The organism is Acidovorax sp. FG48, assembly GCF_057809085.1.
Window position 1 is genome coordinate 57672 of sequence record NZ_JBMDJH010000015.1, and the last position, 55572, is coordinate 113243.

The 55572-nt window shown below is 66.9% G+C and carries 50 protein-coding genes and 1 other RNA gene (2 of these 51 running past the window's edge); 20 read left to right on the forward strand and 31 right to left on the reverse strand.

All coding sequences use genetic code 11. From position 1 onward, the window contains the following. The 3 genes from ACODSU_RS18710 to trxA all read right to left on the reverse strand — a co-directional run. Positions 1–184, reverse strand: partial view of a type B 50S ribosomal protein L31 gene (locus ACODSU_RS18710; protein WP_015013594.1) — the 5' portion only. It extends 71 nt beyond the left edge of the window; only the first 184 of its 255 coding nucleotides appear in the window; it begins with the start codon at positions 182–184; its stop codon lies beyond the left edge, outside the window. Between the two features lie 92 nt (positions 185–276). Next, positions 277–1539, reverse strand: coding sequence for a transcription termination factor Rho (gene rho, locus ACODSU_RS18715; protein ID WP_060987513.1), 1263 nt, complete (start codon positions 1537–1539; stop codon positions 277–279). Positions 1540–1815: 276 nt separating this feature from the next. Continuing rightward, the gene (gene trxA, locus ACODSU_RS18720; protein ID WP_295941403.1) at positions 1816–2148 is read right to left on the reverse strand and encodes a thioredoxin TrxA; all 333 of its coding nucleotides are present in this window, start codon (positions 2146–2148) and stop codon (positions 1816–1818) included. A gap of 109 nt (positions 2149–2257) precedes the next feature. Here trxA and ACODSU_RS18725 point away from each other — a divergent pair, with 109 nt between their 5' ends. The 3 genes from ACODSU_RS18725 to ACODSU_RS18735 all read left to right on the forward strand — a co-directional run bounded on the left by ACODSU_RS18725 (position 2258) and on the right by ACODSU_RS18735 (position 9785). After that, entirely contained in the window at positions 2258–4855 is a 2598-nt protein-coding gene (locus tag ACODSU_RS18725; RefSeq protein ID WP_488843874.1) for a PD-(D/E)XK nuclease family protein, read from the forward strand. After that, positions 4852–8361 carry a UvrD-helicase domain-containing protein gene (locus ACODSU_RS18730; protein WP_488843876.1) on the forward strand — a complete coding sequence of 1170 codons (3510 nt, stop codon included), beginning with the start codon at positions 4852–4854 and terminating at the stop codon, positions 8359–8361. The genes ACODSU_RS18725 and ACODSU_RS18730 overlap by 4 nt, the downstream gene beginning before the upstream one ends. A 92-nt stretch (positions 8362–8453) precedes the next feature. After that, the gene (locus ACODSU_RS18735) at positions 8454–9785 is read left to right on the forward strand and encodes a TIGR03862 family flavoprotein (protein ID WP_488843944.1); all 1332 of its coding nucleotides are present in this window, start codon (positions 8454–8456) and stop codon (positions 9783–9785) included. Between the two features lie 114 nt (positions 9786–9899). Here ACODSU_RS18735 and ffs read toward each other — a convergent pair. Then, positions 9900–9996: signal recognition particle sRNA small type (ffs, locus tag ACODSU_RS18740), an RNA gene on the reverse strand. A gap of 102 nt (positions 9997–10098) precedes the next feature. Here ffs and dnaX point away from each other — a divergent pair. The 6 genes from dnaX to ACODSU_RS18770 all read left to right on the forward strand — a co-directional run bounded on the left by dnaX (position 10099) and on the right by ACODSU_RS18770 (position 15432). Then, the gene (gene dnaX, locus ACODSU_RS18745; RefSeq protein ID WP_488843878.1) at positions 10099–12108 is read left to right on the forward strand and encodes a DNA polymerase III subunit gamma/tau; all 2010 of its coding nucleotides are present in this window, start codon (positions 10099–10101) and stop codon (positions 12106–12108) included. A 69-nt stretch (positions 12109–12177) separates the two neighbouring features. Next, entirely contained in the window at positions 12178–12510 is a 333-nt protein-coding gene (locus ACODSU_RS18750; RefSeq protein ID WP_015013601.1) for a YbaB/EbfC family nucleoid-associated protein, read from the forward strand. Positions 12511–12757: 247 nt separating this feature from the next. After that, positions 12758–13348 (forward strand): recombination mediator RecR, encoded by a 591-nt coding sequence (gene recR / locus ACODSU_RS18755; protein ID WP_476017846.1) that lies wholly within the window; start codon positions 12758–12760, stop codon positions 13346–13348. Between the two features lie 126 nt (positions 13349–13474). Next, positions 13475–13900, forward strand: coding sequence for an MAPEG family protein (locus ACODSU_RS18760; RefSeq protein WP_015013603.1), 426 nt, complete (start codon positions 13475–13477; stop codon positions 13898–13900). A gap of 154 nt (positions 13901–14054) precedes the next feature. Beyond that, on the forward strand, positions 14055–15110 hold the full coding sequence (locus ACODSU_RS18765; RefSeq protein WP_422849275.1) for an ABC transporter substrate-binding protein: 1056 nt from the start codon (positions 14055–14057) through the stop codon (positions 15108–15110). 169 nt (positions 15111–15279) lie between these two features. Next, on the forward strand, positions 15280–15432 hold the full coding sequence (locus ACODSU_RS18770; RefSeq protein WP_015013605.1) for a DUF3096 domain-containing protein: 153 nt from the start codon (positions 15280–15282) through the stop codon (positions 15430–15432). Between the two features lie 66 nt (positions 15433–15498). On the opposite strand, the gene ACODSU_RS18775 is transcribed toward ACODSU_RS18770, so the two are convergent. Next, complete coding sequence (locus tag ACODSU_RS18775) at positions 15499–17025, reverse strand: transglycosylase SLT domain-containing protein (RefSeq protein ID WP_209820410.1); 1527 nt, start codon at positions 17023–17025, stop codon at positions 15499–15501. Further along, the gene (gene gloB, locus ACODSU_RS18780; protein WP_488843881.1) at positions 17022–17798 is read right to left on the reverse strand and encodes a hydroxyacylglutathione hydrolase; all 777 of its coding nucleotides are present in this window, start codon (positions 17796–17798) and stop codon (positions 17022–17024) included. The genes ACODSU_RS18775 and gloB overlap by 4 nt, the downstream gene beginning before the upstream one ends. Here gloB and ACODSU_RS18785 point away from each other — a divergent pair. From ACODSU_RS18785 to ACODSU_RS18800, 4 genes are all read left to right on the forward strand, one after another. Then, positions 17797–18651: a class I SAM-dependent methyltransferase gene (locus tag ACODSU_RS18785; RefSeq protein ID WP_488843883.1), complete on the forward strand. Its 855-nt coding sequence runs from the start codon at positions 17797–17799 to the stop codon at positions 18649–18651. The genes gloB and ACODSU_RS18785 overlap by 2 nt on opposite strands. Before the next feature lie 75 nt (positions 18652–18726). Next, entirely contained in the window at positions 18727–19176 is a 450-nt protein-coding gene (rnhA, locus tag ACODSU_RS18790) for a ribonuclease HI (protein ID WP_015013609.1), read from the forward strand. Between the two features lie 180 nt (positions 19177–19356). Then, a complete protein-coding gene (locus tag ACODSU_RS18795) occupies positions 19357–20763 on the forward strand; it encodes an efflux RND transporter periplasmic adaptor subunit (protein WP_488843886.1) in 1407 nt (468 codons plus the stop codon). A 40-nt stretch (positions 20764–20803) separates the two neighbouring features. Beyond that, complete coding sequence (locus tag ACODSU_RS18800; RefSeq protein ID WP_488843888.1) at positions 20804–23959, forward strand: efflux RND transporter permease subunit; 3156 nt, start codon at positions 20804–20806, stop codon at positions 23957–23959. Positions 23960–24100: 141 nt separating this feature from the next. On the opposite strand, the gene ACODSU_RS18805 is transcribed toward ACODSU_RS18800, so the two are convergent. The 6 genes from ACODSU_RS18805 to ACODSU_RS18830 form a co-directional block, all read right to left on the reverse strand. Continuing rightward, positions 24101–24427 carry a thioredoxin family protein gene (locus tag ACODSU_RS18805; RefSeq protein ID WP_488843890.1) on the reverse strand — a complete coding sequence of 109 codons (327 nt, stop codon included), beginning with the start codon at positions 24425–24427 and terminating at the stop codon, positions 24101–24103. A gap of 93 nt (positions 24428–24520) precedes the next feature. Then, positions 24521–25876, reverse strand: a complete 1356-nt coding sequence (moeA, locus tag ACODSU_RS18810) for a molybdopterin molybdotransferase MoeA (RefSeq protein WP_488843892.1) — start codon at positions 25874–25876, stop codon at positions 24521–24523. Positions 25877–25895: 19 nt separating this feature from the next. Next, positions 25896–26468, reverse strand: a complete 573-nt coding sequence (locus ACODSU_RS18815; RefSeq protein WP_488843894.1) for a GNAT family N-acetyltransferase — start codon at positions 26466–26468, stop codon at positions 25896–25898. Between the two features lie 16 nt (positions 26469–26484). Beyond that, on the reverse strand, positions 26485–27123 hold the full coding sequence (mobA, locus tag ACODSU_RS18820) for a molybdenum cofactor guanylyltransferase MobA (protein ID WP_488843896.1): 639 nt from the start codon (positions 27121–27123) through the stop codon (positions 26485–26487). A 77-nt stretch (positions 27124–27200) separates the two neighbouring features. Then, on the reverse strand, positions 27201–28337 hold the full coding sequence (moaA, locus tag ACODSU_RS18825) for a GTP 3',8-cyclase MoaA (RefSeq protein WP_488843898.1): 1137 nt from the start codon (positions 28335–28337) through the stop codon (positions 27201–27203). 47 nt (positions 28338–28384) lie between these two features. Then, positions 28385–28804 (reverse strand): BLUF domain-containing protein, encoded by a 420-nt coding sequence (locus ACODSU_RS18830; RefSeq protein WP_056067298.1) that lies wholly within the window; start codon positions 28802–28804, stop codon positions 28385–28387. A 190-nt stretch (positions 28805–28994) separates the two neighbouring features. Between ACODSU_RS18830 and ACODSU_RS18835 the strand changes: the two genes are divergently transcribed. After that, positions 28995–29858, forward strand: a complete 864-nt coding sequence (locus ACODSU_RS18835; protein ID WP_488843901.1) for a type IV pili methyl-accepting chemotaxis transducer N-terminal domain-containing protein — start codon at positions 28995–28997, stop codon at positions 29856–29858. A gap of 28 nt (positions 29859–29886) precedes the next feature. On the opposite strand, the gene ACODSU_RS18840 is transcribed toward ACODSU_RS18835, so the two are convergent. The 6 genes from ACODSU_RS18840 to ACODSU_RS18865 all read right to left on the reverse strand — a co-directional run bounded on the left by ACODSU_RS18840 (position 29887) and on the right by ACODSU_RS18865 (position 35712). After that, complete coding sequence (locus ACODSU_RS18840) at positions 29887–30567, reverse strand: hypothetical protein (RefSeq protein ID WP_488843903.1); 681 nt, start codon at positions 30565–30567, stop codon at positions 29887–29889. Further along, complete coding sequence (locus ACODSU_RS18845; RefSeq protein ID WP_488843905.1) at positions 30564–31562, reverse strand: bactofilin family protein; 999 nt, start codon at positions 31560–31562, stop codon at positions 30564–30566. Before ACODSU_RS18845 ends, ACODSU_RS18840 begins: the two co-directional genes overlap by 4 nt. 374 nt (positions 31563–31936) lie before the next feature. Continuing rightward, positions 31937–32698: an SDR family oxidoreductase gene (locus ACODSU_RS18850; protein WP_488843907.1), complete on the reverse strand. Its 762-nt coding sequence runs from the start codon at positions 32696–32698 to the stop codon at positions 31937–31939. Between the two features lie 56 nt (positions 32699–32754). Further along, entirely contained in the window at positions 32755–33381 is a 627-nt protein-coding gene (locus ACODSU_RS18855; RefSeq protein WP_488843909.1) for a DUF2889 domain-containing protein, read from the reverse strand. An 89-nt stretch (positions 33382–33470) separates the two neighbouring features. Beyond that, the gene (locus ACODSU_RS18860) at positions 33471–34904 is read right to left on the reverse strand and encodes an aldehyde dehydrogenase family protein (protein ID WP_056638094.1); all 1434 of its coding nucleotides are present in this window, start codon (positions 34902–34904) and stop codon (positions 33471–33473) included. 103 nt (positions 34905–35007) lie between these two features. Further along, a complete protein-coding gene (locus ACODSU_RS18865) occupies positions 35008–35712 on the reverse strand; it encodes a Crp/Fnr family transcriptional regulator (RefSeq protein ID WP_488843911.1) in 705 nt (234 codons plus the stop codon). Positions 35713–35828: 116 nt separating this feature from the next. Here ACODSU_RS18865 and ACODSU_RS18870 point away from each other — a divergent pair, with 116 nt between their 5' ends. Next, complete coding sequence (locus tag ACODSU_RS18870) at positions 35829–36365, forward strand: Mpo1 family 2-hydroxy fatty acid dioxygenase (protein ID WP_488843913.1); 537 nt, start codon at positions 35829–35831, stop codon at positions 36363–36365. A gap of 24 nt (positions 36366–36389) precedes the next feature. Here ACODSU_RS18870 and ACODSU_RS18875 read toward each other — a convergent pair whose 3' ends face one another. From ACODSU_RS18875 to ACODSU_RS18895, 5 genes are all read right to left on the reverse strand, one after another. After that, a complete protein-coding gene (locus ACODSU_RS18875; RefSeq protein ID WP_291445658.1) occupies positions 36390–37565 on the reverse strand; it encodes an ABC transporter permease in 1176 nt (391 codons plus the stop codon). Next, positions 37565–38737, reverse strand: a complete 1173-nt coding sequence (locus tag ACODSU_RS18880) for an ABC transporter permease (RefSeq protein WP_488843916.1) — start codon at positions 38735–38737, stop codon at positions 37565–37567. The genes ACODSU_RS18875 and ACODSU_RS18880 overlap by 1 nt, the downstream gene beginning before the upstream one ends. Positions 38738–38806: 69 nt before the next feature. Next, the gene (locus ACODSU_RS18885) at positions 38807–39781 is read right to left on the reverse strand and encodes an HlyD family secretion protein (protein ID WP_015013628.1); all 975 of its coding nucleotides are present in this window, start codon (positions 39779–39781) and stop codon (positions 38807–38809) included. Positions 39782–39786: 5 nt separating this feature from the next. Beyond that, complete coding sequence (locus ACODSU_RS18890; protein ID WP_488843918.1) at positions 39787–41229, reverse strand: TolC family protein; 1443 nt, start codon at positions 41227–41229, stop codon at positions 39787–39789. 18 nt (positions 41230–41247) lie between these two features. Further along, on the reverse strand, positions 41248–42069 hold the full coding sequence (locus ACODSU_RS18895; RefSeq protein WP_108498181.1) for a metal-dependent hydrolase: 822 nt from the start codon (positions 42067–42069) through the stop codon (positions 41248–41250). 142 nt (positions 42070–42211) lie between these two features. Between ACODSU_RS18895 and ACODSU_RS18900 the strand changes: the two genes are divergently transcribed. Then, positions 42212–42835, forward strand: coding sequence for a TetR/AcrR family transcriptional regulator (locus ACODSU_RS18900; RefSeq protein ID WP_488843920.1), 624 nt, complete (start codon positions 42212–42214; stop codon positions 42833–42835). 43 nt (positions 42836–42878) lie between these two features. On the opposite strand, the gene ACODSU_RS18905 is transcribed toward ACODSU_RS18900, so the two are convergent. From ACODSU_RS18905 to ACODSU_RS18930, 6 genes are all read right to left on the reverse strand, one after another. Continuing rightward, entirely contained in the window at positions 42879–43265 is a 387-nt protein-coding gene (locus ACODSU_RS18905; protein ID WP_488806435.1) for a VOC family protein, read from the reverse strand. Positions 43266–43279: 14 nt separating this feature from the next. Further along, positions 43280–45811, reverse strand: coding sequence for a cation-translocating P-type ATPase (locus ACODSU_RS18910; protein ID WP_488843922.1), 2532 nt, complete (start codon positions 45809–45811; stop codon positions 43280–43282). A 111-nt stretch (positions 45812–45922) separates the two neighbouring features. After that, positions 45923–46087 (reverse strand): rubredoxin, encoded by a 165-nt coding sequence (locus tag ACODSU_RS18915; RefSeq protein WP_488843924.1) that lies wholly within the window; start codon positions 46085–46087, stop codon positions 45923–45925. 30 nt (positions 46088–46117) lie between these two features. After that, the gene (locus ACODSU_RS18920) at positions 46118–46885 is read right to left on the reverse strand and encodes a cytochrome b/b6 domain-containing protein (protein ID WP_488843926.1); all 768 of its coding nucleotides are present in this window, start codon (positions 46883–46885) and stop codon (positions 46118–46120) included. A 40-nt stretch (positions 46886–46925) separates the two neighbouring features. After that, a complete protein-coding gene (locus tag ACODSU_RS18925) occupies positions 46926–47450 on the reverse strand; it encodes a diheme cytochrome c (RefSeq protein ID WP_488843928.1) in 525 nt (174 codons plus the stop codon). Positions 47451–47457: 7 nt separating this feature from the next. Then, the gene (locus tag ACODSU_RS18930) at positions 47458–47862 is read right to left on the reverse strand and encodes a DUF1924 domain-containing protein (RefSeq protein ID WP_488843930.1); all 405 of its coding nucleotides are present in this window, start codon (positions 47860–47862) and stop codon (positions 47458–47460) included. Positions 47863–47977: 115 nt separating this feature from the next. Between ACODSU_RS18930 and ACODSU_RS18935 the strand changes: the two genes are divergently transcribed. The 3 genes from ACODSU_RS18935 to ACODSU_RS18945 are packed head-to-tail and all read left to right on the forward strand — an operon-like array spanning position 47978 to position 50520. Beyond that, positions 47978–48364 carry a PepSY domain-containing protein gene (locus ACODSU_RS18935; RefSeq protein ID WP_488843932.1) on the forward strand — a complete coding sequence of 129 codons (387 nt, stop codon included), beginning with the start codon at positions 47978–47980 and terminating at the stop codon, positions 48362–48364. 24 nt (positions 48365–48388) lie between these two features. After that, a complete protein-coding gene (locus ACODSU_RS18940) occupies positions 48389–49081 on the forward strand; it encodes a response regulator (RefSeq protein WP_488843934.1) in 693 nt (230 codons plus the stop codon). Next, a complete protein-coding gene (locus ACODSU_RS18945) occupies positions 49078–50520 on the forward strand; it encodes a sensor histidine kinase (RefSeq protein WP_488843936.1) in 1443 nt (480 codons plus the stop codon). Before ACODSU_RS18940 ends, ACODSU_RS18945 begins: the two co-directional genes overlap by 4 nt. A gap of 210 nt (positions 50521–50730) precedes the next feature. On the opposite strand, the gene ACODSU_RS18950 is transcribed toward ACODSU_RS18945, so the two are convergent. Both ACODSU_RS18950 and ACODSU_RS18955 read right to left on the reverse strand, forming a co-directional pair. Then, entirely contained in the window at positions 50731–53109 is a 2379-nt protein-coding gene (locus ACODSU_RS18950; RefSeq protein WP_488843938.1) for a DUF1631 family protein, read from the reverse strand. 103 nt (positions 53110–53212) lie between these two features. Beyond that, the gene (locus ACODSU_RS18955; RefSeq protein WP_015013641.1) at positions 53213–55294 is read right to left on the reverse strand and encodes a sodium-translocating pyrophosphatase; all 2082 of its coding nucleotides are present in this window, start codon (positions 55292–55294) and stop codon (positions 53213–53215) included. Positions 55295–55550: 256 nt separating this feature from the next. Here ACODSU_RS18955 and ppa point away from each other — a divergent pair, with 256 nt between their 5' ends. Continuing rightward, positions 55551–55572: the 5' portion of an inorganic diphosphatase gene (gene ppa, locus ACODSU_RS18960; RefSeq protein ID WP_488843940.1), read on the forward strand. It continues 515 nt past the right edge of the window; only the first 22 of its 537 coding nucleotides appear in the window; its start codon is at positions 55551–55553; the stop codon falls past the right edge of the window.

Below are 55572 nucleotides of genomic sequence, written 5' to 3' on the forward strand. Positions count from 1 at the left end.
TTTGCGTGCCGGTGTAGAAGGGGTGCGATTCAGAAGAAGTATCCAGCTTGAACAGCGGGTATTCCTTGCCTTCGTGGGTTTCGGTTTCCTTGGTGTTCACGCACGAGCGGGTCACGAACTTGAAACCGTTGGACAGGTCCACGAACAGAACTTCGCGGTAGTTGGGGTGAATGCCTTCTTTCATGATCTTCCTTTGAGTCAACTGCGGGAGCCGCACCGGCCAGTCCGATGTACTTTCCGCAAGAAAAAGCCCTCTATTATTGCACAGGCCGGGAATCAGCCCCCGCGACGCATCATGTCGAAGAAGTCCACATTGGTCTTGGTGGCCTTCATGTTCTTGATCATGAGCTCCATCGACTCGATCTCGTCCATGTTGTACATGAACTGGCGCAGGATCCGGGTCTTCTGCAGGATCTCGGGCGCCAGCAGCAGCTCTTCGCGGCGCGTGCCGCTCTTGTTGAGTTCGATGGCGGGGAACACGCGCTTTTCGTACAGGCGGCGGTTCAGGTGAATTTCGCAATTGCCCGTGCCCTTGAATTCTTCAAAGATCACTTCGTCCATGCGGCTGCCGGTATCGACCAGCGCGGTGGCGATGATGGTGAGCGAGCCGCCTTCTTCGACCTTGCGGGCTGCGCCAAAGAAGCGCTTGGGGCGTTGCAGTGCAGCAGCGTCCACACCGCCCGACAGCACCTTGCCGCTGGAAGGAACGACGTTGTTGTAGGCGCGAGCCAGGCGGGTGATGGAGTCCAGCAGGATCACCACGTCTTTCTTCAGCTCGACCAGGCGCTTGGCACGCTCGATCACCATCTCGGCCACGTGCACGTGGCGGGCAGCGGGCTCATCGAAGGTGGAGGCAATGATGTCGCCCTTGACCGTGCGCTGCATTTCGGTCACTTCTTCAGGGCGCTCGTCCACCAGCAGCACCATCAGGTGCACGTCGGGGTTGTTGGCGGTGATGGCGTGGGCGATGTGCTGCATCATCACCGTCTTGCCGCTCTTGGGCGGCGCCACGATCAGCGCGCGCTGGCCGCGACCGATGGGGGCGATGATGTCGATGATGCGGCCGGTGATGTTCTCGTCGCCCTTGATGTCGCGTTCCAGGCGCATCTGCTCCTTGGGGAACAGCGGCGTCAGGTTCTCGAACATCACCTTGTGCTTGTTCTGCTCCGGCGGGCCGCCGTTGACCGAATCCAGCTTGGTCAGGGCAAAGTAGCGCTCGCCGTCCTTGGGCGTGCGCACTTCGCCTTCGATCATGTCGCCGGTGTGCAGATTGAAGCGGCGCACCTGGCTGGGCGAGATGTAGATGTCGTCTGTGCTGGCTGTGAAGCTGGTGTCGGGGCTGCGCAAGAACCCGAAACCGTCGGGCAGGATTTCCAGCACACCATCCGCAAACACCTGCTCACCCGCCTTGGCGCGCTTCTTGATGATGGCAAACATCAACTCCTGCTTGCGCATGCGGCCCGTGTTTTCGATTTCGAGTTCTTCGGCCTGCTTCAGGACTTCAGACACGTGCAGTGCCTTGAGTTCGTTTAAGTGCATGGATTGACTCCTTGGCGGAGCTGGTATGAATCTTGGGGGAGGTGGGCTGATGCCGAATGGGCTGCTGTTTGCAGGTCCGGCTCGCCAGGGATCTTGGTCCGGCTGCCAATGCATGCAGCCCGGTGATCTGTAGGAATTATGACAGGAAAAAATGCGGGGGCTTCAGAGGCGCAACGCCTTGCCTTGCACGGCTGTCCGCTGGTTATTCACCCGCAGGTCTATCGCTCAACGAAAAAAGCCCCAGCGGCGGCGTTGCCGAGGGGCTTTGAGGGGAGTTTAGGCCAGTTGCTGGTCAATGAAGGCGGTCAACTGGGCCTTGCTCATCGCGCCGACCTTGGTGGCGGCCAGTTGGCCGTCCTTGAACAGCATCAAGGTGGGAATGCCGCGAATGCCGAACTTGGCGGGGATCTCGCGGTTTTCGTCCACATTCATCTTCGCGATCTGCAGTTTGCCCTGGTAGGTGCCTGCGACTTCGTCGAGGATGGGGGCAATCATCTTGCAGGGGCCGCACCACTCGGCCCAGTAGTCCACCAGCACGGGGGTGCTTGTTTTCAGCACGTCGGCTTCGAAGCTGGCGTCAGAGACATGTTTGATGAGTTCGCTGGCCATGGCGGATTCCTTGTTTTTGATCAGGTTGGGACCGGTGTACGTATAAAGTCTGGGCATTGTGACAGAAACCAATCCCCCATTCACCGGTATGGCCGGGGCCTGCGACGCTATGACTGTCATAGCGAAAAGCGATGATGGCGCAGGCTGGAGCTTGCACCTGTGGCAACGCACTCTGGCCCAGGTGGCGGCCCATGCCAGTGCCCGGGGCGCTCATCTGGCCCGCACCGTGGTGCTGGTGCCCTATGCCCAGCTCATGCCCTGGGGGCAACGCCTGTGGGGGCAGCAATTCCCGCAGGGCTTTGCTCCGCGTTTCGAGACGACCCGCAACTGGGCGCGCCAGCTGCAGGGTTTTGAGCCGTCGGCCGATGATTTTGCGGGCGACGCTGCGCGCGACACCCTCACGGCCCGCGCCCTGCTGGACCGCGTGGGGCAGGGCGCCCTGCGTGAAATGCTGGCCACGCCACTGCAAGAAGCCGCCGCCCAGCTGGCACCCGCCGTAGCGGCCGTGCCCCCCGCGCAGCGGGCGGCCTGGGGCGATGAGGCCCGCAAACTCCTGACCACTGCGGATGAAGGCAGTAGCCTGCACTACGAAGCCCTGGTAGCGCGTCTGGCGCTGGAATGGGTGCTGGCCTCACGGCACGCCACCGATGTGTTGTTTGAGCCCGGTGTGCGTGAGGTCGTGGATGCGCTGGTGGTGCTGGAGGGCTTTCAGTCAGATGCTTTGCCCCAGGCCCTGTTGGCCCATTGGGGCGAACGGGGCGCTTGCATCAAGCTGCCATCGCTGCTGGAAGACGCTTTGGCGCCACCCCAGCGTGCCTTGCACGCTGCCACCGACGCCGAAGACGAAGCCCACCGCGCAGCCGCCTGTGTCCTCAGCCACATCCGCGATGGCCGGGTGCCTGTTGCGCTGGCGGCCACCGACCGCGCGCTCATTCGCCGTGTGCTGGCCCATCTGGACAGCAGCGGTGTGCTGGTGCGCGATGAAAGTGGATGGATTCTGTCCACCACCCGTGCGGCGTCTCGCGTCATGGCCGCGCTGCAGGCCGCCTCGTGGAATGCCTCGTCCAACGACGTGTTGGACTGGCTCAAGCACACCCCCGCGCTGACGCCGGGCGAGATCAACCAGCTGGAGCAGTGGCTGCGCAAAGGCGTGCTGCAGCACTGGAGCGCAGCCTCCGCTCAGGACCTGAGCACCCAGCCCCACCTGGCCCGCACCGTGGCCACGGTGGAGACCTGGCGCGACACCTTGCGTGCTGCGCTCCCCCTGGCGCAGTGGCTGCCCGCTCTGCGCGCCGTGCTGGAGCAAGCCGGGCAATGGCAGGGCCTGCAGGCCGACCCTGCAGGCATGCGCGTGCTGGCGGCGCTGCGCCTTCAAGACGGCCAGCAAGCGGAGCTGCAAGGCTGGGGCGACAGCGCGGGCCGCCGCATGACGCTGGCGGAGTTCACCCGGTGGGTGAAGGACGTGCTGGAAGCCGGGCGCTACGTGGCCTCGCAGGCCGCTGATGCGCCCGTGGTGGTGTTGCCGCTGCCCCAATTGCTGGGGCGTCCCTTCGCGGCCGCAGTGCTCCCCGGTTGCGATGAGAAACGCCTGCAGGCCGCTCCAGAGCCCACCGGAGACTGGTCCCAGGCCCAGCGCGAGGCCTGGGGTTTGCCCACACGCCAGTCGCTGGAGGCCGCGCAGCGGGCCGCCTGGGCCTATGCCCTGCGCGTGCCCGTGGTGGATGTGCTGTGGCGCACGGGCGACGAAGGAGGTGAGCCTCTGCTGGCCAGTGCCTTGGTGTTGGCACTGCAATTGGATGGCGTAGCCTCATCCGGCGCCGATCACCGCACTGCACGTGATGTGGTGGCAACGCCCACGCTGCGCCCCCTGCCGGTGGGTCAGGCCCTGCCCGTGCGGCAACTCTCGTCCACCGCCTATTCAGACCTGCGCCACTGCCCCTACCGCTTCTTCGCCCAGCGCCAGCTGGGACTGCGCGAGGCCGACGAGCTGGACGCCGAGGTGGACAAGCGCGACTTTGGCAACTGGCTGCATGCGGTGCTGCAGCGCTTTCACGAAGACCTGCGCGATCAGCCCACCGACGACGCGGACGAGCGCAGCGCCCGCATGGACGCCGCCGCTGAAGCCGTCACGCGCCAGCAGCGCCTGCAAGACGGCGACTTTCTGCCCTTTGCCGCAGGCTGGGCGCAGCTGCGCGATGGCTACCTGCACTGGCTGGCCGGGCACGAGGGGCAGGGCGCGATGTTCCGCCAGGCCGAGGTCAAGGCCCGCCAGCCGCTGGGCGACCTGGAGCTGATCGGCACCATCGACCGCATCGACGGCGTCTCCAGCACCGGCGAGCCCACGGTGCTGGTGATCGACTACAAGACCGAAAGCGACAGCGTCACCCGCCAGCGCATCAAGAGCGGGGCGGAAGACACGCAGTTGCCGTTCTACGCCGCTCTGCTGCACCACGACACGCTGCGCGCCGCCTACGTCAATGTGGGCGAACGCGGCGAGACGCAATTGCACGAGCAGGGCGAGGTGGTGCACCTGCGTGATGTGCTCATCGAAGGCATCCAGCACGACATGGCCCGCATTGCCGCGGGTGCGCCGCTGCCCGCGCTGGGCGAAGGCTCGGTGTGCGAGTTCTGCGCCGTGCGCGGCCTGTGCCGCAAAGACTACTGGGCAGATGCCGAACAGGCACCGCCCGCGCCTGAGACGCCATGACCGAGAGCACTCCATCGCCCACCCAGGCCGCTTACGAACACAACGGCCGCCCCGTCTCGCGCGAGGCGTTCTACGCCATCGCCTGCGACCCCGCCCGCAGCGTGGCGGTGGAGGCCTGCGCGGGCGCGGGCAAGACCTGGATGTTGGTGTCGCGCATGCTGCGCGCGCTGCTGGACGGCTGTGCGCCGCACGAAATCCTGGCCATTACCTTCACCAAAAAGGCTGCAGGCGAAATGCGCCAGCGCCTGCAGGAGTGGCTGGAGCAGTTCAGCCACAGGCCGCTCGAAGAACTCACCGCCGAGCTGATTGCTCGCGGAATCAGCCCCCAGTCCGCTCTGGAAAAGCGCGAGGCGCTACAAAATTTGTACCGCCAGCTGCTCGAAGCAGGGCGCCCCGTGCAGATACGCACCTTCCACAGCTGGTTTGCCGCGCTGCTGGGCACGGCCCCGCTGGCGCTGTTGCAGCAGCAAGGCCTGCCCGCGCACTTTGAGTTGCTGGAAGACGATGCCGAGGCCGTGCGCGAGGTCTGGCCGCCTTTCCTGCAGTCCGTGGCCGAGAGCGCCCACCTGCGCGCCGACTACGAAGCCGTGGTGGCCCGCCATGGCAGATCCCAAACGCACAAGGCGCTGGCAGCGGCGCTGGCCAAGCGGGTGGAGTTTGATTTGGCCGACGCGGCGGGCGTGGTGGATGCCTCGGTGCCGCCGTTCCAGCAGGCGTACCCCGACCTGGCCGCGTTGGCCGAGCCCGCCGAGGCCCTGCAGACCGAAGCCGCCCTGCAACGCTGGCGCAGCCGTGCCAGCGCCCTGGGCGCCGAGGCCAACAAGACCCCGCAAAAGGCGGCGGACGCCATCATCGACGCGCTGGCTTGCCCCGACCTGAACCAGCGCCTGGACATGCTGCGCAAAGCCATGTTCGTGGCCAAGGAAGACCGCCTGTCGAAGAACCTGGAGAAGTTCCCCGCCGCGCAAGAGGCCGAGCCCGAGTTGCAGCGCCTGCTGGTGGCCCGCCGCCAGCACGAGGCCTGGCAGCACCAGCAGCGCATGGCCCGGCTGGCGCGTTGCCTGATTGCTCAGTTTGCCGCCGTCAAGCAGCAGCACGGCTGGGTGGATATGAACGATGTGGAGCGCACGGCCCTGGTCATGCTGGCCGACCCCGTCCTTTCCGGCTGGGTGCAGGAGCGACTGGACGCCCGTATTCGCCACCTGCTGGTCGATGAGTTCCAGGACACGAACCCGCTGCAATGGCAGGCGCTGCATGCGTGGCTGGCGGGCTATGCGGGCTCGGGCGGCGGCTCGGCCGCGCCCAGCGTGTTCATCGTGGGTGACCCCAAGCAGAGCATCTACCGCTTTCGCCGCGCTGAGCCGCAGGTGTTCATTGCCGCGCAGGCCTTTGTGCGCGATGGGCTGGGCGGCGACCTTTTGAGCTGCGACCACACGCGCCGCAATGCGCAGGGCGTGATTGCCGCCGTCAACGCCGTCATGGGCCAGGCCCAGGCGCAGCACGAGACCAGCGGCTTTCGCGACCACACCACTGAATCGAAACACACGGGCCAACTGCTGCGCCTGCCCGCCATCACCGATGCGGATGACGACGGCCAAGGCGCAAGCCGCGACCCGCTGGCCTGGCGCGACAGCCTGACCGAACCCCGCCACGAAGCCGAGGAAACCCAGCGCATGCGCGAATGCACGCAGGCCGCCGCCTGGGTGGCCGCGCAGATCGCCAACGGCACGCCGCCCAAAGAGGTGCTGGTGATGGCCCGCAAGCGCGACCGCCTGGCCACCATGCAAGAGGCCCTGCGCGCCCTGCACCTGCCCTGCGTGCAGCCCGAAAAGTCGGACCTGTTCGACGCGCCCGAGGTGCAGGACATGGTGGCGCTGCTGGATGCGCTGGTCTCGCCCACGCACGACCTGTCGCTGGCCCGCGCGCTCAAGTCGCCGCTGTTTGGTTTGGGTGACGATTCCTTGGTGGCCCTGGCCGTGCTGCGCCGCCAGCCTGAGCATGCGGGCTGCAGTTGGTTTGATTTGCTATTGAAAAGTGAGCTGCTACCGCTTGATATGCAAGCGCTAGGGGCTGTTTTGATTCAATACCAGGGCTGGGTGCAGCGCCTGCCGCCGCATGATGCGCTGCACGCCATCTACGAGCACGCTGATGTACTGGCCCGCTTTGCCGCCGCCGCGCCCGCCACCCAGCGCCAGGCGGTGCAGGCCAATCTGCGCGCGCTGCTGGCCGCCGCGTTGCAGCACGACGGGGGCCGCTACCTCACGCCCTATGCGTTTGTGCGGGCCATGAAGAAGGGCGGCGTGCGCGCCCCCGGCCGGGCTGATGCGCAGGCCATCCGCCTGCTGACGGTGCACGGTGCCAAGGGGCTGGAGGCCGACTGCGTGCTGCTGCTGGACACCGACACCCGCCCGCAAAAGGCCGAAACCATGGGCGTGCTGGTGGACTGGCCCGGCGAGCAGCCCGCGCCCTCGGGCTTCATCTTTTTGGCCAGCGAATCCAACCCGCCCCCCAGTGCCGAGTCCACCCTGGCCGCCGAGCAGCAGGCCCGCAGCCGCGAGGAGCTGAACATGCTCTACGTGGCCATGACGCGCGCCAAGCACTGCCTGGCGCTGTCGTCGGTGCAGCCCGGCAACTCGGTCCCCGGCAGCTGGTGGAACCGGCTCGCTCCGCTGGTCACCGAGCTTGATCCGCAAGCCCAGGCCCCGGCGGCGCATGGCGCAGAAGTCTCTGCCCCTGCTGATGTACCGCAAACCTTCACCATCCCCAGCCTGCCCGCGCTGCCCGAGGCGCTGCAAACCGCCCGCGTGCATTCCGCCGCAGGGCTGGAGGGCGATGCACCCGTGGCCATGCCAGGCGATGCGGAATCGACACCGCTGTCGCGCCAAGGCGATGCCATGCACCAGCTGCTGGAGCAGGCCGGTGTGGCCGGTGCACCGCTGGCCGAATTGCGTGCCCACGGCTGGCCCGCCGCACGCCTGGCCCGCTTGGCGATTGACCACGACATCACCCCCGTCGCCGCCGAGCAGGCCGCCCGCATGGCGCAGGCCATTCTGGCGGGCGAGGGCGCCTGGGCGTGGGATGCGGCGCTGATCCAGACCGCCATCAACGAAGCCTCGCTGCACTACCAGGGCCAGAGCCTGCGCATCGACCGGCTGGTGCAGCGCCGCGCCGTGCAGGCTGGTGACCCCTTGGCGGGCTGGTGGGTGCTGGACTACAAAAGCGCCACGCAGCCCCAGCGCCAGCAGGCCTTGGTGGCGCAGTTGGAGCGCTACCGCGAAGCCGTTGGGGCTCTGATGCCGGGCGAGGCCGTGCACGCTGCCTTCCTGACCGGCGATGGGCGTTTGGTGATGGTGGGCGATACGCCGAATGTTGCAGGGGGATCGGTCGCCACGCCGTCTGCGGTGGGGCATACTTCGGCCCCCGCTGCGCCGGTCGCCCCGGTAAAACTCGCACGCGTCCGCACTGCGCCAGGGCCCGAGGATTCACCGCAAGGCTCCTTGTTCTGAGCCGTTTCTTCAACCCTCAGGCAGCGCAACGTTCCTCATTTCAGCAAGGCCCTTCCGTGTCCCACACCCTTTCTCCTTCCGATACACCCACCCTGTCTGCGGAGACCTTGCAGTGCGACGTGGTCGTCATCGGCGGCGGCCCGGCGGGCCTGATGGCTGCTGAGGTGCTGGCCAAGGCGGGTGTGGCCGTGCATGTGTTCGACGCCATGCCTTCGGTGGGCCGCAAGTTTCTGCTGGCGGGCAAGGGCGGGCTCAACCTCACGCACTCCGAACCGCACGAGCCCTTTGTGGGCCGCTATGCCGGGCGCGAGCAGCAGATCGAGCCGCTGGTCCGCGCCTTTGGCGGCCCCGAGCTGCGCGCTTGGGCTGAGGGGCTGGGGGTGGAGACCTTCGTGGGCACATCGGGCCGCGTGTTCCCCGCCGACATGAAGGCCGCGCCCCTGCTGCGCGCCTGGCTGCAGCGCCTGCGTGGGCAGGGGGTGTTGTTCCACATGCGCCACCGTTGGCTGGGCTGGACCGACGAGGGCGCGCTGCGTTTGGCCGCTCCGGCCGGCGAGGTGCGTGTAGCCACCAAGGCCGTGGTGCTCGCACTGGGCGGCGGCAGCTGGGCGCGCCTGGGGTCGGATGGTGCCTGGGTGACGCTGCTGGCCCAGCGCGGGGTGGCGGTGGCGCCGCTGCGCCCGTCCAACTGCGGTTTTGACGTGCTGCGCGTTGATGCCCCGTTGGGCGAAACGCGCCGCGCCTTTCTGCAAGAGCTGCTGGGCCGCACGCCCGCACCCACGGTGGGCTGGACGCCGCATTTTTCCGAGAAGTTTGTGGGCCAGCCTTTCAAGACCGTGGCGCTGAGCTTCACCGACAGCCAAGGCCGCAGCTTCAGCCGCCGGGGCGAGTTTGTGGTCACGGCCACGGGGGTGGAGGGCAGCTTGGTCTATGCCGCGTCGCACCTGCTGCGCGACGAGGTGCAAGCCCAAGGGCACGCAACGTTCCATCTGGACCTGTTGCCCGACCACAGCCCCGAGCGCGTGCTGGTGGAAGTGCGCCACCCGCGCGGATCGCGCTCGCTCTCCAGCCACCTCAAGAGCCGTTTGGGGCTGGATGGCATCAAGGCGGGCATCCTGTACGAGCACCTGGGCAAGGACGGCATGAACGACCCTGTGGCCCTGGCCCACGCGATCAAGGCCTTGCCCATCACCGTGGTGGCTGCGCGCCCGCTGGACGAGGCCATCAGCACGGCGGGTGGTGTGGCGTTTGAGGCGCTGGACGCGCACCTGATGACTACGGCGTTGCCGGGCGTGTTCTGCGCTGGCGAAATGCTGGACTGGGAGGCGCCTACCGGCGGCTATCTGCTCACCGCCAGCATGGCCAGTGGCCGCGTGGCGGGGGAGGGTGCGCTGCAGTGGCTGGGCCGCCCTGCAGGCAAGTGAAAAGAATCGAGGGGCTCTGCCTTTGTCGGCTTTTGGACAGACCAAGCTGACCTGCTGCGGAGCGGGAGCTTTGAAGGAGAGAGAGCTCTTGCGCGACCGCGCAAAAAAGAAGAAGTTGACGAGCCTTACCCCCGGCACTGACTCCACGGTTAGGGCTGCTTGGTTCCCCACCTGACCCGGTTGGCCGCTTCACCATGCGAGGAGGCCCGTCACCGCTGATTGTACGTCGGATGAAGGCCCTGATTTTTCAGTGGCTGTTTTGTTTGCCCTGGCGGTGCCAGGGGCGCCTGGCCCAACCCGTAGAATCGCCCGCATGTCCTACCTCGTGCTCGCCCGCAAGTACCGCCCTCGCAATTTCACCGAGATGGTGGGGCAGGAGCATGTGGTCCAGGCCCTGTCGAATGCGCTGACCCAGCAGCGCCTGCACCACGCCTACCTGTTCACTGGTACGCGCGGTGTGGGCAAGACCACGGTGTCCCGCATTTTGGCCAAGTCGCTCAACTGCCAGGGGCCGGATGGCAACGGTGGCATTACCGCCACGCCCTGCGGCGTATGCCAGGCTTGCACCGACATCGACAGCGGCCGCTTTGTGGACTACACCGAGCTGGACGCGGCCTCCAACCGGGGCGTGGACGAGGTGCAAAGCCTGCTGGAGCAGGCGGTTTACAAGCCGGTGCAGGGGCGCTTCAAGGTCTTCATGATCGACGAAGTGCACATGCTCACCAACACAGCGTTCAACGCCATGCTCAAGACGCTGGAAGAGCCGCCTGAATACCTCAAGTTCGTGCTCGCCACGACCGACCCGCAGAAGGTGCCGGTCACGGTGCTCAGTCGTTGTCTGCAATTCAACCTGCGCCCCATGGCGCCTGAAACCGTCCTCTCGCACCTCACGCAGGTGCTGGCGACCGAGAACGTGCCTGCCGAGCCCCAGGCGCTGCGCCTGCTCTCACGCGCTGCGCGGGGCTCCATGCGCGATGCACTGTCGCTGACCGACCAGGCCATCGCGTTTGGCAGCGGTCAGCTGCAAGAAGCCGGTGTGCGCCAGATGCTGGGCGCGGTGGACCGCTCCTACGTGTTCCGCTTGATTGATGCGCTGGCCCAGGGGGATGGCAAGACCGTGGTCGAAACCTCGGACGCGCTGCGCATGAACGGCCTGTCGGCCGCCTCCACGCTCGAAGAAATGAGTGCCGTGCTGCAGCGCATGGCTGTGTTCCAGGCCGTGCCGCAGATGGCCGGTGCGGTGGATGCCGACGACCCCGAGGCCGCCGAAACCGCGCGCCTGTCAACGCTGATGCCCGCCGACGAAACACAATTGCTCTACAGCCTGTGCCTGCACGGGCGCGGCGAGCTGGGCCTGGCGCCGGATGAGTACGCAGCGCTCACCATGGTGCTGCTGCGCCTGCTGGCCTTCAAGCCGGTCAGCGGTGCAGGTGGCCCTGGCGAATCGGCTGAAAAAAAAACTCTGACGCGGGCTGACGCACCCGTTTCAGGCTCTGTTTCATCAGGTGCAGCAGCTGCGTCAACGATGCCCGGGCGTTCGGCCGCACCGGCTGCGACTCCGCAAGCCTCGTCAGTACCAGCGCCCACAGTTCCGACGCCCGCTCCGGCGGTCGTTCCCGCGTCTGCTGCGGTGGCCCGCTCCGTCCCTGTTGCACCGGATGACCCAGCGGGTGAGTCCATCAACGATTCCGAGCCTCCCCCATGGCCGGGGTCTGATGAGCCCGATGCGGTGGCCACGGCGCCAGATTCCACCGCACCTGCACTGCCCGTGCGTACGCCCGAGAGGCTGGGGCAAATCCCCGGTGCAGCGCCATCCGTCAAATCACAAGGCGCTCCTGAATATGTAGCAATTCCGGTGCGCGAAGCGCCAGAGCCTGGCGAGCGGCTGCAGCCGCTTCCGCTGTCTGCACCCACCCCGGTCTCCGCCCGCTACACGCCCACCGAAGAGGGCGATGTCTGGCACACCACCGTGCAGCAGCTGATAGCAGCCGAAGCGATCACAGCGCTGGTGCGCGAGCTGGCGCTGCAGTCGCAGCTGGTGGCGCGCGATGGGGGGCACTGGCTGCTGCGGGTGGAGCGTGAGTCGCTCAACCAGCCCACGGCGCGCGAGCGCCTGCGCGCTGCGCTGGAGGCGGCCGGCCACGCCACGCAGATCAGCGTCGAGGTGGGTGTGGTCATCGACAGCCCCGCCCGCCGCAATGCCGCTGCCGCGGCCGAGCGCCAGCGCCGCGCCGAGGAAATCGTGCACAACGACCCCTTCGTGCAATCGCTGATGCGGGACTATGGCGCGAGAATCGTGCCGGGCAGCATCAAGCCTGCATGACCGACCCTGAAGCCCTCACAAGCTCTGTTACCCATTCACTAGACTAGAAACCGAAAAGGAAACCACACCATGTTCAACAAAGGACAACTCGCCGGCCTGATGAAGCAAGCCCAGGCCATGCAGGACAACCTGAAAAAGGCCCAGGACGAACTGGCCTTCATTGAAGTCGAAGGCGAATCGGGCGCGGGCCTGGTGAAGGTGGTCATGACCTGCAAGCACGACGTCAAGCGCATCACCATCGACCCCAGCCTGCTGGCCGAAGACAAGGACATGCTGGAAGACCTGGTGGCGGCTGCGTTCAATGCGGCGGTGCGTAAGGCCGAGGAGACTTCGGCAGAGAAGATGGGCAAGCTCACAGCGGGCATGCCAGGACTCCCCGGCGGCATGAAATTCCCTTTCTGAGGGGCTGGCTACCGAGCGGGCGATCTGCGTCGTTGGGCGGTGCTCGGAATCCTCACGTACAGGAAGTACGTTCCGGTTCCTGTGCTCCGGCCGCCTAGCAGCTCATCCCGCTCGCTACGCCCTTGAGGGCGGGGGGGGTGAAAGGCAAGTAGAAACTGGCCCGCGCCCTGACTACCTTTCGGGCGCAGCTTGTCGAAGCCTCGTTCCACATACCGCCAACTCCAATTCTCGGATTGCCTCTCACCCCATGTCCTCCACCAACTCCCTCGATGTTCTGATCCAGGCGCTGCGCCGGCTGCCGGGGGTGGGGGTGAAGTCTGCGCAGCGCATGGCGTTTCATCTGCTGCAGCATGACCGTGAAGGGGCGCTGGCGCTGGCGCGTGCTCTGGGGGAGGCGGTGGGCACCGTGCACCACTGCGCGCGTTGCCATACCTTCACCGAAGCCGAGGTGTGCAGCACCTGCCTGGACCCCGAGCGCGATGCCACGCGGCTGTGTGTGGTCGAGACGCCAGCGGACCAGTCGGCGCTGGAGCGCACGGGCGCCTTCAAGGGGTTGTACTTTGTGCTGATGGGGCGGCTCAGTCCGCTGGATGGGGTGGGGCCGAAGGAGATAGGCCTGCACAAGCTCATGGACCGCGCCACGGACGGCACCGTGCAGGAGGTGATCCTGGCGACCAATTTCAATGCCGAGGGCGAGGCGACTGCCCATGTGATCAGCGAGGCGCTCAAGAGCCGGGGGCTCCATGTCACGCGGCTTGCGCGCGGCGTGCCAGTGGGCAGCGAGCTGGAGTATGTGGACCTGGGCACGATTGCGCATGCGCTGGTGGATCGCCGGTGACCTGGATGTGCCTACCTGCCTGTGAGCCAGTCCGCTGGCTGGCAAAGGTCTGCAGCTAAAATACTCTCAATTTAATAGCTGCCAGTGCTTGTGTTTGCTGCGCTGGGGCCTCAAAAGCATCAAAAAATGAATACCACCCTGCACGTCGCACGGTTTACCGTGGCCTATTGGTGTGTGCTGTTTGCCGCACTGCTGCCGATTGCCTGCGCCTGGCTGGCCAAAAGCGGCAACTTGGGCAAGTCCCGCAAAGAGGGCGGTTTTGACAACCACGACCCGCGCGGCTGGCTCTCGCGGCAGTCCGACTGGCGTGGCCGCGCCAACGCAGCGCAGGCGAACAGCTTTGAAGCGCTGCCATTTTTCATCGGTGCGGTCATCATCGCCCACCTGCTGGGGGCAGGCCAGACGCTGCTGGACTTGCTGGCGCTGCTGTATGTGTTTCTGCGCATCTTCTACGTGATGATGTATGTGGCGGACATGCCAACGGCGCGCAGCGCGGTCTGGGCCGGTGGTTTTCTGGTCAATATCGCCATCCTGTTCATCGGTTACCGTTAGGCGCGCCGGGAGCGTTTTGCACCACCGGTGGTGCCCCGCAGTGGGCGCCTGCACAGGGCGGTACGTAGTAACCCGCAGGGATTCACCCTGATGCGGTTTTGCCTGCGCTGCGGCACGATTGTTGCAATGCAGCATTGTCTTTTTGCCTGATTCCATGTCCTTGCCTCCACTCACCCGCCGCGCCTTTGGCGCCGTTTCTGCCTTGTCGGCGGCTGCGGTGTGGGCGCCTGCCATCGGGGTGCGTGCGCAGACCGATGGCGCGGCGCTGGGGCGGGTGACCGTGGCGGTCGGCGGCCAGGGCGTTCTGTACCACCTGCCGCTGGCGCTGGCCGATGCGCTGGGGTACTTCCGCCTGGAAGGCCTGGACGTGGTGGTGCGGGACTACTCAGCGGGAGCGCTGGCCTGGCAGGCGGTGCAGGACGGTGCGGCCGATGTCTGTTCCGGTGCGTTCGAGCATGTGTTGCGTGCGCAGGCGCGCGGTCATGCCTACCGTGCGCTGGTGGTGCAGGGTCGGGCGCCACAACTGGCGCTTGGTGTGTCCCTGCGGTCGGTACCGGCGTACAAGGATCTGGGCGACCTCGCAGGGCGCAAGGTGGGCGTGTCGTCGGTGGGCTCCTCCACCCACTTGGCCGCCAGCCTGATGCTGATGCGCGCAGGTGTGCCCTTGCGGGAGGTTTCGTTTGTGGGTGTGGGCTCGGGCACCAATGCCATGAACGCGCTGCGTTCCGGCCAGGTGCAGGCGCTGTGCCATGCCGATCCCATCATGACCCTGCTGGAGCAAAAGGCGGACACCCGCATCGTGGGGGACCTGCGCTCGCTCAAGGCCGCGCAGGACATGTTCAGCGGCACGATGCCCGCCAGTTGCCTGTATGCGCCCCAGGCGTTCATCCAGAAGCAGCCTGCCCAGGCCCAGGCCCTGGTCAATGGCGTTGTGCATGCGCTCAAATGGCTGCAGACGGCAGCGCCAGCCGATCTGGTGAAAACGGTACCACCTGCCTATCTGATGGGCGACCGGGGGCTGTACCTGGCGGCGTTCAGCCGCGTGCGTGAGACTTACTCCACCAATGGCCTGATGCCGGACGAAGGCCCTGCCACCGCATTGCGGGTGCTGTCGCGGGTGTTGCCCGAACTGGCCGAGGCCAAGATCGAACTGGCCCGCACCTCCACCAGCGACTTCGTGCGCAAGGCACGCCAGAAGTACAGCGTCTGAAGAATCGCAATTGAGGCGCTGGGGCCTCTGGCATCGACTACAGTGTCAGCCGCCTGCATAGATACCCGCCACTGCACCGCGATCACTCCGCGCCACAGGCATTGCGCAGGCCACGCATGCAGCGCTTGTGCTGTGCCATTCCCGAGCCATTTTTCAAGGACCCATCACCATGTCGCTGAGCCTCAGCATCGGCCCGCTCGTTTCCCTCATCGCAGGCATTCTTATCTTGGTCATGCCGCGCCTGCTCAGCACCATCGTGGCGCTCTACCTCATCATCATGGGCATTTTGGGGTTGTTGGGCATGCACACGCTCCGTTTCTGAGCACGGCCCCAGCCACGCCCAGCCCAGCGATGTCGTGCCAGCCTTCGCGGTCGGCAGGAGCGCGGGTCAGCGGCGCTTGACTTTGGAGGGCGTGCCTCCGCGTCGCGAGGGCGCGGGTGCCTGGCGTTTGGCCGCTGTGGCGACCGAGGCGCGGGCGCTGCTGCCGCTGCGCGCTTGGCCCTGGCGCACCGGCAGGTACACCACAACTTGCTGGCCTACCTTGAATGCGGCGTTCGCCCGCACGTCGTTCCAGTCGGCCACGCTGGCGGCTGCCAGCTTGTAGCGCCGCGCGATGCTGGCCACCGTGTCGCCCTTGCCAGCGCGCACCGTGGTGCGGCGGGTGACGATCTCGGGGGTGAGGCTCAGCTGGCCGTTGTCGGCCAAGTGGGACGACACGTCTTGCCGTGTGGTTGTGGAGCGCGGCACCATCAGGGCCGAGCCCGCCTTGATCAGCATGCGCGGCGGGATGTTGTTCATGCTGCGCAAGTCGGCTTCGCTCATGCCCGCACGCTGGGCCGCTTCGGCCACGCTCATGGTGGTGGGCACGGACCACACGGTCCAGCTGGCGTACTGGCCTTCGCGCTTGGCTTCGAGATTGCGCTGGAACACCTTGGCGTTGTCCCACGGCAGCAAGATTTGTGGTGTGCCTGCCGCCAGGATCACAGGCCGCTTGAACGACGGGTTGAGCGCGCGGAAGTCTTCCTCCCGGATACCTGCCAGCGATGCCACCAGCGACACGTCGATGTCGTGCGTGATGTCCACGGTCTGGAAGTAGGGGTGGTTTTCGATCAGCGGCAACTCGGTGTTGAACGCCTCGGGGTTGGCCACGATGTTCTTCACTGCCTGCAGCTTGGGCACATACATGCGGGTCTCTGCCGGCATGTTCAGGTCGGTATAGCTGGTGCCCAGCCCCAGCTTCTGGTTGCGGGCAATGGCGCGGCCCACGCTGCCTTCGCCCCAGTTGTAGGCAGCCAGGGCCAGGTGCCAGTCGCCAAACATGCCGTAGAGCTTTTGCAGGTAGTCCAGCGCTGCGCGGGTGGACGCCAGCACGTCGCGGCGGTCGTCGCGGAAGGCGTTCTGCTTGAGGTCGAAATAGTTGCCCGTGGCAGGCATGAACTGCCACATGCCTGCGGCCTTGGCGCTCGATACGGCCTGGGGATTGAACGCGCTTTCGATGTACGGCAGCAGTGCCAGCTCGGTGGGCATGCCCCGGCGTTCCAGCTCTTCAACGATGTGGAACAGGTATTTGCTGGACCGCTCCGTCATGCGCTGCATGTAGTCAGGACGGGTGGCATACCACTGCTCGCGGTCCTGCACCAGCTCGTGCTGCAGGTCGGGCATGGCAAAGCCGCGCCGGATGCGGTCCCACAGGTCGGCCGGGGCCGACAGCGACGCCACCTCGCCACTCGCGGCTTGCGCGGCGGTGATGGGTTTGAGCGGGCCGTTGGGGATGACAGGAGTGTGGGGGGCGGCAGGGGCTTTGGTGCTGGTGGTGCTGCCGCCAGCAGCGGCCTGGTCGGGCACTGAACCCGTGGTGGCGCAACCTGTCAGCCACAAAAGGCCAGCCAGGCAGGCAATGTGCAAAATTTTCATCGGAACTCGTTTTTCCATTGACGCAGCGCGGCCAGCACCGCTACAGCGTCGTCAAGGGGCACCTGCGCGTCGTAGCCCTGGGCGGCTTGTGCCACCTGGCCCTGCCGCACGCGCAGAAAGGGGTTGATGTCTCGCTCCAGTGCCATCTGCGAGGGCAGGGTGGGCTGGTTCTGGGCCCGCAAGGCCTCGCATTGGCTGCTGTAGTGGAGCAGGGCGGCGTTGCCAGGTTCCACGGCACGTGCAAACTTCAGGTTCGACAGGGTGTACTCGTGGGTGCAGCACACCCGGGTGTTGCCGGGCAGCGCAGCCAGCCGGTCCAGCGAGTCCAGCATCTGCGCAGGCGTGCCTTCAAACAGTCGCCCGCAGCCGCCCGAGAACAGCGTATCTCCGCAGAACAGCAGGGGCGCGCCGTCCATGTCGGCGCAGTAGTAGGCGATGTGGCCGGCCGTATGCCCCGGCACATCGATGACCTGGAACTGCAGCCCCAGCGCGTCAACGGTGTCGCCCTGCGCCAGCCGCACCAGCGGCTCGGGCATGCGCTCCCGTGCAGGGCCATACACCTGTGCGCCAGTGGCGGCGCGCAGGGCATCGACTCCACCGACATGATCGGCATGGTGGTGCGTGACTAGAATGGCCTGCAATGTCAGGCCCCAGCGGTGCAAGGCCTGCTCCACCGGCGCGGCTTCTCCCGGGTCCACCACGATGGCCTGGCGGCCGTCGTGCAGCATCCAGATGTAGTTGTCGGTAAAGGCGGGCAGCGGTAGCAAGTTCATGAGCGATCAAATTATAGGTTTGCACCACTGGTTCGACTCCCCCCCCGGCCGCTACCTGCTCGCTTGGGAACAGGCGCGCTTTGACGAGGCGGTGGCCAACATTTTTGGCTACCACAGCCTGCAGCTCGGTATGCCGCTGCTGGACGGCCTGCGTGCCAACCGCATGCCCCACCAATGGCTGGCCATGGGCCAGGAGGCGGTGGAAGGTTCCATCGCCTTTGTGGAGATTGGAGGGGACGATGGCTCGCTGCAGCGTCGCGCGGTGGACCTGCTCACCGAGCCCGTGGCATTGCCTTTCCCGGCTGCCAGTCTGGACTTGCTGGTGCTGCCTCACACGCTGGAGTTGAGCATCGACCCCCATGCCGCGCTGCGTGAAGTGGAACGGGTGCTGGTGCCCGAGGGGCGCGTGGTCATCAGCGGCCTGAACCCCACCAGCCTGTGGGGCCTGCGGCAGCGGCGTGCGCGGCTGTACCAGCGCCTGGGGCGGGGCAACCTGTATCTGCCCGACGTGGGCGAGTTCATTGGTTACCGCCGGCTGCGCGATTGGCTGCGGCTTTTGAACTTCGAAGTCGAATCGGCCCGTTTTGGCTGTTATCGTCCAGCGGTGCGCACTGCGCACTGGCTGGAGCGTTTTGGCTGGATGGACCCTCTGGGTGAAAGGTGGTGGCCCATCCTGGGTGCCGCGTATTTCCTGGTGGCCGTCAAACGGGTGCATGGCATGCGTTTGCTGGAGCCCGCCTGGCGCACCCACCGCCAGCGTGCGGCGGGCACCGTGCCCATCGCCAACCGGGCGTCACAACACGGGGTGAGTTCCTCGCGGACCGCCCCGCCGGCAGCCCGGCGCAAGTCTTGAGCCCATTCGTATCCGGTTGCCCGGCAGATCCATCCCCGGTGCTGCAACCATCCATCACATTGTCAGGAACAGAGTTTGAACCAGGTAGAGATTTACACCGATGGCGCCTGCAAGGGCAACCCCGGCCCCGGCGGATGGGGCGTGTTGCTGCGCTCCGGCGCTACTGAAAAAGAGCTGTTCGGTGGCGAACTGGGCACCACCAACAACCGCATGGAGCTGATGGCGGTGATTGAAGCGCTCTCGGCCCTGAAGCGCCCCTGTGCCGTGACGCTGTACCTGGACAGCGAGTACGTGCGCAAGGGCATCACCGAGTGGATCCATGGCTGGAAGGCCAAGGGCTGGCGCACCGCCTCCAAGCAGCCTGTCAAGAACGTGGAGCTGTGGCAGCGGCTGGATGCGCTGGTCAGCACCGGCGGTCACCGCATAGAGTGGCGCTGGGTGAAGGGGCACTCGGGCGACCCGGGGAACGAGCGCGCCGACGCGTTGGCCAACCGGGGCGTGGACCAGGCCCTGGGCCGCAGGTAGCCCAACGCTGATGCAGCATGCAGTACAAGCCTCTTCGGAGGCTTTTTTCATGCCCGTGCCGGAGACTGCCGGTACCGGTAGCGGCCAATGCTCTGGGATATTGCGGCGGGTGGCAGCGGCTGCATACACCCACTGTTACATTGTGTGACTGTGCTCCCACCTCAACGGATTGACTGACCCATGGCGTCCAAGAACAAGTACCTCGTTTTCGCTGTCATTGGCATCGCGGCTGCATCGGGTGCTGCCTGGTGGTTGCAGAAACCTGCCCAGCCACCGCAGCGTGTCGAGGCCGGGGCGAGCGGGACGGGTACACCTGCTGGCGGTGGTGCCGCTGCGGGGGCCGGCCGCCCCGTGGCCGTGGAGGCCGTGACCGTGCGGAAGATGGCGCTGCGCGACGATGCCGAAGCCGTGGGCAGCCTGAAGTCACGTCAGAGCGTCATGCTGCGCCCCGAGGTGGGGGGGCGCATCACCCAGCTGAACTTTCACGATGGCCAGCGCGTGCGGCGTGGGCAGGTGCTGGTCCAGCTGGACGATCAGTTGCCCCGTGCGCAGATTCAGCAAAGCCAGGCCGAGTTGTCGATTGCGCAGGCCAACCACAAGCGCAACCAGGAGCTGGTGGCCCAGGGTTTTATCAGCCAACGCTCTGTGGATGAGAGTGCTGCCAACCTGGAAGTGGCCCAGGCCAAGCTGGCGCTGGCCAAGGCCACCGCCCAGCGCCTCAAGATCGTGGCCCCGTTCGATGGCATTGCGGGCATTCGGGGCGTCAACGTGGGCGACTACCTCAAGGACGGGGCCGACATCGTCAACATTGAAGACCTCGATGCGGTATACGTGGACTTCCGTCTGCCCGAGCGGCTGCAGAGCAAGGTGCGCCCGGGCCAGACCGCACAGGTCACGTTTGATGCACTGCCGGGCGTGGGCTACGCCGCCCTGGTGCAGGCCATCAGCCCGCAGATCGATGCGGATGGGCGGGCCATTGCGGTGCGCGGCTGCATCGACAACCGCCGACTGCAATTGCGCCCCGGCATGTTCGCGCGGGTGACGACCGTGTTCTCCGAACGCAGCGATGCGCGCGTGGTGCCCGAAGAAGCCATCGTGCCCGACGGCTCCAGCCCCTATGTGCTCAAGGTGGTGGAGGGCAAGGAGCCCGGCAGCAAGGTGACGCGCCGCACCCCGGTGCAGCTGGGCGTGCGCTCGCCCGGATGGGTGGAGATTCTGGACGGCCTGAGCGCTGGTGACCTGGTGGTCACGGCGGGCCAGCAGCGCATCCGCAAGGACGGCACCGAGGTGCGCGTGGTGGAACTGGGCAAGCAGGGCAACGGTGGCGCGGCGGCCGCAGCCGCGCGCCCGGCGTCGGGCGCTTCAGGGGCTGCGGGTGGGGTGGGACCAAAGGCTGCAGCAGTGGCCGATGCGCCTGCGCCGAGCACCTCTGCGGCGCCGGCATCTTCATCTCCCGTTACAGCCCCCTCGGTGCCGAGCGCGATGGCGGTTCGCAGTGAGGCCCAACCCCTGCCAGGTGCCAACCCTTGTCAGCCGACTGGAAGCTCGACCCGATCAATAGCCCCGGGCCACCGTGCGCCTGTCTGACGGGCTGCCTGTCGTCACCCTCTGATGCCTACGGACTGCCATGCAACTCGCTGAAATATCGATCCGCCGGCCGGTGTTTGCCACCGTGCTGTCGCTGCTGGTGCTGCTGATTGGTGCGGTGAGCTTCACGCGCCTGTCGGTGCGCGAATACCCCAAGATCGACGAACCCGTGGTCACCGTCAGCGTGCGTTACGCGGGCGCGTCGGCCGAGGTGATCGAATCGCAGGTCACCAAGCCGCTCGAAGACTCCATCGCCGGTATCGACGCCGTGGATGTGATCACCTCCATCAGCCGGGCCGAGCAAAGCCAGATCAGCGTGCGCTTTCGGCTGGAGAAGGATGCCGACAACGCGGCAGCCGAAGTGCGCGACCGCACGGCCCGTGTGCGCAACCGCCTGCCACTCGCGGTGGACGAGCCCGTGATTGCCAAGGTCGAGGCCGACGCCTCGCCCGTGATGTGGCTGGCCTTTAGCAGCGACACGCGCACCCCGCTGGAGGTCAACGACCTCATCAACCGCATCGTCAAGCCCCGCCTGCAGACCGTGACCGGTGTGGCTGACGTGCCGATTTACGGCGAGCGCAAATACGCCATGCGGGTGTGGCTGGACCCCGAACGCATGGCCGGTTATCGCCTGACCACGCAGGACGTGGAAGACGCCATCCGCCGCAACAACCTGGAGCTGCCCGCGGGCCGCATCGAGTCGCAACAGCGCGAGTTCAGCGTGACCTCGCAGACCGACCTCAAAACTCCGGCCCAGTTTTCCGACATCGTGATCCGCACGGTCAACGGGTTTTCAGTGCGCGTGCGTGATGTGGCCCGGGTTGAAGAAGGCCCTGCCAGCGACCGCAGCCGCGTGCGGCTCAATGGCCGCGATGCGATCTCGGTGGGTGTGATCCGCCAGGCCACGGCCAACCCGCTGGAGCTGTCCAAAGGCGTGCGCGCCATGATCCCCCTGCTCAAGGCCGACCTGCCGCCAGACATCGGCATCGACATTGCCAACGACAACTCGCTGTTCATCGACCGCTCCATCAAGAGCGTGTACTCCACCATCATCGAGGCCGTGGTGCTGGTCGCCCTGGTGATCTTTGTGTTCTTGCGCACGTTCCGTGCGTCCATCATTCCCATCATCACCATCCCGGTCAGCCTGGTGGGCAGTTTTGCGCTGATGTCGCTGGCCGGCTTTTCGATCAACACGCTCACGCTGCTGGCGCTGGTGCTGGCCATTGGCCTGGTGGTGGACGACGCCATCGTGATGCTGGAGAACATCTACCGCCACATCGAAGAGGGGCTCGACCCGTTTTCTGCAGCCATCAAGGGCGCACGCGAAATCGGCTTTGCCATCGTTGCCATGACGCTCACGCTGGTGGCGGTGTATGCGCCACTCGCATTCACACCCGGCCGCACGGGGCGCTTGTTCGTGGAGTTTGCGCTGGCGCTGGCCGGGGCCGTGGTGGTGTCGGGCTTTGTGGCGTTGACGCTCTCGCCCATGATGTGTTCGCTGCTGCTCAAGCACAACCCGAATCCCAATTGGTTTGACCGCTCCATGGAGCGTTGGCTCACCGCACTCTCGGATGCCTATGGCCGCCTGCTGCGCTGGATCGTCACGGCCCGCTGGGGTGGTGCGGGCGCGGGGCGCAGTGGCGTGCGGGGTGCGCTGTTCCAGGCCCGCTGGATCGTGCTGGGCGTTATGGCCCTGAGCGGCGCGGCGCTGGTGCTGGTGTTCCCCAGCATGCGGCAGGAGCTGTCGCCGCTGGAAGACCGGGGCACCATTTTGGCCAGTGTGACCGCGCCCGACGGTGCCACGCTGGACTACACCAACCGCTATGCACTGGAGCTGGAAAAGATCGGCAACACCTACCCCGAATTCGACCGCGTGTTCGCCAACATCGGCAACCCCACGGTGGCGCAAGGCAGCGTGATCTACCGTACCGTCGACTGGGAAAAGCGCGACCGCACCACGCTGGCCCTGGCCAAGGAGCTGCAGCCCAAGGTGGCGGGCCTGCCCGGCGTGAATGCCTTCCTGATCACGCCGCCATCGTTGGGCCAGGGCTTTCGCTCGCGGCCACTCACCTACGTGATCCAGACCTCGGACAGCTACGAAAACCTGAGTAAGGTGGTGGCTGCCTTCATGGCCGAGATTGCGCAGAACCCCGGCATCGTGTCCCCTGACGTGGACCTGCGCCTGAACAAGCCAGAGCTGCGCATCGAGGTCAACCGTGAACGCGCCGCCGACCTGGGCGTGAGCGTGGAAGTGGTGGCCAAGGCCATCGAGACTATGCTGGGCGGCCGCACCGTCACACGTTACAAGCGCGATGCCGAGCAGTACGACGTGATCGTGCAGACCGAGGCGCGGGGCCGCACCACGCCCGAGAACATCGACACCATCTATGTGCGCGGCCGCAACGACGCGATGATCCCGCTGACCAGCCTGGTCAACGTGCGCGAAAGCGTGAGCCCGCGCGAGCTGAACCACTTTGGTCAGCGCCGCTCGGCCACCATCACGGCCAACCTGTCGTCCGACTACTCGCTGGGCCAGGCCATCACCTTCATGAACGAGACGGCGGCCAAGGTGCTCAAGCCCGGCTACACCACCGACCTGAACGACACCTCGCGGGAGTTCAAGAACTCGCAAGGCGCGCTGGGCGTGGTGTTTGTGCTGGCGCTGGTGTTCATCTTCCTGGTGCTTGCCGCACAGTTCGAAAGCTTCATCGACCCGCTGGTCATCATGGTGTCGGTGCCGCTGTCGATGATCGGTGCGCTGCTGGCGCTCAAGTGGAGCGGCGGCTCGCTCAACGTCTATTCGCAGATCGGGCTGATCACGCTGGTGGGCCTGATCACCAAACACGGCATCCTGATCGTGGAGTTCACCAACCAGCTGCGCGAAGAGGGCATGGAGATGGTGGACGCGCTGGTCAAGGCCTCGGCCCAGCGCCTGCGCCCCATCCTGATGACCACGGGTGCCATGGTGCTCGGAGCCATCCCCCTGGCACTGGCCACGGGTGCTGGCGCCGAAACGCGCACACAGATCGGCTGGGTGATTGTGGGTGGCATGTCGCTGGGCACGCTGCTCACCATTTTTGTGGTGCCCACCATGTACACGTTGTTCGCCCGCAAGGCGGTGCCGGGGGCCAACACTGCGGTGGCGGTGGACGCGCCGGCACACCCGCTGCACCCGCACGACTATGTGGCCAAGTAACTTTCAATAGGGGGCGGGCTGACAAGCCGTGCGGCTAAAGCCATCAAAGCAATACAACACAAGAAAGGGGCCCGTGGGGCCCTTTCTGCTTTTCAGTGCATGCGTGAACGATGTGTGGGTCGAGCTGGCGGCGCGGGGGGGTCAGGCCAGCACCGACCGCACCGCGTCCTGCAGTTCTTGCCCGCCTTGTGGGCGCACCAGGCGGGCCACTTCCTGGCCGTCTTTCAGAAACACCAGCGTGGGCCAGAGCTTCACACCGAACGTGCGGCCCAGGCGCTGGCCAGGGCCGTCTTCCACCTTGACGTGGGCAATGTCCGCGCGGTCCTTTAGGGCGGCTTCGATCAGCGGCTGGGCGCGCTGGCAGTGGCCGCACCAGGGCGTGCCGAACTCGACCACCGTGGCGCCGGGCAGGCGGTCCACATCGTCTCGGGATGGGGGTTGTGCAAGGTGTTGCGCGGAGTAGGGCATGGCGTGATTCGTGGTCTGTGAACAGAGCGAGAGGCAGGTTTCAGGTTACCTTGGTGGCCGGTGCCATGCACCGGCTGGCGGCGCATTGCCGTGTCAGATCACGCCCTCAAACACCATCACGTCCACCGCATCGCCCACCGCCACATTGCCTTGCCCGTGGTGCAGCACGATGAGCCCGTTGGCCTGCACCATGGAGCTGAGCACGCCCGAGCCCTGGTTGCCGGTGGTGCGCACCTGCAGCGTGCCGTCGGCGGCGGTGGTGACCAGGCCGCGCTGGTATTCGGTGCGGCCGGGTTTCTTGCGCATGGGCTCGGTGCTGATGGCGCGCAGCAGCGGGGGCGCCCCGCGGGTGCACCCCATCATGCGCAGCAGGGCGGGGCGCACAAAGGCCAGAAAGGTCACCATCACCGCCACCGGGTTGCCGGGCAGCCCGAACAGCACGGCGCCACCGGTCGGTGTGTTGATATCATTTTGATAGCTGTCAGCGCTTGATGCACTGGCGCCTGAGGGCGAAATGGCTTGATTTTCTGCGTTGTTGATGCGCCCCACGGCCATGGGGCGGCCCGGGCGCATGGCGATGCGCCAGAAGGCCACGTCGCCCAGCTTTTTCATCATGGTGCGGGTGTGGTCGGCCTCGCCCACGCTCACGCCGCCGCTGGTGATGATGGCGTCGGCCTGCTGCGCCGCCTGGCGGAAGGCGGCTTCGAGCAGCGCGGGCTCGTCGCGCACCACGCCCAGGTCGATCACCTCTACCCCCATGCGCGTGAGCAGGCCGAACACGGTGTAGCGGTTGCTGTCGTACACGGCGCCTTCTCGGGGGGCCTCGCCCAGGCTCAGGATCTCGTCGCCGGTGGAGAAGTACGCCACGCGCAGGCGGCGGACCACCGTGACGGTGGGCAGGCCGAGGCTGGCCACCAGGCCCAGGGCGGCAGGCGTCAGCAGCTCGCCACGGGCCAGGGCCACGCGGCCTTCCATGATGTCCTCGCCCTTGAAGCGGCGGTTGTCTCCGGCGCGCAGCACATCGGCGGCGATGGTGATGTGGCCGTCGGCAGTGGCGGTGGTGAACTCTTGCGGCACCACGGTGTCCAGCCCGGCGGGCATGATGGCGCCGGTCATGATCTTCACGCATTCGCCCGCAGCCACCGTGCCCGCCCAGGCCTTGCCCGCCAGGGCGGTGCCCACCACGCGCAACGTGAGCGGCTGCCCGGCCACCAGTTGCGCACCCGCAAAGGCGTAGCCGTCCATGGCCGAGTTGTCGTGGGGCGGCACGCTGACGGGCGAGATCACATCCTGCGCTAACACGCGGCCCAGCGCGCTGAACAGCGGCAGCACTTCGGTGGCGGTGACGGGCTCGACCAGCCGGTCCAGAAACTGGTTCACATCGGCAGCGCTCAGGGCCTGCGGGTCGTAGCCTTGCAGCTCGGCGGCTATCTGGGCAATGGTTTTCATGGGTGGGATTGGCTTGAATTCAGTGGGAGAGCAGCCGCAGCATGTGCAGCTTGTCGTAGCCCACGCCATCCACCACGATGGCGTGGGGCAGCAGGCCCCAGGCGCGGAACCCGGCCTGCTCGTACAGGCGCACCACGTGCTGGTTGGACGCGGTGACGGTGAGCACCAGCTGGGTCAGCCCTGGCACCCGGCTGGCGGCTTGTACGCAGGCCTCCACCAGCTGCCGGCCAATGCCCCGGCGCTGCGCAGCGGGCGACACCATCATGCCGACCACCACCGCGCAGTGGCGCTGCTTGGCGCGCTGCTCGCGCTCGCAGCCCAGGCAGCCGAGCAACTGGCCCGCCGTGTCAAAGGCGCCCAGAAAGAACTGGCCGGACTCCAGCGCGCCGAAACGCGCCACGTACTCGCTGGCATCGCGGCCTACCGAGGATTCGTAGTCCGAGGTGAACGCATCTGGCGCCGTGCGCAGGGCCTCGTCGCGCAGGGCCTTGTAGGCCACAGCATCGGCGGCGACCAGGGGTCGGATGTGTATCGCGTCAGCATCCGCTGGTTCCACTGGGTCCACTGCGTCCACGGGAGGGCGATGGTTCATGGGATCGGTGGGCTGCTCAGGCCTGGGGCGCGCTGCTGTTTTCGAGCGCGTGCAGCTCGGCCAGCGTGTTGGCGTTGAAGAAGGCCTGCGGGTCGTCGCCCGGCTGGTCGAACGGCACGATGGCGCAGCGGTGCTGGCCCGTCCACGCGTCGATCTTGCGGCCACCGGCCTGGGTGAAGGCGACCAGGCTTTCCAGCAGGTCCACGCGCAGCAGGCAGAACACCGGCTGCGGGCGCACGGTGATGTGGCCCTTGCCGTCGTCTTCGGGCGCTGCGGCCATGGCAATGTCGGCACCCTCGGCGTCTGCCGCAGCCGCCAGGCGCTGGGCCAGGTCCAGCGGAAACAGCGGCGTGTCGCAGGGCACCGTCAGCAGCCAGGGCGTTTCGCAGCGCTCCAGCCCGGTCAGAAAGCCCGCCAGGGGCCCTGCGTAGTCGCTCAGCACGTCAGGCCACACCGGCGTGCCAAACGCTTCGTAGGCCGCCAGATTGCGGTTGGCGTTGACCATCACGTTGCCCGTCTGCATCTGCAGCCGCATCAGCGTGTGCAGGGCCAATGGCAGCCCGCGAAAGTTCTGCAGGCCTTTGTCCACCCCGCCCATGCGGGAGCCTCGGCCCCCTGCGAGGACCAGGCCGGTGATGTCTTGCTGATTGATCAATTGAATTCCTGTGGGCAATGGGTCGTTTGCTAGATAGCCGGCGCTGTCCATAAGCACAACGCTTTTCTACAGAGCTGCTAGCCCCCGATGTAGCTCATCTCAACGCGGCGTGCGCCCTGGCCGGTGTCAGCGGGCAGGCTGCTGCGCAACTCGGAGTAGCGGTCGTTGCGCTGCTGCCAGATGGGGGCGATGGCCGAGGCAATCTCTGCATCGCTCGCGCCCCCGCGCAGCAGGCTGCGCAGGTCGTAGCCCTGGCTGGCAAACAGGCACAGGTAGAGCTTGCCTTCGGTGGACAGGCGTGCGCGGTTGCAGTCGTGGCAGAAGGCCTGGGTCACGCTGCTGATCACGCCGACCTCGCCCAGTGCGGGGTCGTGCCGGCCCTGGGCATCAGCATAGCCCCAGCGCTCGGCGGTTTCTCCGGGGCTGCTCGGGTCCAGCTGCACCAGCGGCAGTTCGGCGCGCAGGCGTTCGATGAGTTCGGCCGATGGCAGCACCTCGTCCATGCGCCAGCCGTTGGTGGCGCCCACGTCCATGTATTCGATGAAGCGCAGCGTGGTGCCGGTTCCGCGAAAGTGCCGCGCCATGGGCAATATCTCGTGGTCGTTGGTGCCGCGCTTGACCACCATGTTGACCTTGATGTGCGACAGGCCAGCCGCATGCGCGGCCTCGATGCCGGCCAGCACATCGGCCACCGGAAAGTCCACATCGTTCATGCGGCGAAAGATGGTGTCGTCCAGGCCGTCCAGGCTCACCGTCACGCGGTTCAGGCCCGCGTCCTTCAGGGCCTGGGCCTTGCGCGCGAGCAGCGATCCGTTGGTGGTGAGGGTGAGGTCGGGCGCCACGCCGTCCACGGTGCGCAGCTGGGCCAGTTGCGCCACCAGGTCTTCGAGGTTCTTGCGCAGCAGGGGTTCGCCGCCCGTCAGGCGGATCTTGCGCACGCCATGCGCCAGAAAGAGCCGCGCCAGCCGAGTGATCTCCTCAAAGCTCAGCAAAGCCCCGTGCGGCAGGTAGGGGTAGTCCTTGTCGAACACTTCCTTGGGCATGCAGTAGTTGCAGCGGAAGTTGCAGCGGTCCGTCACGCTGATGCGCAGGTCGCGCAGCGGGCGGCCCCGGGCATCGGTGAGCAGCCCTGTGGGGCTGACCAGCTGCGCTGGCACTTTGGCCGCCAGCGAGGCCAGGCGCTCATCGACTAGCGGAATCACGCGTTCAGACATGGGTGGGCTCGTTCAGCAGGACGGGAGGGCACATGCCCCGCATTTTCTCACTCCAGCCAGCGCACGTTCTGCAGGATCTCGTCAAAGAAGCTGCGCAGCGTCAAGGTGTTCATGCTGAACGGGTCGAAATCGGGGGTGCTGGAGTATTTGAGGAACAGCTGCCGGTTGGCGTCCAACGAGCCCAGAAGCCCCATGGACCAGCTGGTAAACCGGCGGTGCGGGATCTCGCCAAAATCCAGCACGGCCGTGTCCTTGTGGCGCGTGTCCTTGAGCAGGCGGTGGTACAGCGCGTTGACCGCAGCACGGTCGCCTTCGAGCTGCTGCAGGAAGATGCCGTTGTTCAGGCACAGCGCACCAGTGATGCCCGCGCGGGCATTGTTGCGCTGCGACGCGCCCAAGATGTCCTTGATGTCCGCAGGGCCGAGCACGCGGGAGGTGCGGCTGGCATAGGTCAGTTGTATCAACATGTTTGTCTCCTGAGCGGCGCAGTGTGTCAGGTTTGACGGGTGCCTGTAGGCCCTGCTGCGAATGACCTTGAAGGCGGATTTGTTGCTGCAGCGCAAACGATTGCGGCGGATGGCGGGGCGCTTTGATCTGGCGCAGGGCATGGAAATGCTGCGTCGCAACAATGCAGGCATCCGATTTCAAAGGGTTCCCATGCCAGTTCGCGAGGTATTGAACAGGTTCTCCGCCGACGCCATGCCCTGCCAGCGCCGCGTGGCGGTTCAGTGGGTGGCGGCAGGCATCCTGCTGCCCACCTGGGCGGGTGGGGCCGGTGGGGCCCAGGCACAGATGGGGTTGTCCGGCGCCATCAACTATGCGGGCTGGTTCCGTGCGTTGTCGCAACGCATGGCCAAGGCCTATTGCCAGCAGTACCTGCAGGTGCTGCCCGGCGCAGCGGTGGACGTGATGGGGCTGGCACGCAAGATGGCGCAGTCGGGCAGCAACGAGCTGGCCCGGGGCATGCAGACCGGGCGCTGGCCCGCCGATGTGGGGCGCCAGCTGGAAGACGTGCAAAAGCAGTTTGCGCTGCTCAACAAGCTGACTGCAGCGCCGGCCACCCAGACCGCCCTGGTCGTTGCGGCCTCCGAGCAGGCTGACCGCACGCTGCTGGTGGCCCAGGCTGTGACCGAGTCCATCGAGAAGATGGCGCAGGCGCCCAGCGCCCGCCTGGTCAACCTGGCGGGCCGCCAGCGCATGCTGTCGCAGCGCCTGGCCAAAAACTATTTCTTGAGTGCGGCCAAGGTGGAGTCGAAGGTGGTGCACGCGCAGCTGGCGGCCGATGCGGCCGACTTCCGGCAGGCGCTGCAGACGCTCAAGTCGGCACCCGTGTCCACGCCCGCCATCCGCAGCGAGGTGGAGCTGGCCGACTCGCAATGGCTGTTCTTCGACGCGGCCCTGCGCCGACCGGCCGATGACGCCGGGCTCAATGCGGTGGCAACGACCAGCGAGCGCCTGCTGGGTGTGATGGACAAGCTCACCGGCCTGTACGAGGCCGCCCTGCGCGAGGTGCTGGGCTGATCGGCTGCTCGCGGTTCGGCCCATCGGGTCACTGGCCGCTGCAGGCAGCGGGCTGCGTGAAGTCCGCCAAGCGGCAATCGCGCCCCACCAGCACCAGCCGCGTGTCCAGCGCGTCAAAAAATCCTGGCGGTGGGGGCATTTGCAATTGCTGCACACGCTTGTTGGCATCGATGCGCACGGCGGCCAGCTCATAGTCGCGTGCCAGGGCCATCCACAGCCCGTGCGCGCCGGCAGACTGGCGTGCGCCGGTCATGAGGCAGCGGCCCGAGTCCAGCCACCAGCGGTAGATGGCTGTGGCAATGCCCATGCGACGGTAGCCGTGCGCCACCTTGGTGTGGGGTGCGCGCAGGTGGCGGTCGGTGCGGCGGTCCACCTCCACCAGCCGGTTGAACACGGTGTAAGCCACGATGCGGTTGCGCAGTGGATCGATCGCGTACACAAAATATTCGCCATCGGCCTCGCGCAGGCGAAACACCAGCCCGTGCAGGTGCAGGGTCAGCGGTTGCATCGCATCGCGTGTGCGATGGTTGGTGCGGATGCGGTCGTACAGCGCATCGAACTCGCGCTGGATGTCGCGGCCCGACAGGTCCACGTCGATGCGCAGCTCGGTCAGCCACTGGGCCCAGCGGCCCCGCAGGCCTGGGCTGGACTGCGCTTTGGTGGCCGTGGCATGGCCTGGCAGGTGCAGGCAGAAGGTGTTGGCCGTCATGGCGTGCTCCCCGGGCCGCCTGCCCAGCAGCCGCTCAGCAGGCGCGCGGGGTGTTCGCGGGCGCTGACCTGGGCGCTGTGGGGCCAGTCGGGCAAGGGCACATCCAGGCCCGCATACACGCCATAGGCTTCGCCCGCGGCAATCGTGTCGCCCGCCCACAGGCTCTCTCCCGCGCGGATGGTGCCACCGGCGTGGATATGCCCACCGGCCCGCACCCCCCAGCCCACCTGCAGGTGGCCCTTGCAGTCCACATCGCCCATCACCCACAGGCCGCGGGCCGCCTGCAGGGCCGCGCCGGCATGCAGGTGGCCGCCCACCTTGAGGCCGCCGTCGCAGTCCAGGTCGCCTGCCACGCGTAGATCTTGGGCCACCCGGCAGTGGCCGCCGATCTGGACGGCGGCGCCGCAGTCCAGCTCTCCGCCCACGCGCAGGCTGCCCGTGCATTGCAGCCGCTGCGCCACGGTCAGCGACCAGCCCACGCGGGTGTCGCCCTGCAGCCGTGCGCTGCCCTCGCAGCGCACCGCGCCTGCCACGCGCAGGTCTTCGCCCACGCGCAGTGCACCGCCCACTCGCAGGCCGCCCAGCACGCTCAGGCTGCGGCCCGTGCGCAGCACACCCTCCACGTCCGCATGGCCCCGGCAGCGCACGCTGCCGGCAAACACCAGCGCGTCGGCCTCCAGGTGGTCCACCTCTAGCACGTCGTTGGTGGGGCCGAACTGGTCCAGCATCCAGCACGCGTCTTCCACCCGGCCCTCGCGCACCAGGTCGTCGAGCAACGCCTGGTAGTTGCTGGCGCCTTCCTGGCGGCGCAGGTACCAGCGGTAGCCGTCGGCGCAGGGCTGCTTGGCACGGATGAATTGCCGGGTGATGTCGGCGGCGGCTGCGTGGGCCACGGCCTGATCAACAGTACCGTCGCGCGCGAGCGCAGGGGCAGCAAGTGAGTGCGCGGGCGCGCACGGGGCGAGCGAAATCTCGCCCGAAGGAAACGGGGGCATGGACACTCCTGACGTCCGCGCCCCGGCCGTGGCCAAGGCGCAAGCTGGCGCTGGGCGTGGGGCCCGGCGACAGGAGGTGCGCGAAAAGAATGCGGAGGGGAGGGGGTGTCGCCGGGCTCAGGAATCTGCAGCGAGGGTGCAGAGAGCGCGGTCACCGGCCTGGAGCGTGGCCTGCGAGCGCGCGCCACGGCGCAGCGGCGCCGTAGCGCTGGCGGCTGTGGTGTGGTGCTGGCTCGCAAACATCGGCGGCACTATAGGCAGCAGGGCCAGCACGGTCAAATCAATCCGCACTGTCCTAGTGCGGATTGGGGCGCTCAAAAAAGGGGCGTAGTGGCTGCTTCAGGGCATGCCAGGACGCCTGTTGGCGTGCTTGCTTAAACGCAGCGCCCGCCGTCGACCTCAATGCACACGCCGCTGATGAACGATGCCTCTTCGCTCGCCAGGTACAGCGCCGCATTGGCCACATCGAGCGCGGTGGAGAAGCGGCCCAGCGGAATGGTGGCCAGGAACTTGGCGCGGCGCGCATCGTCCACCGGGCCGCCTGCAAACTCGGCAGCCAGGCCCGTGTCGGGGTTGAACACGGGGTTGATGCAGTTCACGCGGATGTTGTCCGGGCCCAGCTCGGCCGCCATGGACTTGCTGGTGATGATCACCGCGCCCTTGGAGCCGTTGTACCAGGTGAGGCCCGGGCGGGGGCGCAGCCCGGCGGTGGAGGCGATGTTGATGATGCTGCCGCCACCTGTCTGGCGCAATGCAGGCACGGCGTGGATGGCGCTCAGGTAGATGCTCTTCATGTTGATGGCATAGACCTTGTCGAACTCTTCCTCGCTCACTTCGAGCATGGGGCGGTTGCGGTGCGTCCAGCCCGCGTTGTTCACCACCACGTCCAGGCGGCCGTACAGGCGCACGGCTTCGTCGACCATGGCCTTCACTTCGGCGGACTTCGTCACGTCGGCCTTGAAGAAGGCGGCGGTGCCACCGGCGGCCGTGATCTCGGCCACCACGCGCTGGCCGCCCGCTTCGTTGATGTCAATGACGATGACCTTGCCGCCCTCGGCCGCCAGGCGCTTGGCAATGCCTTCGCCAATGCCGTTGCCGGCGCCGGTGACGATGATGGATTTGTTCTGCACACGCATGGGTGTCTCCGATGGGTTGGGGTGATATATCAAAATTGATAGCTACCAGCGCATATTCAACCAGCGCTAGCGCCCGATGGGGCTGAAATTTCAGTGGCCGAAGCTGCATCGGCCGCAGAGGCTGCCGGGGCGGGTGCCTTGGGCTGCCGGCCATAGAACTGGGGGAAAAACTCTTTCACGCCCTGGCCGTTGAAGTCCCACCCTGTGCACTGGCCCAAGTGGCGCGGCGGCTCGGCGGGATCGCTGGACGAAAACACCGCTGGCACTGACTGGAACGCTGCCGTGGCCAGATTGAACAGCAGCTCGCGCAGGTGCGTGCAGCTTTCCACGCCGCCCAGGTGCTTCTGAATGGCCTGGCGCCAGCCGCGCGCCATGCTGCAGCCCACCATGCGCTGCAGCGCGGCCTGGGCCTCGGTGCAGCCCTTGAGCGGGTGCGAATCCATGGACACATCCACCGCCTGCACCACCAGCTGGCGGTTCACGGTCACGCGCAGCCACATGTGGTGGATGGCCTCGCCTGCCAGGCGTTGCTTGGTGGGATCGCGAAAGGAGGTGGCGTCATAGGCCTTGCTGTCATGCAGCTCGCCTTCGATGTCCCACAGGCCATCGTCGCGTTCAAAGCCCTGGTAGTTCACCCGGCGGACATGTTTCAGGGTGCGGGGGGCGGGGGGACTCAGGGGCATGGGAAGAAAAATCGTCGTACAGAAGCAGCCGAGGTTAGCGGGGCCTGCCAGCACCGTCGCGCGCCAGCGGGACACCCTGCAATGCCTCTTCAACCGTACTTGATGGCAACGGTCTTCAAGGTGGTGAAGCCGTACAGCGCCTCAAAGCCCTTTTCGCGCCCGTAGCCGCTGGATTTGACGCCGCCAAACGGCAGCTCCACACCGCCGGCCGCGCCATAGTTGTTGATGAACACCTGGCCGCTGTGCACGCGCTTGGCCATGCGGAACTGGCGTGCGCCGTCGCGCGTCCAGATGCCCGCAACCAAGCCAAACTGCGTGGCGTTGGCCAGCTCCACCGCGTGGTCTTCGTCCTGGAAGGCCATGGCCGACAGCACGGGGCCGAAGACTTCTTCCTGCGCCAGGCGATGGCCCACGGGCACATCGCGCAGCAAGGTGGGAGCCTGGTAGTAGCCGGTCTCGGGGGCTTCGTCCACCACCACGCCCTGGGCCACCATGGGGATGCCAGCCACTTGCGCGTCGGAGAGGAAGTCCCACACGCGCTGCTGCTGCGTCTGGCGGATCAGCGGGCCCACGTCCAGGTCCATGGCGGCGGGGCCGACGCGCAGCTTTTCAAACGCCTTGCCCAGGCGCTCCAGCAGGGGTTCGTAAATCAGCGAGTCGATCAGCACGCGCGAGCCGGCCGAGCAGGTCTGCCCGGCGTTCTGCACGATGGCGTTGATGACCACAGGAATGGCGGCGTCCAGGTCGGCATCCGCAAAGATGATCTGCGGGCTTTTGCCACCCAGCTCCAGCGTGACGGGGCAGTGGCGCTCGGCAGCCACTTGCTGGATCAGCGTGCCGATCTTGGGGCTGCCGGTGAAGCTGATGTGGTCGATGCCGGGGTGGCGCGCCAGTGCGTCGCCCACCTCATGGCCGTAGCCGGTGACGATGTTGAGCGCCCCGGCGGGGAAGCCCACTTCGGCCGCCAGCTGCGCCACGCGGATCAGCGACAGGCACGCGTCTTCGGCGGGCTTGACCACGCACACATTGCCCGCCGCCAGCGCGCCGCCCACGCTGCGGCCAAAGATCTGCATCGGATAGTTCCAGGGGATCACATGGCCTGTGACGCCGTGGGGCTCGCGCCAGGTGAGCACGCTGTAGCCGTCAGGGTAGGGGATGGTCTCGCCGTGGAACTTGTCGCACGCACCGGCGTAGAACTCGAAGTAGCGCGCCAGCGCAATCGCGTCGGCGCGTGCCTGCTTGGTGGGCTTGCCGCAGTCGCGCTGCTCCAGCGCCGTCAGCTCGTCTGCATGCTCCAGGATCTTGGCCGAGAGCTTTTGCAGCAGGCGGCCGCGCTCCACCGGGGCCAACTTTTGCCACACCGCGTTGTAGCACTGGCGGGCTGCATGCACTGCCGCGTCGATGTCGTCGGCGTTGCTGCGCTGGATCTCGTCGAAGGGCTGGCCGTCGGACGGGTCGATCACGGGGATCGTGCGGCCCGAAGACGAGGGCACCGAGGCGTTGGCGATGTAGTTGAGTTGCATGGCCGCCATTTTGCCCGGAAATGGAATGTGTGCTTAGTATTTGTGCGAAAACCGGCCGATGCGCCAGTACATCATGCCTTGGTTGCTACTGATTTGATAGTAATCAAGCGCAAACGCCCCGCAGGCCGGCCAGGTCCAGAATCTCCACCTCGCCGCGCTGCACGCGCACCAGCTGGCGCGACTCCAGGTCTTTAAGGATCTGGTTGGTGGTCTGGCGCGAGATTGCCAGCATCAGCGACAGCTGCTCTTGCGAGATCTCTATCACCCGCCGCGACTGTCCTTCGGCCGTCCACTGCCCGTAGCCCTCGGCCATCATCACCAGGCGCCGCGCCAGGCGCTGCGGGGCGGGCAGCAGCGCCAGCTCTTCCATCGCCACAAAGGCCGAGCGCAGCTTGTCGGTCATCAGCAAGGCCAGCGCGTGCCAGTGCTGCGGGTGGGCCTGCAGCCAGTGCTGTAGCCGTTCGTGCGGGATGTGCACCAGGGTCGTGGGTTCGGTGGCCTGCGCATCGTGCGTGCGGGCCGAGTTGTCAAACACCGAGATCTCGCCAAACCATTGCGGCGGCTCCAGGCGGATCAGCAGCGCTGCACGCGCCTCATCGGCCCGCCCCCGGGTGCCCGAGATGCTGACCGCGCCGCGCACCACCGCATACAGGCCACAGGGCGCATCACCACGCCGGAACAGCACCTCGCCCGTCGCCAGATGGCGCAACTGCGCCATGGCAATCAGCGGCTGGGCAAAGTCGGGCGGCAGGTGGGCAAACCAGCGGCCTGTCTGGAGGACGGGTAAATAGGCAGAAGGGGTGGACATGGGATGCGAGTGAACGGGGCAGGAGGGCGGCGGGGGTTTTGTCGTCTGCACGACAGACGCTGGCGCAGCCCGAGAGCGAGTATTGATGCTGCGCAAAACACATGCTGGAGACACCCATGAAAACCCTGATCGACCACCTCTCCCAATACGCCGACTACCACCGCGACCCGCGCAACATCCACACCCATTTTGTGGGCGTGCCCATGATCATGTTCGCTGTCGTCATCCTGCTGTCGCGCCCCACCTGGATGGTGGGTGCACTGCCGCTAAGCCCGGCACTGCTGGCTGCGCTGGCGGCCAGCGTCTTCTACTTCCGCCTGGACATGCGTTTTGGCCTGGCCATGGCTGTGCTGCTGGCCGCCATGCTGGTGGGCGGGCAATGGGTGGCCGCACAGACCCTGGCCGTGTGGCTGGCCACGGGCATTGGCCTGTTTGCCGTGGGCTGGGTGATCCAGTTCGTGGGCCACTACTACGAAGGCCGCAAGCCCGCGTTTGTGGACGACCTGGTGGGCCTGATCGTCGGCCCGCTGTTTGTGGTGGCCGAGTGGGCGTTTGCGCTGGGCCTGCGCAAGGAAGTGCAGGCGGCGGTGGAAGAGCGCAGCGGCCCGGTGCGCCTGCGTACCGGGCAACAGGCTGCCGCCCATCCTCAGTAAGCGCTGCTCTCGCGCTCTGCTCGTTCACTGCCGCGCATCGGGACTTGAAGGCCTCGCAAGAGCCAGCACAGCCCCTGCGCACACCGCCCCCAATGCCACCAGCGCACACAGGTACGGCAACGCAGCCGACAGCGGCGCGCCCAGCTGGTTGAGCCGCAGCGACGCCTGTACGCCCGAGGTGCTGGGCAGCAGCCAGCGCAGCCACTGCAGCGGCTCGGGCAACGCCTCCACCGGCCACGAGAAGCCTGCGACGAACGCGATGGGCAGCGTGGTGAACAGCAGCACCTGCAGCGCGCGTTCGCGGTTGCCAAACCACAGGCCCAGCAACGCGCCCAGCGCCGCGATGGCCGGGATATAGCAGGCCAGCAGCGCCAGCGCCCCCAGCGGGTTGCCGCCGCGCGGGTAGTCGTGCAGCACAAAGATCCACCCAAAGTAGAAGAGGCCACTGGCCCAGCCCAGTGTGCACAACGCTAGCAGGCGGCCCAGCCAGGTGGTGGCGCGGGCGCGGTGCTGGCCGCTTTCGACCCAGGTGCCGGTGAGCATTGCCGCACCCATCAGCAGGGTTTGCTGCAGGATGAGCAGCGCCACCGCGGGCACCACAAAGCTGCCGTAGCCCTCGGTGGGGTTGAACAGCGCCACCATCTGCAGCTGCACGGGCGCGCGGCTGGCGCGGGCCTGTGGGGCGCTCTGGCCGCTGGCCTGCAGCTTGCGGATCTCGACCCCGGCAGACACCGTGCCCACGGCTTCTGCAAAGCCGTATTGCACCGCCTTGTTCAGCAGCGCGTAGGCGCCGTTGGCCTCGATGCTGACCACGGCGTTTTCGCCGCGCACCACGTTGCGCTTGAGCCCGGCTGGGATCACCGCGTAGCCCTCGATCTCGCCGCGCCACAGGGCCTCCTGCGCCTCGCGCTCGCTACCGGTGACCAGATGCACCTCGATGCGTGGGTCGGCGTCGGCAAAGCGGGTGATCTGGCGCGACAGGCTGGTGTGGTCCAGGTCCACGACGGCCACGGGGACGCGGGTCAGCACCTCGTCGGCATAGAACCAGGGATAGAAAAAGCCGTAGAGCACGGGTGCGCCTACCAACAGCAGCAGCACGCCCTTGTCGCGCACCACGGTGGCCAGCGCGTGCAGCCAGGCGCCCAGCAGGCCTCGCTGCGAGGGAGTTGCCACGGGCACGGGTTGTGTTGTCGTGTTCATCAGCGGCCTCCCCACGTGTCGGGGCGCTGGTGTGCCAGCGTGAGTGCAGTGGCGCCCAGCAGCCACAGCACGGCGGTGGCGAGGATCAGCGCCACGACGGTCGAGACGCTGGTGGCCACGGGTGCGCCCATTTGCAGCTGCTCGATCTGCAGACGGATGTAGTGCGTGAACGGCATGGCCTCGGCCCAGGCGCGGGCGCTGCCGGGCATGCCCGCGAGTGGGAAGGCCACGCCGCTGAACGCAAACGCCGGTGCTGCAAAAAAGCCCGCACCCGACAGCGCAGTGCGCAGCGACCGCGTGATACCCGCCAGCGCAGCGCCAGCGGTGATCGACACGGCCATCAGCAGCGCAAGTGCCGCAGCCACCCACCACAGGTTGCCCGGCGGGTGCCAGCCCCGGCCCCAGGTGATGCCCACCAGCGCCAGTAGGCCCACCAGTGTGAGAGAAACCCAGGGCAGGGCGAGCTTGCCGGCCAGCGCACCCGCAGTGCGCACCCAGCCCCCTGCGCCCAGCCATTCGCCCAGCGTGCGGTCGCGCAGCTCGCGGCCCACCGTCCAGGCACCTGCCGTCATGGCCAGGATGTGCAGCAGGGCGGGGATCAGCGCCGCGCCCAGAAACTGCTCGTAATTGCTGGACACATTGAACAGCGCCACCATTTGCGTGTGGATGGGTTCCATGCTCACATGCACGGCCTGGGCGCTTTCGCCGCGCTTGTTGCGTGCCGCCATTTCGATACCCGCCGACAAGGTGCCCGCGGCCGTGCGCACATCGCGCTGCAGCAGGCCCGAGTGGGTGGACATCTGCGCGTTGTGCAGCAGCGTGACCTGCGCAGCGCGGCCTTCCTTCACGGTGCGCGCAAAGTCGCGCGGAATGGAGACCACGGCGTACACGTCCACCGCCCGCAGCGCGCGTTCGGCCTCGGCCGCGTTGGTGAAGTGCTGGGTGATCTGTACGCCCGGCGTGGCGTCCAGCATGCGCACCAGCTGGCGCGACAGGCTGGAGTGGTCGTCGTCCACCACGCCCACCGCCAAGTGGCGCGGCAGGCCGGCCGAGAAGATCCACCACAAGAGCGCCACGCCCAGCAGCGGCACCCAGGTGACCATGGCCAGGTCCCACGGGTCGGCCGCCAGACGGCGGGCCTCGCGGCGGAAGCTGTTTGCTATTGAATTCATAGCTGTTTGCGCATATTGCACTAGCGCTACCGGCACTTTTTGGTGAAATCTCTGTACATCAGGCGCATGTCACTGCACCAGCACTGTCATGCCAGGGCGTGCGCCCTCGATGGGGGCCGCCGGGCGCGCGCGCACTTCAAACGTGCGGGCGTCAAAGCCCTGGCCCGCGCGCGTGGCGCGCCAGGTGGCAAAGTCCGGCAGCGCAGCCGTGTGGTAGACCTTGAACTTCACGGTTTTGCCACCCAGCGCGGGCAGCGTAGCGTCGAACTCATTGCCGATGGCAAATCGCTGCAGGCGGTCTTCGCGCACGTTCAGCACCACCCACTGGTCCTTCAGGTCCACCACCGTGACCACGGCCACGCCCTGCGGCGACAACTCGCCCGTGCGGGCCAGCACCTTGGCCACTTCGCCGGCCACGGGGCTCTTGAGCTCGGTCTCGGCCTGGGCGGCCTGCACCTCGGCGACCACGCCCGCCACCTGGCGCGCCTGGGCGCTGGCGGCGGATCGGTCTTCGCTGCGCGCACCGGCGCGGGCCAGGTCGTACTGGGCCTTGGCCGCCAGCGCCTGGTCGCGCGAGGCCTTGAAGTTGGCCTCGGCCTCATCGCGTTTTTGCGCCGCCACCAGGCCCTCGCGGGCCAGGCCATCCACGCGTTTGAAGGACGACTCGGCCAGGTCGGCAGCTGCCACGGCGCGTTGCCAGTTCAGGCGGGCCATCTCCACCTCTTGCGGGCGGGCACCGCTTTCGGCCTTGGCGGCCACGGCCTGGGCGGCCTCCTGGGCGGCGGTGGCCTGTGCCAGCTTGGCCTTGACCTCGGGGCTGTCCATGCGGATCAGGGGCGCGCCCACAGCGATCTGGTCGCCTTCCTTCACCAGGATCTGCGCGATGCGCGCAGTGACCTTGGGGGCGATATCGGCCTCTTGCGCTTCGATCTGGCCCTGAAAGACTTCGGGTGCGGGCTGTGAGGCCTTCCACAGCCCAAAGCCCACAAAGCCTGCCACGGCCACAAAGGCCACTGCGCCGACGGCTGCTGTTTTCTTGCTCATGCTCTTCACTCCACTTTCAGCGCATCAGCGCGCGCCATGTATTTGCCAAAGTCTTCCGACAGGCCGCAGGCCTCCAGCAGGTCGGCCAGCGCCTTCACGTAGTCGTGGGCGGCCTGGGCGCGCTCGGTCTGGGCCTTGGCCTGGTTGACCTGCGCGTCGATCAGGTCCAGCGTGGTGCTGGTGCCCGCCTTCAGGCCTGAGATGCGCAGGCGCAGCACTTCGTCGGCCAGCTCCAGCCCAGGCTGCAGCGCAAAGTAGGCGCGGCGCGCCTGCTCCAGGGCCAACCAGCGTTTTTCCACCAGCAGGGCAATGTCGTTCTGCGCCTGCGCACCAGTGCGCTCGGCCTGCTCGATCTGGCGGTTGGATGACTCGGCCAGCGCGTTGCGGTCGATGGAGTCCCACAGCGTCCAGCGCACTCCCACACCGGCCACCCAGTCGGCGTCGCGGCCGGTCTTGAGCTGGCGCTGGCCAAACGCGAACACCTGGGGCTTGCGAAGTGCCTCCTGGGCGGCGTGCAGTTGCGTGGCTTGTTCTTTCTTGGCGGCCACCTTGTCCAAGCCTGGGTGGTGGGCCAAGGCGGTGTCGATGAAGTGGGGCAGGGGCTCGACCGGCTGGCTCAGCACAAACAGGGGGCTGGTGGGCGTGACAGGGTCGGACGCCTTCAGGGTGCGGGTCAGCGCCGTGGCGGCCAGCTCGGCATCGTCGCGGGCCTTGCGGGCATTGCGGCGGGCCTCTTCCAGTGCGGAGCGGGCCTGCAGGCGTTCGACGCGTGCGATCACACCGGCGTCCAGCATCTTCTGCGCGGCGGCGTCGTGTTGTTCGATGGTGGCCAGGGCCGATTCGCGCAGCACGGCGGCGCGCTGCGCCAGCTGGGCGCCAAAGTAGCGCTGCACCAGCAAGGTGGTGGCCTCGTGGCTGGTTTTGGTGGCGTCGGCCTGGGCCTCTTGCGCCTGAGCATCCAGCAGGCCCCGGGCGGCATTGCTGGCCCCGCCCATGTAGATGGGCCAGATGGCGGAGACCGAGGCCGTGGTGTCGCTCTTGCTGCGGTTGAGCGTGTAGCTGGACGGCAGGTGGGGCAACTGGGCCAGCGAGCCCGCCAGCTGGGGCGGCAGCTGCGACAGCACACCGGGCAGGGCGCGGTTCAGCGGGTTCAGGTCCACGTCGAGGTTGGCGTTGTAGGTGTAGGCGGCGCCACTCAGGCTGACCACCGGGCCGCCCAGGCGCTGCATGGCGTCGCGGCGCAGCTGGGCGCTTTCGACGGCGTTGCGCGATGCGGCCAGCTGGTCGGAGCGCTGCTGCAGCTGCTGCAGAGCGGCGTCAAATGCCAAGGGGCCAGCGTGGGCCTGCAGGGGCAGCAGGGTCAAGGGGGCCAAGACGGTCGATGCAAGCAGGCAGAGCAAAGCCGCGCCTGCCCGGCCTGTGTGCCGGGGCGTGGTGGGATGGGTCATGGTGTCAGGTCGTGGTTGTCAGCGCGCACCCACGGGGGTGTAGGCGTTGCTGTGCTCTGCCAGCCAGCGTGCCGACAGGTCGGTGCCGTGCTGGCTGGGGTGAAAGTCGGGGCGCAGGTATTCGCGCCAGGGGCGCCAGGTCTCACGCACCAGGCCGCCCTTGCCGAACAGCGTGCGTGCGGCGCTGGTCCAGGTGCTCCATTTCCACAGCGAGCCATCGCGGCGCAGGTTCAGTACCGTCTGGCGCAGCACATCGCCGAGGAAGACCACCGTGATGCGGCGGAACCAGGTGATGCGCCACTCGTGGTTGCCGCCCAGCGCCTGGTAGAGGTCGAAGGCGGTGTTCTTGTGCTCGGACTCTTCGGCGCAGTGCCATTGCCACATGGTGGCCAGGCGTGGCTCGGCGCCCTGCAGCACCTCGGGGTGGGCCAGCAGCCATTCGGCCAGCAGCGCGGTGAAGTGCTCGTTGGCAGCGGTCACCGCCAGCGGATGGCGTGGGTCGGCGCCTGCAAACAGCTTCATGCGCTCTTGCGCACGCGGCGCCCATTCGTTGGCGAGGCCCTGCTGGTCGAGGTGGCCGTTGAACAGTGCATGGATGCGGCGGTGGGTGGCCTCTTGCCCGATAAAGCCGCGCACCTCTTCGGCAAACTGCGCTTGTTGGTCGGGGGGCAGGGCCTTGTGGCCGTCACGCACGGCGTCGATGAAGAACTGCTCGCCCACCGGAAAGCTCATCGACAGCGCATTGAACAGCGCCGAGCGAAACGCATCGCCCCCACACCAGTGGCGCGCAAACGGCGTCTCCAGGTCGATCAGCAGGCGACGGACAACGAGTTCGGTCATGAAGAAGGCTCCTGGCGCGAAGGGGGCCGCACGGTGGTGCACAGGTTTGGTACTTTGCAGTACCGATTGGGTTTGTATGATGCAGATCAACTATGGTACTGTCAAGTACCTCGTCGAATTTTCTGCCTTGCGAACTGCCTCCATGCGTGAAGTCACGGCCCCAATTGCTGCGCCCGCTGCGCCCGCTGCAGGCACCGAACACCGCGCCCGCCTGCTGGAAGGCATGGCGCGCGCCGTGGCCGCCAAGGGTTATGCCGACACCACCATTGCCGACATCGTGCGCGAAGCCAGCGTGTCGCGCCGCACCTTTTATGAAAACTTTGCCGACAAGGCCGAGTGCCTGACCGCACTGTACGAGGCGGCCAGCGGCAACGCGATAGCGGTGCTGCGCGCAGCCATTGACCCGCACAGCGACTGGGAAGCCCAGGTGGAGCAGGCCATGGCGGCCTACTTTGGTGTGCTGGCGCGCAACCCCGTGTTGCTGCGCACCTTGTTCATCGACATCCTGGGCCTGGGCCCCACGGGCCTGGCCGCGCGCCGCCGCGCCAACCAGCAACTGGCTGACCTGATGCTGGACGTAGTGAACAACCGCCCGGGCGAGCGCAAACGCAAGGCCCCGCTGCAACCCATGATGGCCATGGCCGTGGTGGGGGGCATCAACGAAATGGTGCTGCACTCCATCGAGCAGGACCGGGCCGGGCAGCTGCAAGAGCTGGTGGAGCCCGCTTCCACGTTGTTGCGGGCGGCAATCTCTGCGGAGTTTTGAATCTGTTGGGGTAATGCTTACCGCTGCCCGCGCAGCGAGCGCCTCACACCTCGTTGGCAATCTCGATCAGGTTGTCGTCCGGGTCGTAGATGTAGACCGAGCGCAGCCGGTGGCGTGCGCCCGTTGCGCCCACCGGGCCTTGGACGATGGCGACGCCTTCGGCCTGCAGGTGGGCGATGACGTCTTCGAGCGGCATCCGGGTGAGAAAGCACAGGTCGCCCGAGCCCGCCGTGGCATGGCGCACATTGGGGTCCACCACTGTGCCCACTTCGTGCAGGTTGATCTTTTGCGCGCCGAAGTGCAGCGCGTACCGCTGGGGCTTGAACTCCCGCGCGGTCATGCCCAGCACACGCTCATAAAACGCAATGGTTTTGTCTATGCTGGCGACGGTGAGTACGACGTGGTCGAGTGAATCCAGGACGATGGGCATGGTGTGGGGCAGAGTCAGGCCGGTGAAGGATGGAGCGCCGGTGCCGTGGGCTGCAGCCATCGCTTGTTGGCCGCAAACACCACCGTGAGCAGCAGCCCGGCCAGCAAGGCCATGAACCAGTGCAGGGGCGACAGCGGCACAAACCGGAAAGCGTTGGCCAGCCACGGCACGGTGGTAATGGCCGCCAGCGCGGCCAGCGTGCCGCCTGCCACCCACAGGCTGACCGGGGTGAGGCCTGCCCACAGGCTGCGCCAGCTTGTCTGGCTGCTGCGGCTGGGCAGGATGAGTGCGGCATTGGCGGCCACCAGCACCACAAACGCGGCCGTGCTGGCGGTGGCGGCATGTGCGGGCTGGCTCAGCAGCCAGGCATACAGGCCCACCACGGCGGCCGTCACCACGCTGCCCTGCAGCACGCTCAGCAGGATGTGGCGGGCGGACAGCAGTGGCTCGTTGGCCGCGCGGGGCGGCTGCTGCATGAGGTCGGCAGCGCCTTTTTCGGCCTCGAACACGATGGAGCAGGCCGGGTCGATGACCAGCTCCAGAAAGGCGATGTGCAGCGGCGCCAGCACCAGCGGCAGCCCGAACAGCACCGGCAGCAGCGCCAGCCCGATAATGGGAACGTGCACCGCCAGCGTGTAGACCATGGCCTGGCGCAGGTTGGCAAAGGTCTGCCGCCCCCGGTGAATCGCCAGCACGATGGCCGCAAAGTCGTCGTGCAGCAGCACCAGTGCGGCGGCCTCGCGCGCGACATCGGTGCCGCGCTGGCCCATGGCGATGCCGATGTGGGCGGCCTTGAGGGCGGGGGCATCGTTCACGCCGTCACCGGTCATGGCCACCACCTCGCCCTGGGCCTTGAGGGCTTCGACCAGCGCGAGCTTCTGGTGCGGCTTGATGCGTGCAAACACGCTGACCTGCTGCACCTGGTCGGCCAGCTCCTGGGGCGGCATCTGTGCCAGCTCGTCGCCGGTGATCACGCGGTCGTTGGCGATGCCCGCCTGGGCGGCAATGGCGCGCGCGGTGCGGGGGTGGTCGCCGGTGATCATCACCACGCGAATGCCCGCCTGGCGGCACTGCGCAACGGCCTGGGGCACCTCGGGGCGCAGCGGGTCGGCCAGGGCCACCAGGCCCAGCCACTCAAAGTCAAAGTCGTGCTGGGCGTCGGGCCAGGTGTCTTGTGTGCGATGCCGTGCCTTGGCCACGCCCAGCACCCGCAGGCCCCGGTCGGCCAGGCGTGCGGCCTGGGCGCTGACGGCGGCGCGCTCGGCGTCAGGCAGGTGGCAAAGGTCGGCCACGGCTTCGGGCGCGCCCTTGGTGGCCACCGTGTCGTGCGCCGAGGTGCCGTCGCGCCACAGGTGGCTCATGGCCAGCAGCTGGGGCGACAGCTCGTATTCGCGCGCCAGCGACCATGCGGGGTGCAGGTGCTCGGTGTCCACCAGGTGGTCGGCCGCCAGGCGGTGAAAGGCCTGCTCCATGGGGTCGTGCGGCTCGATCTCGCTGGCCAGCACGGCGTATTCGAGCAGCTCGTGGAAGGCATCGGGCAGCGCGCTGCCATCCGCTGCGGCGGGCAGGTTCTGCACATCCAGCTCCTGCCCCGCAATGCAGAGCGCTGCCACGGCCATGCGGTTTTGCGTCAGGGTGCCTGTCTTGTCCACGCACAGCACCGTGGTCTGGCCCAGCGTCTCGATGGCGTTGAGCCGTCGCGTGAGTACCTGTTGCGCCGCCAGCCGCCTTGCGGCCAGGGCCAGGAAGATGATCATGATCACTGGCAGCTCTTGCGGCAACACCCCCATGGCCAGCGTGATGCCTGCCAGCACGGCCTGCAGCCAGTCGCCCCGCAGCGCCCAGAACAGGGCCACCAGCAGCGCGCACAGCGACAGGCCGATGACCACCAGCTTGCGTGTGAGCCGCGCCATTTCTTCGCGCAGCGGCGAAGCCTGCAGGGCAATGGTGTCGAGCGACTGGCCGATGCGCCCCAGCTCGGTGTGGCGGCCCACGGCGGTCACCTGCAGCAGGCCCTGGCCGCTGACCACCAGCGTGCCTGCAAACACCTTGTCGGCCGGTTGTTTGGCCACGGGCTCGGACTCGCCGGTCAGCATCGACTCGTTGGCGGCCAGCTCGTGGGCCTGCAGCAGCGTGCCGTCGGCGGGGATGCGGTCGCCCTCGGCAATCATCAGCAGGTCTTCGCGCACCACGTCGCGGCCTGCAATGCGCACCAGGGTGCCGCCGCGCAGCGCCAGCGCTCGGGGGCTGGAGAGGTCGCGCAGGGCGTTCAGCGCGTTGTCGGTGCGGCGCTCCTGCAGCACCGTGATCGCCATGATGATCACCACAAAGCCCAGCAGGATCAGCGCCTCGTGCGCGTCGCCCATGGCGAGGTAGATGGCACCTGCGCCCAGCAACAGCAGGAACATGGGCTCGGTGACCACGTCCCAGGCCATGTCGCGCAGCGTGCGGCGCTGGCTGATGCCCAGTTCGTTGGGCCCTTCGTCGTGCAGGCGCTGGGCGGCCAGGGCCGGGTCGAGCCCGGTGGGGGAGTCGGTAGGTGGCATGGGGTGTGTGAGGCTGCGTTGCACAGAGGATGCAATGGTGTAACGGTTATACCGCGCACCGATGTCTGCAGCCCTGACGCAGCGCAGTGGGCAGCACCCGATACCTCTCCTTCACACCTCGCACATCACAAAGTCAGCCTTGCCAACATTGCATTCGGGGCAGCGCCAGTCGTCGGGCACGTCGGCCCAGCGGGTGCGGGGCGCGATCCCATGGTCGGGCAGGCCCGCAGCCTCGTCGTAGATCCAGCCGCAAACGGCACACATGTAGATTTTCATGGGGTGGTTCCTTCGGTACGGGGCGGGGAGTCAGTCGTCATCGTGGTGCCGCTGGCGTTCGGTGGATGTGCCGTTGGCCACCCATCCGCTGGGCGACTGCTGCCACTGCCAGGCACCAAAGGCCAGTGTTGCGATCAGCAGCAGGGCGGCGAGCCAAGTGCGGTTCTTCGGGACCAGGTCGGGTCCCTTGCCCTCCACCCGGCCGGTGAGCATGGGCAGGGCCTGGTTCTTGCGGCGCAGCACGCTCAAGCCAGCAATCAGCGCAATATGGGCCAACACCACCAACAGCAGGGCGTTGCCGAAGAACTCATGCACTTCTTCCATCGCTTCGCCCATCCAGTGGCCACCCAGCGCAGCGCCCCAGTCGTTGTACGTGGCGTAGCCACTGAGGGTGAGGGGCACCACCAGCGCCAGCAGCAGCACGATGGCCAGCGCCATCAGCAGGTTCTGGCTCTGGCGCCAGTTGATTTGCGTGACGGAAGAGGCCTGGGGCAGGGCGCGCAGCCATGCGGGTGCCCCCGCGAGCTTGCGCCACAGCAGGCCCAGGCCCGAGGTGCGCGGCCCGAAGATGCCGTACAGCAAGCGAAAGCCCAGCAGCCCCGCCATGGTGTAGCCCAGCGTGACGTGCAGCAGCCGCCAGTGCTCGCCATCGGCCGTGGCGTAGGCCCCGGCAAAGCACAGTGCAAACAGCCAGTGGAACATGCGGGTGGGCGCATCGGTCACCCGGCGGCTGGGGGCCTTCGCGGGCGCGGGTTGCGCCGAGGCGTCGGCGGGATGGAGGATGGGGGTGTTGTTCATCGTGTTTTCCTTGATAGGGCGCAGTTCAGATTCACCGTTCTCAGTCGTTCCAGGCGCGGCGCGAGCGGGCATCCAGCCCCGCTGGCATGCGCAGGTTGTGTTCGTCAAACTGCCCCTGGTCTGCCCCGGTGTGGCAGGCCGCGCAGTTGGCGGCGCTTTTCACGCTGGCGAGCTTCCAGGTGGCGGGTTCGATCTTTCGGTGTTTGCGCTCAAACCAGGCCGAGCGGGTGATGCGGTCCTCGGGTGGCTCTTCGTTCACGCGCTTGTAGGTGCCGGCGTGGGCCTGCAACCACTGGTTGAGCTGGCGCACGGTGGCAGCGTCCAGCGATGCGTCGGTGCCGTAGTGCTTGTCGAGGCCCGTCATCACGCGGTTCCAGGATGCTGCGGGCAGCAGGCCTGGCGGGTAGGCGGTGTGGCAGGCGGCGCATTCCTGCGTGTAGGCGTTGGGCACATTGCGGGGCATGGCACGCCCGCTGTCCGCGTGGGCGCTGGTGAGGGACAGCAGGGCGAGTGCGCACGCAGCGGCGGCCAGGGTCGCAGGGTGTAGTGGGACTGGTTTTTTCATGACGTTCTCAGGGCTTGAGGGCGTTGAGGTAGGCCAGCACGTCGGCTTTTTCCACCGCTGTGCATTCACGGCTCAGCACGTCGTTGCAATTGCGGCGGAACCACTTGTCCACCTTGGCGGTGTCGGTAAATGCCTTGGGGTTGAAGGCCGGAGCCAGGGGCGCAATCGACTTGCCGGTGCTGGCGTGTTTGCCCTGTGCTGTGGGCGGTGTGCCGTGGCAGGATGCGCAAGACCATTCGCCACCATGGCGTGAGTTGAAGAACACCTTGCCTTTGTCGGCATTGCCTGGGCTGCCGGCCTGTGCGCTCCAGTGGGCGAGCTGCTGGGCAGCGGTGGTGTCAGCGGCGTGACTGATGCTGGTGGCTGCAAGTGCACAGAGCGCCGCCAGAGTCAGGGTGCGAAGGGAAGTCATGCTGTGGTCCTTGTGGGTTTCGTCGCTTGTGCAGCCATTGTGGAAATCCCCGCCTGAACGGCGTGTGAAAGGGCTGTTCATCGGCCGTTCAGATATCGCGCAGGACAATGCGCCCATGCCTTTCTCCTCCCACGCTGCTTGTGCGGGCCGCCATGTCCGGTGCATGTACTTGGCGGCCTGTGTACTGTGCGCTGCTGTGCTGGCCGTGCCGTCCGCGTGGGCCAGCGGCAAGGAAGACCACGACCGCGCCCGGCAGGCCGTGCAAGCGGGCCAGGTGCTGCCACTGCCCGTCGTGCTCGATCGCCTGCAGCGCGAGGTGCCTGGTCAGGTGCTGGAAGTGGAGCTGGAGCAGGAGCGCGAGCGCTGGATCTACGAGATCAAGCTGCTGACGCCTGCCGGGCAGTTGACCAAGGTCAAGCTCGATGCGCGCACGGCCCAGGTGCTGCGTGTGCGGTCACGAGAATCGCGCGAAGATCAGCAGCGAAGCCGTGACAATCGCTGACACCCTTCCGACCACGACACCTCCATGCGCATCCTGCTGGTAGAAGACGACACTCTGCTGCGCGCCCAGTTGCGCAATGCCCTGCACGGCGCGGGCTACACGGTGGACGAGGCAGACAACGGGCGCGACGCGCAGTTTCTGGGCGACACCGAGGCAGTGGATGCCGTGGTGCTGGACCTGGGCCTGCCGGCGGTGGACGGGCTCACGGTGCTCAAGCGCTGGCGGACTGCGGGGCGCAACATGCCGGTGCTGATCCTCACCGCGCGCGACAACTGGCACGAAAAAGTCGCAGGCATCGATGCCGGTGCCGATGACTACCTGACCAAGCCCTTTCATCTCGAAGAACTGCTGGCGCGCCTTCGCGCACTCATCCGCCGCGCCAGCGGGCAAGCGTCGGCCGTGCTGCAGTGTGGAGACTGGTCGCTGGACACACGCAGTGGCCGCGTGACCTGTGCGGGCCAGCCGGTGACGTTGACAGCGCATGAGTACAAGGTGCTCGACTACCTCATGCACCGGCCTGGCGTGCTGGTGTCACGCGCGGAGCTGACCGAACACATCTATGCGCAGGACTTTGACCGGGACTCAAACACCATCGAGGTCTTTGTGGGGCGCTTGCGCAAGAAGATGTTGCCTCCTGCGGCTTCGTCGGCTGCCCCGGTGGATTCGGCCCGCATCGAAACCGTGCGTGGCATGGGCTACCGCCTGGTGCCGCCATGAGCGTGCTTGGTGCGCCACCCGCGCCGCCCGTGCACTGGTCCCGGTCGTTGCGGGTGCGACTGCTGGCCGTCACGTTGGCGGGGCTGGCCGTGGCCATGGTGCTGGCCGGGCTGGTGCTGAGCGGGTTGTTCCGTGAGCATGTGCAGCAGCAGTTTCAAGCCGCGCTGCAGCTGCAGCTGGACCAGATCACGGCGCGGCTGGAGTTTGACGCCCAGGGGCTGCCGGTGATTGCGGCCGAGGCGCTGTCGGACCCGCGCTGGCTTAAGCCTTACTCTGGCCTGTATTGGCAGGTGGATGCCATGGCGCCTGATGGGCGGAAGCGGGCCGGGGTGTTGCGCTCGCGCTCGTTGTGGGACACCAGCCTGGCGCTGCAGGTGGATGCTTTGGCCGATGGCACCGTGCATGTGCACGAGATGACAGGCCCGCAGGGTGCTCCTTTGCTCGTGCTGGAACGCACGGTGCGCGCAGAGGGTGTGCATGCAGCGCGCTGGCGCTTGATTGTGGCGGCCGACCTGCAGGCCACGCAGGCGGCCACAGCCCGGTTCACGGGCGTACTGGCGCTGTCGCTGGCGGTGCTGCTGGTGCTGCTGGCCGCCGCCGCCTGGGCGCAGGTGGCCGTGGGGCTCAAGCCCCTGCAAGCCCTGCAGCGCGCGGTGCAAGACGTGCAAGAGGCGCGGGCTTCGCAATTGCAAGGCAGCTTCCCTGCCGAAGTGCAGCCGCTGGTCGATGACTTCAATGCCGTGCTGCGCCGCCATGGCGAGGTGGTGGAGCGCGCACGCACCCAGGCGGGCAACCTGGCCCATGCGCTCAAGACGCCCCTCACGGTGCTGGACAACGCGGCCAGTGTGCAACCGCCCACGGATGAACAGGAACTGGCGGCGCTGGTGCGCGAGCAGGTGGTGGTGGCACGCAGGCACATCGACTGGCACCTGGCGCGGTCGCGGGTGGCGGCGTCTGCACATTTGCCCGGGCAGCGCACCGCGCTCCAGCCGGTGGTGGAGGGCCTGGTGCGCGTGATGAACAAGGTGCATGCGGACCGGGCGCTGGACATCAGCGTTGTACAGCCTCCTGTGTCGCTGTTCTTTGCGGGCGAAGCGCAGGACCTGCAGGAAATGTTGGGCAACCTGCTGGACAACGCCTGCAAGTGGGCTCGCTCCGCAGTGCACTTGCAGGCGCAGCTGCTGCCCGCCGGATCTGAACCTGCGCAGCCCCAACTGGTGGTTGCGGTGGAGGACGACGGCCCCGGCATTGATGCCGCGCAGCGTGCCCAAGCGCTGGAACGCGGCGTGCGACTGGACGAAACCGTGCCCGGAACGGGGCTGGGTCTGGCCATCGTGCAGGACCTGGCGGCGTTGTATGGCGGGCGGCTGGATCTGGAGCCTGCAGGCCTTGGCGGGTTGCGGGCGACGCTCACCCTGCCGGCTGCAAACGCTCATTGAGCCGCAGCGACCCTCGCTGCGAAGTGCCCCAAAAAACTGCCAAAGCGGGATGCACAGAAAAAGCCCGCCAAAGCGGAAATCCATGAAAAAAGCCCGCTAAAGCGGGCTAAGGCCCTGACAAATTCCCCTGAATTCTGCAAAGCCTTGGAGTAATGAAAACAGGTTATCACCGTCTGCGGTGTTTGACCACTCCTGTTGTGCAAGCGGCGTTCAGTGCCGGCTTTCCACGCTGTTTTGCATGGCGGTCTGGGCCACGGCGTTCAGGGCGTTGTCCACCACAGTCTGCTCGGCCAGAACCTGCAGGGCGCCTTGTTGCAGCAACCGGTCCAGCAGCCGCAGGGTCATCGATTGGGTGCGGCCCGAGGCGCTGGTGAACAGGAACAGGTTGCCGTGCGAGCCGATCCAGGAGAGTTGCGTGCGCTCCCACTGGCCCGCCACCTGCAGGTTGACCCATGTGCCCACGGTGATGGTGGACGCGGGCAGCGGCAGGGGCGCAACGTTGCTGGGTGCAGTCTCGGGTGCAGAGTCTGCGTCTTCGCTCTCGGGGGATTGCGAGATATCGATATAGCCGGACTCCCGGGCCTCGGAGGGTGCCACCCAGGGATCGTCGTCGTCGAGGGGGGCTGGTTGTGCTGGCTCTGCAGCGGGCGTTGCCATCGGTGCTGCACTGGTCGGCGCAGCAGGGGCTGGCGCCGCAACCCTGGGCCCGGGGGTGAAGGCCTGCTGGTGCAGTTGCATCAGCAACGCGAAGACAGCCTCTGTGCGGTCGGCAGGGTAGTCGATGGATGCCAGGCCCTCGCGCAATTTGGGCAGCAGTTTGGGCAGCAGGCGGGCGAGCTGACCGGTGTTGGCGCGCGTCAGCTCGGGTTGCACGCTCCAGATCAGCGCCTCCACCAGCTCCTGATAGCGGCCCGGGTCTGTGGTGCCGGGTTTGGCTGAGAGCCGGGCCTCGGCCATGACCTGGGCCCAGGGGCCCAGCAGAAAGCGGGAGATCGCATCGGGCACTTTGCCCATGCTGGGCAACAACCACAGCTCGCGGGATATCTGTGCGGCCAGCAGGTGGCGCTGCTCGGCATGCTGCAGGGCCTCGATCGCGCGCTGGCGCTCCTGCCTGAGCGCCTGGTCCTTCTCGGCCCACTTGGCGTGCAGCTGCTGCAGCACCTGCTCAAAGTCATCAGCGCTTTCAATGGTGGCGGTGGCCAGCGGCCCCGCAATGTGCATGAGCGACCGCATGAAGCTCTGGAAACCCGGGGCTTCGGGGCTGTTGAAGGCCTGGCTGCGGTCGGTGATGTCTTGCAACAGACGGCGTGCGGCGTGCTCCTTGTGGCTGAAGAAGCGCGGGTCGGACAGTGCCAGCTGCATCAGCGCCGGCTCCAGCGCGCGGATGAACTGTTGCACCGGCCACAGCAGCCGCGTGTCGCGCGCAATATTGTCCACCATCAGCGCCACCACCTCCATGCTCAATGCCTGGCCCAGGCCCTGCACCTGCGCCCGCTGCGCTGCGGCGGAGTGGCCGTCTGCGCCAGAGGCTGCTGGCGTGCGTGGCGTGCCCAGGCGCTCCATCATCTGGCCCACCTGGTTCATCTCTTGCAGCGCCTCAAACGCAGCAGGTACCGTCATCGCAAAGTCAGTGGCGGGTGGGTCGATGTGCGGCAAGCCTTGTGCCGGGTCTTCAAACTCCCGCGCAAAACGGTCTGCAAACGATTCCTCGCTGTCGTTGGCAGGGGTATGTGTTTCTGCAGGGGCGGCTGCGTCATTGAACTCGCCCAGCAGCAGGCGGCGCAGGCGGTCCAGCGTCAGTAGCGGGTCGCCCGCGCTGGTGGACGCCACGTACAAATCGTTGTCGGCGGCGAAGCCGGGGGACACCCCGGCCTCGGCCGGCGCCACGTAGACCACCTCGCCTGTGGCCTGCCGCATGGCATAGCCCACCGGCTTCACGCCGCTTTGCTTGAGCTGGTCGATCTGCGCCAAGTACAGGCTGCGCAGCTCGGCGCCCAGTGCCTGGGCCATCAGCCCCATCCAGTCGTGGCGCACCTGGGGCGTGACCTGCATCTGCGACACCACGGACTGCAGGGCCTGCAAGAAGACGTCGGGGCGCAGCGGGTTGTGTTCTGGCTGCACCCGGGGCAGGCCTTGTGCGGCGCAGACCAGTGCGTCCAGGTCAGCCAGGGGACCTTCCACGGCCGTGACGAGCACCTGCCGTGCGCGGGCTCGCTCCACGCTGTCGTTGATCTGCGCCTCGTCCATCAGTTCGAGGTCGTCAAAGTTCACGGTGAACAGGGAGCGCGTGGGCTTGTCGTCGCCTTGTGCGGTGTCCTCGTCCAAGGCCTTGCGCAGTGCATCGGGGTAACGCTCGGCCATCACCGAGGCCAGTCGCACCAGTTGCTGGCGGGCCTCCTGCATGGCGTGGTGCTCGCCGGGGGTGCGTGCACTGTCCAGGCGCGCTTGCAGGGACATGCGTGTGGTCTCTATCACGCGTTCCACCACAGGCCGGGCCTGGGTCAACGCGATCTGGACGATGCGCTGCTGGGGGGCAACGATGCTGCCGGTCGGGGCCGTGGCGGACGGGGTGTTGTGTGTCAAGGCCATCTTCAGTAGGACGGAGGACCGGAAACTGCTGCAATGGGTGCGATGTTACGCGTCAAAAAGGGGCCCGAGGCCCCTTTCTCTTTCTGATGGCGGTGGCGTGGATTTACCCGCCATGGAACTTGACCACCAGCGGCACGATGAGCAGCGCCACGATGTTGATGATCTTGATCAGCGGGTTGATGGCCGGGCCGGCCGTGTCCTTGTAGGGGTCACCCACGGTGTCGCCGGTCACGGCGGCCTTGTGCGCCTCGGAGCCCTTGCCGCCGTGGTGGCCGTCTTCGATGTACTTCTTGGCGTTGTCCCAGGCGCCGCCGCCGGTGCACATGCTGATGGCCACAAACAGGCCCGTGACGATGGTGCCCATCAGCAGGCCCCCCAGCGCCTTCGGGCCCAGCAGCAAGCCTACCCCAATCGGCACCACCACGGGCAGCAGGCTGGGGATCACCATTTCCTTGATGGCGGCGGTGGTCAGCATGTCCACGGCCTTGCCGTATTCGGGCTTGCCCGTGCCGTCCATGATCCCCTTGATGGTGCTGAACTGGCGGCGCACCTCCACCACCACGGCGCCTGCGGCGCGGCCCACCGCTTCCATGGCCATGGCGCCGAACAGGTACGGAATCAGCCCGCCGATGAACAGGCCGACGATGACCATCGGGTCTGACAGGTCGAAGCTCACCGCCCGGCCATAGGTTTCCAGCTTGTGGGTGTAGTCGGCAAACAGCACCAGTGCGGCCAGGCCGGCGGAGCCGATGGCGTAGCCCTTGGTCACGGCCTTGGTGGTGTTGCCCACGGCGTCCAGCGGGTCGGTGATGTCGCGCACGCTGCTGGGCAGCTCGGCCATTTCGGCAATGCCGCCCGCGTTGTCTGTGATGGGGCCATACGCATCCAGCGCCACCACAATGCCCGCCATGCTCAGCATGGACGTAGCCGCCACCGCAATGCCATACAGGCCGGCCAGGCCGTAGGCCACGATGATGGCGGTGCACACAAACACCACGGGCCAGGCCGTAGAGCGCATCGACACGCCCAGGCCCGCAATGATGTTGGTGCCGTGGCCGGTGGTGGATGCCTGGGCGATGTGCCGCACGGGCGCGTATTGCGTACCGGTGTAAAACTCGGTGATCCAGACCAGTGCGGCCGTCAGCACCAGGCCGGTAGCGCAAGCGCCAAACAGTCGCAGCTGCGAGCCCGTGGCCGTGACGGCATTGTCCGGCATGATCCACAGCGTGACGAAGTAGAAGGCAATGAGTGACAGCACGCCCGCAATCGCCAGCCCCTTGTACAGCGCGGGCATCACGTTCTTCATGCCGGGCGAGGCCTTCACAAAGAAGCAGCCGATGATGGACGCCACGATGGACACGGCGCCCAGCGCCAGCGGGTACACCACGGCATTGACTTGGGCCGTGGCCACCATCAGGGCGCCCAGGACCATGGTGGCGATCAGCGTCACGGCATAGGTCTCGAACAGGTCGGCCGCCATACCGGCGCAGTCGCCCACGTTGTCGCCTACGTTGTCGGCAATCACGGCCGGGTTGCGCGGGTCGTCCTCAGGGATGCCGGCCTCCACCTTGCCCACCAGGTCGGCGCCTACGTCAGCGCCCTTGGTGAAGATGCCGCCGCCCAGGCGTGCAAAGATCGAGATCAGCGACGAGCCGAACGCAAAGCCGATCAATGGGTTGAGCAAGGTGGCCAGGTGGGCCGTGGGTGTGTGGTTGCCGTTGCCCGCCAGGAACCAGTAAAAGCCCGTGACACCCAGCAGCCCGAGGCCCACCACCAGCATGCCGGTGATGGCGCCGCCGCGAAACGCCACATCCAGCGCCGGGCCGATGCCGTGGGTGGCCGCCTGCGCGGTGCGCACGTTGGCGCGCACCGACACATTCATGCCGATGAAGCCGCACGCGCCAGAGAGCACGGCGCCCACCACAAAGCCCACGGCCGTGGTGCCGTCCAGAAACACGCCGATCAGCACGGCCAGCACCACGCCCACGAGGGCGATGGTCTTGTACTGGCGGGCGAGGTAGGCGGCTGCGCCCGCCTGGATGGCTGCGGCAATCTCCTGCATGCGGGCGTTGCCCGGGTCTTTGGAAAGAATCCAGCCCCGGGCCCAGATGCCGTAGGCCACCGCGATGAGCCCGCAAACGAGGGCCAGGATGAGAGGGGATGTCAGTGCTGAGCTTGCAGCCATTCAATTCTCCTTGGTGTGTTGCACGGAGGGGGACCAACGCATCGGTGGTTTCCCCGCTGCGTTGCTTCCTCGTGCTACCCATGCGTTTCGCGCAGGAGCCGATTGGCCAACAGACCCAATTTACAGGCAAACGCCGGTTTGCAAGCGGGCAGAAAGGGGCGTGCGCCTAAAATCAGGGTTAATCCCGACGCTTCGTTGCGCTGCATCAGTGCCGAAGGCCTCGCGGGTTATCGTCAACAAACCACTATCCAAAGACATGTCCCTCAACAACGTCCCCC

What these genes read in the sequence shown, in the direction of transcription:
- rho (WP_060987513.1), bottom strand. Translation starts at nt 1,539, where the DNA reads ATGCACTTAAACGAACTCAAGGCACTGCACGTGTCTGAAGTCCTGAAG.
- trxA (WP_295941403.1), bottom strand. Translation starts at nt 2,148, where the DNA reads ATGGCCAGCGAACTCATCAAACATGTCTCTGACGCCAGCTTCGAAGCC.
- ACODSU_RS18725 (WP_488843874.1), top strand. Translation starts at nt 2,258, where the DNA reads ATGACTGTCATAGCGAAAAGCGATGATGGCGCAGGCTGGAGCTTGCAC.
- ACODSU_RS18730 (WP_488843876.1), top strand. Translation starts at nt 4,852, where the DNA reads ATGACCGAGAGCACTCCATCGCCCACCCAGGCCGCTTACGAACACAAC.
- dnaX (WP_488843878.1), top strand. Translation starts at nt 10,099, where the DNA reads ATGTCCTACCTCGTGCTCGCCCGCAAGTACCGCCCTCGCAATTTCACC.
- ACODSU_RS18750 (WP_015013601.1), top strand. Translation starts at nt 12,178, where the DNA reads ATGTTCAACAAAGGACAACTCGCCGGCCTGATGAAGCAAGCCCAGGCC.
- recR (WP_476017846.1), top strand. Translation starts at nt 12,758, where the DNA reads ATGTCCTCCACCAACTCCCTCGATGTTCTGATCCAGGCGCTGCGCCGG.
- ACODSU_RS18760 (WP_015013603.1), top strand. Translation starts at nt 13,475, where the DNA reads ATGAATACCACCCTGCACGTCGCACGGTTTACCGTGGCCTATTGGTGT.
- ACODSU_RS18765 (WP_422849275.1), top strand. Translation starts at nt 14,055, where the DNA reads ATGTCCTTGCCTCCACTCACCCGCCGCGCCTTTGGCGCCGTTTCTGCC.
- ACODSU_RS18770 (WP_015013605.1), top strand. Translation starts at nt 15,280, where the DNA reads ATGTCGCTGAGCCTCAGCATCGGCCCGCTCGTTTCCCTCATCGCAGGC.
- ACODSU_RS18775 (WP_209820410.1), bottom strand. Translation starts at nt 17,025, where the DNA reads ATGAAAATTTTGCACATTGCCTGCCTGGCTGGCCTTTTGTGGCTGACA.
- ACODSU_RS18785 (WP_488843883.1), top strand. Translation starts at nt 17,797, where the DNA reads ATGAGCGATCAAATTATAGGTTTGCACCACTGGTTCGACTCCCCCCCC.
- gloB (WP_488843881.1), bottom strand. Translation starts at nt 17,798, where the DNA reads ATGAACTTGCTACCGCTGCCCGCCTTTACCGACAACTACATCTGGATG.
- ACODSU_RS18795 (WP_488843886.1), top strand. Translation starts at nt 19,357, where the DNA reads ATGGCGTCCAAGAACAAGTACCTCGTTTTCGCTGTCATTGGCATCGCG.
- ACODSU_RS18800 (WP_488843888.1), top strand. Translation starts at nt 20,804, where the DNA reads ATGCAACTCGCTGAAATATCGATCCGCCGGCCGGTGTTTGCCACCGTG.
- ACODSU_RS18805 (WP_488843890.1), bottom strand. Translation starts at nt 24,427, where the DNA reads ATGCCCTACTCCGCGCAACACCTTGCACAACCCCCATCCCGAGACGAT.
- moeA (WP_488843892.1), bottom strand. Translation starts at nt 25,876, where the DNA reads ATGAAAACCATTGCCCAGATAGCCGCCGAGCTGCAAGGCTACGACCCG.
- ACODSU_RS18815 (WP_488843894.1), bottom strand. Translation starts at nt 26,468, where the DNA reads ATGAACCATCGCCCTCCCGTGGACGCAGTGGACCCAGTGGAACCAGCG.
- moaA (WP_488843898.1), bottom strand. Translation starts at nt 28,337, where the DNA reads ATGTCTGAACGCGTGATTCCGCTAGTCGATGAGCGCCTGGCCTCGCTG.
- ACODSU_RS18830 (WP_056067298.1), bottom strand. Translation starts at nt 28,804, where the DNA reads ATGTTGATACAACTGACCTATGCCAGCCGCACCTCCCGCGTGCTCGGC.
- ACODSU_RS18835 (WP_488843901.1), top strand. Translation starts at nt 28,995, where the DNA reads ATGCCAGTTCGCGAGGTATTGAACAGGTTCTCCGCCGACGCCATGCCC.
- ACODSU_RS18840 (WP_488843903.1), bottom strand. Translation starts at nt 30,567, where the DNA reads ATGACGGCCAACACCTTCTGCCTGCACCTGCCAGGCCATGCCACGGCC.
- ACODSU_RS18845 (WP_488843905.1), bottom strand. Translation starts at nt 31,562, where the DNA reads ATGCCCCCGTTTCCTTCGGGCGAGATTTCGCTCGCCCCGTGCGCGCCC.
- ACODSU_RS18850 (WP_488843907.1), bottom strand. Translation starts at nt 32,698, where the DNA reads ATGCGTGTGCAGAACAAATCCATCATCGTCACCGGCGCCGGCAACGGC.
- ACODSU_RS18855 (WP_488843909.1), bottom strand. Translation starts at nt 33,381, where the DNA reads ATGCCCCTGAGTCCCCCCGCCCCCCGCACCCTGAAACATGTCCGCCGG.
- ACODSU_RS18860 (WP_056638094.1), bottom strand. Translation starts at nt 34,904, where the DNA reads ATGCAACTCAACTACATCGCCAACGCCTCGGTGCCCTCGTCTTCGGGC.
- ACODSU_RS18865 (WP_488843911.1), bottom strand. Translation starts at nt 35,712, where the DNA reads ATGTCCACCCCTTCTGCCTATTTACCCGTCCTCCAGACAGGCCGCTGG.
- ACODSU_RS18870 (WP_488843913.1), top strand. Translation starts at nt 35,829, where the DNA reads ATGAAAACCCTGATCGACCACCTCTCCCAATACGCCGACTACCACCGC.
- ACODSU_RS18875 (WP_291445658.1), bottom strand. Translation starts at nt 37,565, where the DNA reads ATGAACACGACAACACAACCCGTGCCCGTGGCAACTCCCTCGCAGCGA.
- ACODSU_RS18880 (WP_488843916.1), bottom strand. Translation starts at nt 38,737, where the DNA reads ATGAATTCAATAGCAAACAGCTTCCGCCGCGAGGCCCGCCGTCTGGCG.
- ACODSU_RS18885 (WP_015013628.1), bottom strand. Translation starts at nt 39,781, where the DNA reads ATGAGCAAGAAAACAGCAGCCGTCGGCGCAGTGGCCTTTGTGGCCGTG.
- ACODSU_RS18890 (WP_488843918.1), bottom strand. Translation starts at nt 41,229, where the DNA reads ATGACCCATCCCACCACGCCCCGGCACACAGGCCGGGCAGGCGCGGCT.
- ACODSU_RS18895 (WP_108498181.1), bottom strand. Translation starts at nt 42,069, where the DNA reads ATGACCGAACTCGTTGTCCGTCGCCTGCTGATCGACCTGGAGACGCCG.
- ACODSU_RS18900 (WP_488843920.1), top strand. Translation starts at nt 42,212, where the DNA reads ATGCGTGAAGTCACGGCCCCAATTGCTGCGCCCGCTGCGCCCGCTGCA.
- ACODSU_RS18905 (WP_488806435.1), bottom strand. Translation starts at nt 43,265, where the DNA reads ATGCCCATCGTCCTGGATTCACTCGACCACGTCGTACTCACCGTCGCC.
- ACODSU_RS18910 (WP_488843922.1), bottom strand. Translation starts at nt 45,811, where the DNA reads ATGCCACCTACCGACTCCCCCACCGGGCTCGACCCGGCCCTGGCCGCC.
- ACODSU_RS18915 (WP_488843924.1), bottom strand. Translation starts at nt 46,087, where the DNA reads ATGAAAATCTACATGTGTGCCGTTTGCGGCTGGATCTACGACGAGGCT.
- ACODSU_RS18920 (WP_488843926.1), bottom strand. Translation starts at nt 46,885, where the DNA reads ATGAACAACACCCCCATCCTCCATCCCGCCGACGCCTCGGCGCAACCC.
- ACODSU_RS18925 (WP_488843928.1), bottom strand. Translation starts at nt 47,450, where the DNA reads ATGAAAAAACCAGTCCCACTACACCCTGCGACCCTGGCCGCCGCTGCG.
- ACODSU_RS18930 (WP_488843930.1), bottom strand. Translation starts at nt 47,862, where the DNA reads ATGACTTCCCTTCGCACCCTGACTCTGGCGGCGCTCTGTGCACTTGCA.
- ACODSU_RS18935 (WP_488843932.1), top strand. Translation starts at nt 47,978, where the DNA reads ATGCCTTTCTCCTCCCACGCTGCTTGTGCGGGCCGCCATGTCCGGTGC.
- ACODSU_RS18940 (WP_488843934.1), top strand. Translation starts at nt 48,389, where the DNA reads ATGCGCATCCTGCTGGTAGAAGACGACACTCTGCTGCGCGCCCAGTTG.
- ACODSU_RS18945 (WP_488843936.1), top strand. Translation starts at nt 49,078, where the DNA reads ATGAGCGTGCTTGGTGCGCCACCCGCGCCGCCCGTGCACTGGTCCCGG.
- ACODSU_RS18950 (WP_488843938.1), bottom strand. Translation starts at nt 53,109, where the DNA reads ATGGCCTTGACACACAACACCCCGTCCGCCACGGCCCCGACCGGCAGC.
- ACODSU_RS18955 (WP_015013641.1), bottom strand. Translation starts at nt 55,294, where the DNA reads ATGGCTGCAAGCTCAGCACTGACATCCCCTCTCATCCTGGCCCTCGTT.